52 protein-coding genes and 1 pseudogene (1 of these 53 cut by a window edge) are annotated in these 56,429 nt (G+C 70.7%); 17 read left to right on the top strand and 36 right to left on the bottom strand.

The window, feature by feature from the left end; all coding sequences use genetic code 11:
* Positions 1–294: 294 nt before the first annotated feature.
* The 7 genes from ACWC2B_RS26185 (at position 295) to ACWC2B_RS26155 (ending at position 7,245) form a co-directional block, all read left to right on the top strand.
* Positions 295–882 carry a helix-turn-helix domain-containing protein gene (locus tag ACWC2B_RS26185; RefSeq protein WP_450720620.1) on the top strand — a complete coding sequence of 196 codons (588 nt, stop codon included), beginning with the start codon at positions 295–297 and terminating at the stop codon, positions 880–882.
* A 121-nt stretch (positions 883–1,003) separates the two neighbouring features.
* Positions 1,004–1,882 carry a class I SAM-dependent methyltransferase gene (locus ACWC2B_RS26180; RefSeq protein ID WP_450720618.1) on the top strand — a complete coding sequence of 293 codons (879 nt, stop codon included), beginning with the start codon at positions 1,004–1,006 and terminating at the stop codon, positions 1,880–1,882.
* A gap of 367 nt (positions 1,883–2,249) precedes the next feature.
* Entirely contained in the window at positions 2,250–3,467 is a 1,218-nt protein-coding gene (gene hemA / locus ACWC2B_RS26175) for a 5-aminolevulinate synthase (RefSeq protein ID WP_450720616.1), read from the top strand.
* Entirely contained in the window at positions 3,464–4,009 is a 546-nt protein-coding gene (locus ACWC2B_RS26170; RefSeq protein WP_450720614.1) for an N-acetyltransferase family protein, read from the top strand. The genes hemA and ACWC2B_RS26170 overlap by 4 nt, the downstream gene beginning before the upstream one ends.
* A gap of 5 nt (positions 4,010–4,014) precedes the next feature.
* A complete protein-coding gene (locus ACWC2B_RS26165) occupies positions 4,015–5,097 on the top strand; it encodes a Gfo/Idh/MocA family oxidoreductase (protein WP_450720612.1) in 1,083 nt (360 codons plus the stop codon).
* On the top strand, positions 5,094–6,308 hold the full coding sequence (locus tag ACWC2B_RS26160) for an MFS transporter (RefSeq protein WP_450720610.1): 1,215 nt from the start codon (positions 5,094–5,096) through the stop codon (positions 6,306–6,308). The genes ACWC2B_RS26165 and ACWC2B_RS26160 overlap by 4 nt, the downstream gene beginning before the upstream one ends.
* 37 nt (positions 6,309–6,345) lie before the next feature.
* Positions 6,346–7,245 carry a LysR family transcriptional regulator gene (locus ACWC2B_RS26155; RefSeq protein ID WP_450720608.1) on the top strand — a complete coding sequence of 300 codons (900 nt, stop codon included), beginning with the start codon at positions 6,346–6,348 and terminating at the stop codon, positions 7,243–7,245.
* A 148-nt stretch (positions 7,246–7,393) separates the two neighbouring features.
* On the opposite strand, the gene ACWC2B_RS26150 is transcribed toward ACWC2B_RS26155, so the two are convergent.
* From ACWC2B_RS26150 to ACWC2B_RS26140, 3 genes are all read right to left on the bottom strand, one after another.
* The gene (locus tag ACWC2B_RS26150; protein ID WP_450720606.1) at positions 7,394–8,032 is read right to left on the bottom strand and encodes a disulfide bond formation protein B; all 639 of its coding nucleotides are present in this window, start codon (positions 8,030–8,032) and stop codon (positions 7,394–7,396) included.
* A gap of 31 nt (positions 8,033–8,063) precedes the next feature.
* A complete protein-coding gene (locus tag ACWC2B_RS26145) occupies positions 8,064–8,225 on the bottom strand; it encodes a hypothetical protein (protein ID WP_450720604.1) in 162 nt (53 codons plus the stop codon).
* Between the two features lie 901 nt (positions 8,226–9,126).
* A complete protein-coding gene (locus tag ACWC2B_RS26140; protein ID WP_450720602.1) occupies positions 9,127–11,922 on the bottom strand; it encodes an AAA domain-containing protein in 2,796 nt (931 codons plus the stop codon).
* Positions 11,923–12,406: 484 nt separating this feature from the next.
* Here ACWC2B_RS26140 and ACWC2B_RS26135 point away from each other — a divergent pair.
* Positions 12,407–12,618: pseudogene (locus ACWC2B_RS26135) on the top strand (DedA family protein); the annotation flags it as partial.
* A gap of 456 nt (positions 12,619–13,074) precedes the next feature.
* Here the strand turns inward: ACWC2B_RS26135 and ACWC2B_RS26130 are convergent.
* Together ACWC2B_RS26130 and ACWC2B_RS26125 are read right to left on the bottom strand one after the other, a co-directional pair.
* The gene (locus ACWC2B_RS26130) at positions 13,075–13,518 is read right to left on the bottom strand and encodes a PIN domain-containing protein (protein WP_450720600.1); all 444 of its coding nucleotides are present in this window, start codon (positions 13,516–13,518) and stop codon (positions 13,075–13,077) included.
* The gene (locus ACWC2B_RS26125; RefSeq protein WP_450720598.1) at positions 13,515–13,775 is read right to left on the bottom strand and encodes a ribbon-helix-helix domain-containing protein; all 261 of its coding nucleotides are present in this window, start codon (positions 13,773–13,775) and stop codon (positions 13,515–13,517) included. The genes ACWC2B_RS26130 and ACWC2B_RS26125 overlap by 4 nt, the downstream gene beginning before the upstream one ends.
* A gap of 758 nt (positions 13,776–14,533) precedes the next feature.
* Here ACWC2B_RS26125 and ACWC2B_RS26120 point away from each other — a divergent pair.
* Positions 14,534–16,711 carry a type ISP restriction/modification enzyme gene (locus tag ACWC2B_RS26120; protein WP_450720596.1) on the top strand — a complete coding sequence of 726 codons (2,178 nt, stop codon included), beginning with the start codon at positions 14,534–14,536 and terminating at the stop codon, positions 16,709–16,711.
* Between the two features lie 215 nt (positions 16,712–16,926).
* Here the strand turns inward: ACWC2B_RS26120 and ACWC2B_RS26115 are convergent, their stop codons facing one another.
* Both ACWC2B_RS26115 and ACWC2B_RS26110 read right to left on the bottom strand, forming a co-directional pair.
* Entirely contained in the window at positions 16,927–18,297 is a 1,371-nt protein-coding gene (locus ACWC2B_RS26115; RefSeq protein ID WP_450720595.1) for a class I SAM-dependent RNA methyltransferase, read from the bottom strand.
* 176 nt (positions 18,298–18,473) lie between these two features.
* Positions 18,474–20,519 (bottom strand): APC family permease, encoded by a 2,046-nt coding sequence (locus ACWC2B_RS26110; protein WP_450720593.1) that lies wholly within the window; start codon positions 20,517–20,519, stop codon positions 18,474–18,476.
* Positions 20,520–20,747: 228 nt separating this feature from the next.
* On the opposite strand from ACWC2B_RS26110, the gene ACWC2B_RS26105 reads away from it, so the two are divergent.
* Positions 20,748–21,416: a potassium channel family protein gene (locus tag ACWC2B_RS26105; protein ID WP_450720591.1), complete on the top strand. Its 669-nt coding sequence runs from the start codon at positions 20,748–20,750 to the stop codon at positions 21,414–21,416.
* A complete protein-coding gene (locus ACWC2B_RS26100; RefSeq protein WP_114039927.1) occupies positions 21,416–22,084 on the top strand; it encodes a potassium channel family protein in 669 nt (222 codons plus the stop codon). Before ACWC2B_RS26105 ends, ACWC2B_RS26100 begins: the two co-directional genes overlap by 1 nt.
* Positions 22,085–22,161: 77 nt before the next feature.
* Here the strand turns inward: ACWC2B_RS26100 and ACWC2B_RS26095 are convergent, their stop codons facing one another.
* From ACWC2B_RS26095 to ACWC2B_RS26060, 8 genes are all read right to left on the bottom strand, one after another.
* Positions 22,162–22,902 carry a DUF3159 domain-containing protein gene (locus ACWC2B_RS26095; protein WP_450720588.1) on the bottom strand — a complete coding sequence of 247 codons (741 nt, stop codon included), beginning with the start codon at positions 22,900–22,902 and terminating at the stop codon, positions 22,162–22,164.
* A gap of 3 nt (positions 22,903–22,905) precedes the next feature.
* Positions 22,906–23,304, bottom strand: a complete 399-nt coding sequence (locus tag ACWC2B_RS26090; protein ID WP_450720586.1) for an OB-fold nucleic acid binding domain-containing protein — start codon at positions 23,302–23,304, stop codon at positions 22,906–22,908.
* 98 nt (positions 23,305–23,402) lie between these two features.
* Positions 23,403–24,092 (bottom strand): response regulator, encoded by a 690-nt coding sequence (locus tag ACWC2B_RS26085; RefSeq protein WP_450720584.1) that lies wholly within the window; start codon positions 24,090–24,092, stop codon positions 23,403–23,405.
* A gap of 43 nt (positions 24,093–24,135) precedes the next feature.
* A complete protein-coding gene (locus ACWC2B_RS26080; protein ID WP_450720582.1) occupies positions 24,136–26,679 on the bottom strand; it encodes an ATP-binding protein in 2,544 nt (847 codons plus the stop codon).
* Between the two features lie 139 nt (positions 26,680–26,818).
* A complete protein-coding gene (locus ACWC2B_RS26075; RefSeq protein WP_450720580.1) occupies positions 26,819–27,562 on the bottom strand; it encodes an ABC transporter ATP-binding protein in 744 nt (247 codons plus the stop codon).
* Between the two features lie 254 nt (positions 27,563–27,816).
* A complete protein-coding gene (locus ACWC2B_RS26070) occupies positions 27,817–28,590 on the bottom strand; it encodes a DUF3710 domain-containing protein (RefSeq protein ID WP_450720578.1) in 774 nt (257 codons plus the stop codon).
* 1 nt (position 28,591) lies between these two features.
* Complete coding sequence (gene dut / locus ACWC2B_RS26065; RefSeq protein WP_450720576.1) at positions 28,592–29,125, bottom strand: dUTP diphosphatase; 534 nt, start codon at positions 29,123–29,125, stop codon at positions 28,592–28,594.
* Positions 29,122–29,706, bottom strand: a complete 585-nt coding sequence (locus ACWC2B_RS26060) for a PaaI family thioesterase (RefSeq protein ID WP_450720574.1) — start codon at positions 29,704–29,706, stop codon at positions 29,122–29,124. The genes dut and ACWC2B_RS26060 overlap by 4 nt, the downstream gene beginning before the upstream one ends.
* A gap of 57 nt (positions 29,707–29,763) precedes the next feature.
* Between ACWC2B_RS26060 and ACWC2B_RS26055 the strand changes: the two genes are divergently transcribed.
* Entirely contained in the window at positions 29,764–30,222 is a 459-nt protein-coding gene (locus ACWC2B_RS26055) for a DUF3093 domain-containing protein (RefSeq protein WP_450720572.1), read from the top strand.
* A gap of 12 nt (positions 30,223–30,234) precedes the next feature.
* Here ACWC2B_RS26055 and ACWC2B_RS26050 read toward each other — a convergent pair whose 3' ends face one another.
* From ACWC2B_RS26050 to ACWC2B_RS26035, 4 genes are all read right to left on the bottom strand, one after another.
* Positions 30,235–31,245 (bottom strand): hypothetical protein, encoded by a 1,011-nt coding sequence (locus ACWC2B_RS26050; RefSeq protein ID WP_450720570.1) that lies wholly within the window; start codon positions 31,243–31,245, stop codon positions 30,235–30,237.
* Positions 31,246–31,256: 11 nt separating this feature from the next.
* Positions 31,257–31,553 (bottom strand): DUF4193 domain-containing protein, encoded by a 297-nt coding sequence (locus tag ACWC2B_RS26045; protein ID WP_053725482.1) that lies wholly within the window; start codon positions 31,551–31,553, stop codon positions 31,257–31,259.
* A 393-nt stretch (positions 31,554–31,946) separates the two neighbouring features.
* Positions 31,947–33,185, bottom strand: coding sequence for a sensor histidine kinase (locus ACWC2B_RS26040; RefSeq protein WP_450720568.1), 1,239 nt, complete (start codon positions 33,183–33,185; stop codon positions 31,947–31,949).
* Positions 33,186–33,190: 5 nt separating this feature from the next.
* Positions 33,191–33,844, bottom strand: coding sequence for a response regulator transcription factor (locus ACWC2B_RS26035; RefSeq protein ID WP_053725484.1), 654 nt, complete (start codon positions 33,842–33,844; stop codon positions 33,191–33,193).
* Positions 33,845–34,189: 345 nt separating this feature from the next.
* On the opposite strand from ACWC2B_RS26035, the gene ACWC2B_RS26030 reads away from it, so the two are divergent.
* Positions 34,190–34,360: a hypothetical protein gene (locus ACWC2B_RS26030; protein ID WP_189965484.1), complete on the top strand. Its 171-nt coding sequence runs from the start codon at positions 34,190–34,192 to the stop codon at positions 34,358–34,360.
* Between the two features lie 126 nt (positions 34,361–34,486).
* Here the strand turns inward: ACWC2B_RS26030 and ACWC2B_RS26025 are convergent, their stop codons facing one another.
* Both ACWC2B_RS26025 and ACWC2B_RS26020 read right to left on the bottom strand, forming a co-directional pair.
* Entirely contained in the window at positions 34,487–35,287 is an 801-nt protein-coding gene (locus tag ACWC2B_RS26025; protein ID WP_450720565.1) for an inositol monophosphatase family protein, read from the bottom strand.
* 48 nt (positions 35,288–35,335) lie between these two features.
* Positions 35,336–36,493, bottom strand: coding sequence for a ferrochelatase (locus tag ACWC2B_RS26020; RefSeq protein WP_450720563.1), 1,158 nt, complete (start codon positions 36,491–36,493; stop codon positions 35,336–35,338).
* 207 nt (positions 36,494–36,700) lie between these two features.
* Here ACWC2B_RS26020 and ACWC2B_RS26015 point away from each other — a divergent pair, with 207 nt between their 5' ends.
* Together ACWC2B_RS26015 and ACWC2B_RS26010 are read left to right on the top strand one after the other, a co-directional pair.
* A complete protein-coding gene (locus ACWC2B_RS26015; protein ID WP_450720561.1) occupies positions 36,701–37,942 on the top strand; it encodes an MFS transporter in 1,242 nt (413 codons plus the stop codon).
* Positions 37,908–39,221: a D-arabinono-1,4-lactone oxidase gene (locus tag ACWC2B_RS26010; protein ID WP_450720559.1), complete on the top strand. Its 1,314-nt coding sequence runs from the start codon at positions 37,908–37,910 to the stop codon at positions 39,219–39,221. The genes ACWC2B_RS26015 and ACWC2B_RS26010 overlap by 35 nt, the downstream gene beginning before the upstream one ends.
* Before the next feature lie 7 nt (positions 39,222–39,228).
* Here the strand turns inward: ACWC2B_RS26010 and ACWC2B_RS26005 are convergent, their stop codons facing one another.
* Positions 39,229–40,194 (bottom strand): hypothetical protein, encoded by a 966-nt coding sequence (locus tag ACWC2B_RS26005; RefSeq protein WP_450720557.1) that lies wholly within the window; start codon positions 40,192–40,194, stop codon positions 39,229–39,231.
* 499 nt (positions 40,195–40,693) lie between these two features.
* On the opposite strand from ACWC2B_RS26005, the gene sepH reads away from it, so the two are divergent.
* The gene (gene sepH / locus ACWC2B_RS26000; protein WP_450720555.1) at positions 40,694–41,737 is read left to right on the top strand and encodes a septation protein SepH; all 1,044 of its coding nucleotides are present in this window, start codon (positions 40,694–40,696) and stop codon (positions 41,735–41,737) included.
* A 184-nt stretch (positions 41,738–41,921) separates the two neighbouring features.
* Here sepH and ACWC2B_RS25995 read toward each other — a convergent pair whose 3' ends face one another.
* A complete protein-coding gene (locus tag ACWC2B_RS25995) occupies positions 41,922–42,770 on the bottom strand; it encodes a sulfurtransferase (protein WP_450720553.1) in 849 nt (282 codons plus the stop codon).
* A gap of 211 nt (positions 42,771–42,981) precedes the next feature.
* On the opposite strand from ACWC2B_RS25995, the gene ACWC2B_RS25990 reads away from it, so the two are divergent.
* Positions 42,982–43,755 (top strand): VOC family protein, encoded by a 774-nt coding sequence (locus ACWC2B_RS25990; protein ID WP_450720551.1) that lies wholly within the window; start codon positions 42,982–42,984, stop codon positions 43,753–43,755.
* A gap of 225 nt (positions 43,756–43,980) precedes the next feature.
* Here ACWC2B_RS25990 and ACWC2B_RS25985 read toward each other — a convergent pair whose 3' ends face one another.
* From ACWC2B_RS25985 to ACWC2B_RS25925, 13 genes are all read right to left on the bottom strand, one after another.
* Positions 43,981–45,207, bottom strand: coding sequence for an MFS transporter (locus ACWC2B_RS25985; RefSeq protein WP_450720549.1), 1,227 nt, complete (start codon positions 45,205–45,207; stop codon positions 43,981–43,983).
* 32 nt (positions 45,208–45,239) lie between these two features.
* On the bottom strand, positions 45,240–46,934 hold the full coding sequence (locus ACWC2B_RS25980; RefSeq protein WP_450720547.1) for a 3-hydroxyacyl-CoA dehydrogenase NAD-binding domain-containing protein: 1,695 nt from the start codon (positions 46,932–46,934) through the stop codon (positions 45,240–45,242).
* 64 nt (positions 46,935–46,998) lie between these two features.
* Positions 46,999–48,240, bottom strand: coding sequence for a beta-ketoacyl-[acyl-carrier-protein] synthase family protein (locus ACWC2B_RS25975; protein WP_450720545.1), 1,242 nt, complete (start codon positions 48,238–48,240; stop codon positions 46,999–47,001).
* A complete protein-coding gene (locus ACWC2B_RS25970) occupies positions 48,240–48,497 on the bottom strand; it encodes an acyl carrier protein (RefSeq protein WP_450720543.1) in 258 nt (85 codons plus the stop codon). The genes ACWC2B_RS25975 and ACWC2B_RS25970 overlap by 1 nt, the downstream gene beginning before the upstream one ends.
* A complete protein-coding gene (locus tag ACWC2B_RS25965; RefSeq protein WP_450720541.1) occupies positions 48,494–48,637 on the bottom strand; it encodes a hypothetical protein in 144 nt (47 codons plus the stop codon). Before ACWC2B_RS25965 ends, ACWC2B_RS25970 begins: the two co-directional genes overlap by 4 nt.
* The gene (locus ACWC2B_RS25960; RefSeq protein ID WP_450720539.1) at positions 48,634–49,731 is read right to left on the bottom strand and encodes a beta-ketoacyl-ACP synthase III; all 1,098 of its coding nucleotides are present in this window, start codon (positions 49,729–49,731) and stop codon (positions 48,634–48,636) included. Before ACWC2B_RS25960 ends, ACWC2B_RS25965 begins: the two co-directional genes overlap by 4 nt.
* Positions 49,728–50,888: an AfsA-related hotdog domain-containing protein gene (locus tag ACWC2B_RS25955; protein ID WP_450720537.1), complete on the bottom strand. Its 1,161-nt coding sequence runs from the start codon at positions 50,886–50,888 to the stop codon at positions 49,728–49,730. Before ACWC2B_RS25955 ends, ACWC2B_RS25960 begins: the two co-directional genes overlap by 4 nt.
* A gap of 232 nt (positions 50,889–51,120) precedes the next feature.
* Positions 51,121–51,921, bottom strand: a complete 801-nt coding sequence (locus ACWC2B_RS25950) for a thioesterase II family protein (RefSeq protein ID WP_450720535.1) — start codon at positions 51,919–51,921, stop codon at positions 51,121–51,123.
* A 99-nt stretch (positions 51,922–52,020) separates the two neighbouring features.
* Complete coding sequence (locus ACWC2B_RS25945) at positions 52,021–52,875, bottom strand: ACP S-malonyltransferase (protein WP_450720533.1); 855 nt, start codon at positions 52,873–52,875, stop codon at positions 52,021–52,023.
* A gap of 71 nt (positions 52,876–52,946) precedes the next feature.
* Positions 52,947–53,504 (bottom strand): flavin reductase family protein, encoded by a 558-nt coding sequence (locus tag ACWC2B_RS25940; RefSeq protein WP_450720531.1) that lies wholly within the window; start codon positions 53,502–53,504, stop codon positions 52,947–52,949.
* Positions 53,504–54,553, bottom strand: a complete 1,050-nt coding sequence (locus ACWC2B_RS25935) for a MupA/Atu3671 family FMN-dependent luciferase-like monooxygenase (RefSeq protein ID WP_450720529.1) — start codon at positions 54,551–54,553, stop codon at positions 53,504–53,506. The genes ACWC2B_RS25940 and ACWC2B_RS25935 overlap by 1 nt, the downstream gene beginning before the upstream one ends.
* Positions 54,554–54,598: 45 nt before the next feature.
* Entirely contained in the window at positions 54,599–55,849 is a 1,251-nt protein-coding gene (locus ACWC2B_RS25930) for an MFS transporter (protein WP_450720527.1), read from the bottom strand.
* An 86-nt stretch (positions 55,850–55,935) separates the two neighbouring features.
* A protein-coding gene (locus tag ACWC2B_RS25925; protein ID WP_450720525.1) for an amino acid adenylation domain-containing protein crosses the window boundary here: on the bottom strand, positions 55,936–56,429 show its final stretch. The gene runs 1,072 nt beyond the window's last position; 494 of the gene's 1,566 nt are visible here — the last part of the coding sequence; its start codon lies off the right edge, out of view; it ends in the stop codon at positions 55,936–55,938.

Here is a 56,429-nt window from a genome sequence, read left to right as displayed (position 1 = left end):
TGCCTTGGTACCGCGAGGCTAGTGGCCGGTGACCGCTCGTGCCTGGGCAGCGGGGAAGGCGGGTGATCTTCGGGGCATTCAGGTGAGGGCTTGCCTGGGGGCTCGGCGTGGGGAGGGCTCGGCGAGGGGGACACGGGGGCTCTGCCTGTGCGGACAGACGGGCCGCCGGCATGGCGGCACGCACACGCGTGCAGAGAGATGCGTGGTGGCCTGCACACGCGTTCAGAGAGACATTCAGAGTGATACGTCACCGCCGGCAAGCAGCCCATGCCGCCACGGCATACCGTGCTGCCCATGACGCAAATCGACGGCGACCTCGACAGCCTCGTACGCAAGCGGATCCGTGCGCTGCGGCTGGCGCAGGGCTGGTCGCTTGAGGAGCTGGCCGGGCGGGCCAGGCTCAGTCAGTCCACGCTCAGCCGGATCGAGACCGGGCAGCGGCGGCTCGCCCTGGACAGTCTCGTCACGCTCGCCCGCGCGCTGGACACCACGCTCGACCAGCTCGTCGAGACGGCCGCCGACGATGTCGTGTCCAGCCCGGTGATCGACAACGCCCGCGGCCAGCTGCGCTGGCCCATCAAGGCGGAACCCGGCATGACCGTCATCCGCCAGCGCATGACCGAGCCGCCCCCGGACAACCCCTCACGCATGCGCGCCCACCCCGGCCGCGAATGGCTCGTCGTCCTCTCCGGCACCGCGGTCCTCCTACTGGGCAACCGCCGCTTGCGCATCGAGACCAACCAGGCCGCGGAGTTCCCCACGATGCTGCCGCACGCCATCGGCGCCGAGGGCGGCCCGTGCGAGGTCCTGGGCATCTTCGACCGCGACGCCCGCCGCAGCCACCAGCGCCCCGACACCGGAGCCGACAAGAGCCCGTCCTGAGGGCCCATTCGGCGACCGGCCCTCGGTAGGACTTGCGCGTTCGGCAGCCCATCCGGGCATCGTCTTGCGCATCCCGAAAGGTGTCGTGCCGTACGCGCATGACCGTCCTAGCGTGGGCGGCATGAACCACGTATCCCCGCACGCGGCACACCCCGACGCGCGTCACCACGCTCACCCGCCCCACCACGACGGCGACGCCGACGGCCAGGCGGAGATCCTCGACCTGGACGCGGATGTGCTCGCCGAGCACATCGCGTCCATCGCCGCATCGCTGCCCCTCAGGTCCGGTCCGCGTCACATCGTGGACCTGGGCTGCGGCACCGGAGCCGGCACCTTCGCCCTTCTCGCCCGCTTCCCCGAGGCCGAGGTGACCGCCGTCGACTCATCGGCCGCCCACTTGCGGCGCCTGCGGGAGAAGGCCGAGGCGAGCGGGGCGGCCGACCGGGTGCGTACGGTGCGGGCCGATCTCGACACCGAGTGGCCCGACCTCGGCGCGCCCGAACTCGTATGGGCGTCGGCCTCGATGCACCACATGGCCGACCCCGACCGCACCCTGCGCACGGTCCACGGACTGCTCGCGCCCGGCGGCCTCTTCGCCGTCGTGGAGCTGGCCGGCTTCCCGCGCTTCCTGCCCCCGGACGCTCCGCGGGAGCGGCCCGGCCTTGAGGAGCGCATCCACGCCGCGAGCGACCGCCACCACGCCGAGCACGTGCCGCACCGCGGCGCCGACTGGGGCCCCAAGCTGACCGGCGCCGGGTTCACCGTCGAAGAGGAACGCACGATCACCGTGAACCTCGAAGGCTCCCGGCACGAGGAGATCGGCCGCTACGCCCTGCTCGGCCTCCAGCGCATGCGCGCCACCGTCGTACAGACCCTGCCGGCCGCGGACCTCGCCGCACTCGACCAACTCCTCGACACCGACGGCCCGCACAGCGTCCTGCGCCGCGACGATCTCGTGGTACGCACCGAACGCACCGTCTGGGCAGCCCGCCGAAGCTGAGGCACGTCCGAAAAACCGCGGGCCGAGGACGCGGGATCAACTGCCTTTGCCCGGCAGGGAGTTACGTGCCCTTCTCCCATTTCGGTCGCGGAACCGTCAATTAGCTGCCGATCCGGTGGAGTTCGGTGGGTGTGCGGCACCCCGGGCCCACAAGTAACCGCGAGAGGGCCGTAACAGAGAATTCATCCTCGGCGGTGTGACTGGCATCTCAAGGCCCGCCGCCCGCCGCGATGACCTGCGGGCATGCAGAGGATGCATCAGAGATGCAGGCGGCAGGTTTGCGGGAAGAGTGCCCGCTGTATGTAATTCCCTCGTTTACAGATTGCGTGCGACCAACGGCGCATGCTGGTTTACAGGGGGATGAATAATGTACGAGCTTTATCTGTCGGAAAAGATTGACAAGCTCAGACGCGAAGGCCAGTACCGGTCTTTCGTGGAAATCAACCGTCACGCGAACGCCTACCCGAAAGCGACGCACCGCACGCCCGACGGGCGCGAGCAGCAGGTGACCGTGTGGTGCAGCAACGACTACCTGGGCATGTCGCAGCACCCCAAGGTGGTCGGGGCCATGCACCGGGCGATCGACGAGTACGGGGCCGGCTCGGGCGGTTCACGGAACATCGGCGGAACACACGCCCATTACGCCGCACTTGAGGCCTCGCTCGCCGAGTGGCACGGGAAAGAAGCCGCCCTCGTATTCCCCACGGGATACGGCTCCAACGATGCGACTCTGCAGTGCCTGCTGCGCCTGCTGCCCGATCCCATCGTGCTGTCGGACGAGCTGAACCACGCTTCGATCATCAACGGCATCTGCAGCACCAAGGCGGAGCGTCGGGTATTCCGCCACAACGACGTGGACCACCTGGAAGAGATACTCGCCGGCCAGCCTCTGGACCGCCCCAAGATTGTCGTCTTCGAGTCCGTGTACTCCATGGACGGCGACGTCGCCCCCATCGAGCGGATCGTCAAGGTCGCGCACGAGTACAACGCGCTCACCTTCCTCGACGAAGTACATGCGATCGGAATGTACGGACCCCGTGGCGCGGGGATCGCCGCGGAGCTGAACGTCGATCACTTCGTCGACATCATCCAGGGCACGATGGCCAAGGGCATCGGTGTCATCGGTGGATACATCACCGGCTCGACCACCCTGATCGACACGATTCGCAGCTTCGCCTCCGGCTTCATCTTCACCACCTCGCTGCCGCCCGCGATCGTGGCGGCCTGCCACGCCAGCGTGGAGCACCTGAAGACCTCCACCGCCGAACGGGACGCACTGCAACGCAAGACCGCTCAACTGCGCACGGCCCTGGAGGAGGTCGGCATCGAGGTGATGCCGCAGAGCACGACGCACGTCCTGCCGGTTCTGATCGGGAACTCCGAGCTGTGCAAGCAGTCGGCCGCACGGCTCCTCGAAGTGCACGGCGTCTACCTCCAGCCGATCAACTCGCCCACGGTGCCGGTCGGTACCGAGCGGTTCCGCGTCAACGTCACGCCGAACCACTCCGACGACGACATCGCCCACCTGGTCGGCGCCCTGGACGAGGTCTTCACCCACTTCGGGCTTCACGGGAGGACGGCATGACGACAGCGGCCACCCCTGTGGTCCGCCAGGCCGAGCCGGCGGACATCGACGAACTCATCCGCCTGCGCGCCTACTTGCTGGACGGCGAGGACAGCGAGGGCGGCGAAGACGACAACGGCACGGCGGCACTCCCCTACACCGCGTCGACCCCCGAGGCCCGCGCGGCCTGGCGGACCGGCTACCGGGCCTGGCTGGCCGAGGCGCTGCCCCACGACGACGACGTGTGCGTCGCGGTGGCTCCCGGCCCCGGCCGGCTGAGTGCCTGCGCGATCGCCGTCATCGACCAGCGACCCCCTTCGCCCGCCTACCCCAGCGGCCGGGTGGTGTGGATGCAGTCCCTCATCACCGATCCGCGTGACCGGGGCCAGGGCCTCGGCACCACGGTGATCGACCACCTCTTCGACTGGGCGCTGACCCGTGGTGCGGACGTCGCCGTGATGCAGAGCGCCAGCGGGGCCGTGGACTTCCACCGCCGGGCCGGCTGGCTGCCCACCGGCGAGGGCCTCTACCACCAACCGGTCACCACGAAGCGGAAGGGATGATCCCCATGAACACCGTGAAAGTACTGATCGCCGGCATGGGCTACGCCGGTACGCGCTTCCTGACCGCGCTGCGCAGCCTCTCCGGCCCGAAGGAACTCGGTCTCGACATCGAGATCGCGTACCACGCCCGGCACCGCACCATCGAAGATGTCCCGTACTTCGCCACGGTCGAGGGAGCCCTCGCCGCGTTCTCGCCCGATCTCGTCATCGTCGCGGTCACGGACTCGGCGCACGCCGACATCCTGACGCGCCTGAGGGGCTACCGGGGTTTCGTCCTGGCAGAGAAGCCCCTCACCTCCGTGCATGACGACCTGGACGCCGTGACCTCGGCCCTCAGTGACGTCTCCGGGTTCGCCATGGACCTGGTAGGGCGGTACTCGGAAGCGAGCATGGCCCTCCAGGAGTACGTGCACCGCCACCGGCTGAACCTGGTGCGGGCCCACGCCACTTGGGGCAAGAACCGCATCAACGACCACCGGCCCACGGTCGGGGTCACAAGCGAAGTGATCCATTCCCTGGACCTGGTCCAGCGGCTCGCCCTCGACGGCTCGCGGCTGCGGCTCCGCAATGCCGTCGGCATCTGCTCCGACTACTCCGTCTCCGGACCCGACGTCCTGGACAGCGTGGCCCTGACGGCTCAGCTGGGCGACGCCGTGGTGAGCGTGTACAGCAGCTTCGTCAACGTCACCCGGCAGCGCACGATCGACTGCACCTTCCGGGACCCCGAGGGCGGCCTGGTCTACGCCGCCGCGGAGTACTCCAACCCCACATGGGACGCGGACCAGTTGCGCATCTGGCGGGACGCCGGCGGCCGGGAGGAAACCCTCTGCGAGGTGGACACCCGCCACGATCCCGTTCCCGAAGGGTTCGACACCATCGTCGGGCTGCGCCGCATCGTCGCGGACGCCGTACGTTTCGCCCACGACCGGCAGCGGCCCGTCGTGCCGTTCGCCGGCATCGAGGAGTCCGTACGGCTGCAGCGCCTGCTCAACGAGATTGAAAAGACAGCCGAGTTGACGGGACCGGTCGGCTACTTCCCCGACGGCCGGCAGATCAGCACCGAAACGGACTTGGAGCGCCTCGGATGAGCGCCACACAGACAACAGCCCCTCCCCGGGCACAGGACAGCCGCGGCAGGTTCATTCCGCTGCTCGCGCTGGGCACGTTCGCGCTGGGCGTGGACGCCTACGTGATGGCAGGACTGCTGCCCCATGTTTCGGAGGACCTGAGCATCTCGGCGTCGTCGGCCGGGCAGATGGTCACCGTCTTCACGCTCTGCTACGCGCTGGGCGGGCCGGTGTTCGCCACCCTCCTCGCCAAGCGGTCGGCGAAGGTGGTGCTCGGCGTGGCGCTGGTCGTCTTCACGATCGGCAACGCGCTGACCGCCCTCGCGCCCACGCTGCCGGTCCTCCTGATCGCCCGCGCGGTGGCGGGTATAGGTGCGGGTGTGTACTCGCCGATAGCCGCCGCCACGGCAGCGGGCCTCACCACTCCGGAACGGCGCGGCCGCGCTCTGGCCACCGTCATGGGCGGCTTGAGCATCGGCACCGTCATCGGCGTCCCGGTCGGCATGCTCCTCGCCTCGCACATCGGGTGGCGCGGCACGCTGTGGCTGATCACCGCGCTGGGCGTGGTCGCACTGATCGGCATCGTGCGGCTGCCGAAGATCGAGGTGAGCCCTCCGCCGCCGCTGGGCCGACGGGTGCGCGCCCTCGCCAGCGGCCGGGTCGCCGGCATCGTCTCCGTCTCGCTGCTCGGCGGCATCGCGAGCCTCGGCCTGTACACCTACCTCGCCGAGTTCCTGCTCGACGCCGCGCACACCCACCAGACGGTCTGGGCCATGTGGGCCTGGGGCGCGGGCGGCATCATCGGCAGCCTCCTCATCGGCCGCATCGTGGACCGGACCAAGCGCCCGTTCGCCGCGGTCACCTGGATCCTGGCCCTCATCGTGGCCAGCCAGTTCGTGCTGCCCGCCGCCGCTCATGCCGCCGCGGCCCTGGCGGTCGTCCCGCTCGTGATCTGGGGCGCGGCCGGCTGGGCCGTCCAGGTGCCCCAGCAGCACCAGCTCATCGCGGCCCAGCCCGAACAGGCCACGGTCGCCGTCTCGCTGAACAGTTCCGCCGTCTATCTCGGCAGCGGCATCGGGTCCGCGCTCGGCGGCCTCGTACTGGGCCTCGGCGCCGCCCCGGGCGCACTGCCGTACTACACGGGCGCCCTCACCGTGGTCGCCCTGATCCTCCACCTGACCGTGGTACGGGGTGCGACCCGGCGCGCCGAGAACGCCGTCGCAACACCCTGACCTGGGGAAATGGCCAGGGTTGGCTAGCATTGCGCCCATGGATATCGGGCTGCGCCACTTGCAATGCTTTCTGACCCTGGCCGAGGAGCAGCACTTCACCTGGGCCGCCGACCGTCTCGGTATCTCCCAGCCCACCCTCAGCCGGCACATCCAGCGCCTGGAGGGGGTACTGGGCCGGACCCTGGTGGACCGCAGCACCCGCCACCCCCGCCTCACCGCGGACGGGCACCGGCTGCAAGCCGATCTCCAAGTCCTGCTGCCCCAGCTGGAAACGGCGCTCCGGCCCCCCGAGCCACAGTCCTCGCTGCGGCTCGGCTACGCCTGGGGCTATCCCCTCCAGCGCGGCCGCCAAGCGCAGGCCACGCTGGAGGAGCGGCATCTCGTCCTCGTGCAGACCGTACGCCGGGACGACCGCACCGCCGGGCTGCGCGACGGCTCCGTGGACGCGGCCCTGCTCTGGGGAACCGTCCGCGATCCGCGCCTCGTCACCACCGAAATCCTGCGGGAGCCGCACATCGCGGCGGTCGCCCGCAGCTCCACGCTGGCCGTGCGCGACCGTGTCACCTGGCGCGACCTCGGGCGCCGCTGCCTCATCGTCAACACCGTCAGCGGCACGCTCACCGCGCACGACTGGCCGGCCGACGCCACCCCCGAGATCGGCGCGGAAACCTCCAACATCGAGGAGTACCTGCACGCCGTCGCCGCCCGGCGCGGTGTCGGCGTGCTCCCGGTGTCGGTGGCCGCCCAGCACCCGGACCCGGACATCCTGTACCTGCCGCTCACGGGCGCCCCACCGGCCGTCCTCACCTACGCCTACCCCCGCACCAACCCACACCCCTACGCGGCGACCTTCGGCCACGCCCTGCGCCAGTGCCAGGCCGACGAGCGCTCCGTCCGCGTACCGGACCCCCAGCCGAAGGCTTCGGCGGACCGGTAGGGCGTCCATGGCGTCTCGCCCCTCGGCCAGGGCCTGAGGAGCGAGATCTGAGCAACGGCGCATCCTCTCCGGCGAGGAAAGGAGGAGGGACTGGCGTGCTGCATGAGCAGCGGGCCAGACCCCCCTCCTCGTGCCGCGGCCCGGGGCGTCAGAGGCCGAGACCGGTGAAGAACTGGTAGCTCGTGGGGTCCCCGGACATCTGCCAGTTGAAGCCCTGCTCGAAGAAGCAGGCGATCAGGTTGGTGGCGGCGAACAGGGTGATCACGACCAGGGTCACGGTGGCGGCCCTGCGCAGGACCGGCGAGACCTGGGCGGCGTTCAGCGGCTCGGCCCGGGGGGTCAGGAACAGGGCGGCTCCGGCCGCGACGGCGGCCGCCAGGAAGGCGATCAGGGCCCAGGTGTACAGGTGCAGGCCGAACAGGGCGCCGGCGTAACCGGGGTCCGGGGGCACGATGTGCATAAGGACCTGGGCGGCGGAGACGGTGGAGCCGATCAGGGCGGCGACGATGGCCCAGCCCCAGCCGGACGCCCACTCCCCGGTGGTCACCTCGCCCTTGCGGGACCGGGCGATGATCCATGCCGGTCCCACCGCGCTGAGCAGGAAGAACATCCGCTGCAGCAGGCACATGGGGCAGGGGTACTCCCACAGCCCGAACTGGAAGAAGTACGCGCCGCCCAGGGTGGCGCACATGCCGATGACGTAGGCGTGCGCGAACCACAGACCGAGGCGGTTGGAGAGCCGGGCGGGGGTGCCGGCAGTGGTGGGGGTCAGGGTGGTGGTGCTCATGGTGAGGTCTCCTCCTCCGGAGCGCGGGCGCTCAGAGGGCCAGGTGGAAGGTGTGGGTGAGGACATGGGGCAGGAACGCGATCGTGGTGGCGACCAGGGTTCCGGCCCACAGCAGGTTCCGGAACCGGGTCGGCCAGTCGCGGAGCACCGCCATCACACACAAGAAGAGGAGGAGGAAGAGCAGGGTGTACATCGTGTGCCAGCTTCACTGAGTGGGTCGGTTCGTTTCCGGTCCCCACTCTCCGTCCGTGCGCGGGGCGCCGGTAGCGGCATCAGACCAATGCATCCATAGAGCCGTTCTATGACTCGGGAACTCCTGAGCCGGGAGGTGCCGGCCTTGGAGCTACCGACCTCGCGACTCCTGGCCTTGGGGCTCCTGGCCTTGGGCTGTCGGGATTGGGTTGTCGGTCTTGGGGCGGCCGCCTTCGTGAAGCGACGTGCCGGGTGGCCGGCGATGGCGTACAGGGCGCGGGCCGACCCGGCCGGAAGGCGGCCCGAGGGCCAGACGGCGCGAGGGGTCCGGGTCAGGGTGGGGTGCGTTGTGCGCACGGTCTGATGAGGCGACACCTCGCCACGCACTCCATGTGCTGCTCCATCGGGAACAGGTCCGAAAATCGGAACATCTTAAAACCCCAGGTCAGGCGGCACTTACGGGCCCATCCACCTGCCCGAAACCCCCTTTGAGCGTCAAACGAGCGTCAAGCGATTCCGCCTGGCCAGCACCTCAGCACCGGCTGACTACAGACCTCACCTTTGATCGCGACAGGCACGAAGGGCTCACCGTTGCACCGGACAGTCGCTTGAGCACTGCACATAGTTGGGCGGGCACCTGATAGCTGCTCTCGCAGGTGGGCACGGCAGCCTCTCCCTCTGTACGCCCCCACTGTCAGGCCGAACAGGACCCATTCACCTGCGGTCGCCGCCATACGCGTTCGCACCGGCAAGCCCTCCGCCGGAAGTACAGCCTCTCGCACTGGCGCGCCGACGCAATCGATCCAGCTACCAAGTCGTTCTTGGGGCAACCCGGCCGACCTGAGGGTGCTGCCGGAAGCGTCTGGCGAAGGACGTCCCTCGCAGCTCTCGGTGAGCTTCCCCTACGGCAGCCAGCGCGCCGCCTGTTCCCGGGTGATCCGGTCCGCGTCGACCCACCAGTGCCGGGCCTCACTGTCCCACTGGGCCCTGAGCAGGCGCTTGGCCTCATTCCTCTGCTCGTACGGGACGTCGAGGTACAGACGGCCGTCCCGCACAAGGCCCGGGTACACCTTGCCGTCCTGCGCCTCGGCTCGCTGGGCAGACATCTCGGACGCTGGAGCGGTCTCTCTGGCGGGACGCCACAGCCCTCGTGCCGGGCGTTCCATGCGGGTGCGCTCCATCAGCCGCCGTACACGGTCGCAGGAGGCGGGGTCGGTGTAACGCATCATCAGGTCCGTCGGCCCGATGTTCGCGAGCAGGTTCTTCGAGCCGTGCCACAGCACCGAACCGTCCAGAATGAGAACCTTCTCGTGCATACGATCGCGGAACTCGACCCGGCAGCCGACGGCCTCCAGTTGCCCCACCAGCTCCCGGTGCCGCGCCACGCGGGAGGGTTCCTGCTGCTCCTCCGACGGGCGGGTGAAGACCGTGATCTGGAGCCCCTCAGCCGCCTTCGGACCGAGCATCCGGGCCCACCGGCGGACGGGAGGTGCGTCCATGAACGCCGAGTACAGCTCGATGCTGCGCCGTGCTCGCTCCACATCCCAGGCCACCGCCTCCAAGACCTCGCTGTGCTCGAAGAATGCCGGTCGCGCCAGTTCCTCCTCCGACAGGGTGGCCAGCTGGTCCGCGTCGCGGATCGGGATCAGCTGGTCGGCGGAGATGGTCTGCGCGTGCGCCTCCAGATGGTCGACCATCGCCAGTGCCTCGCTGTGCGGGGCCAGGTGCTTACGCAGGAAGGCGACGTCTGCCACGACGACCAGGTGGTCCTGGGCCCGGCTGAGAGCGACGTTCAGGAGGCGGCAGGTCTGCGAGGACAGTCCCGTTCCGCTGTAGAAGAAGCCGGGATCCTTGCCGGCGCCCGCCACCGTGTCGAGGAGCACGACGGGACGCTGGCTGCCCTGGAACCGGTGGACGGTGTCGACCAGGCCGTCGTAGTCCTCCCCGAACCGGTGGGCCAGGCTGCTCTTGAGGGCCTTGACCTGCTCCCGGTACGGGGAGATGACGGCGAGCCGGTCGGTCGCCCGTTCCCCCTCGGGGCTCTCCTGCCACTTGCGTCCGGGCAGGACTCCCTCGTACTGGAGCCCTCGGACCAGTTCGTGGATGACCGCGGCGTGGACGGCGTTCGTCATGTGGGGCTTGCGGCCGCCACCGGGGATTCGGCGGCCGGACGTGTCGATCAGGATCACCGGGGAGTCGATGAGCGGGGCGAACGGCAGGCGGCTGGTGTTGCCGCGCCCCGTCCTGAGCGGCGCGTCCGGATACGCCACTTCGTTGACGACCGCGCAGATCGGCTCCCGCATTCGGTACTGGGTGTCGAGCGCCACCAGGCGAGGGTCCTGGCGCACCCGACCGGAAGGATCGACCAGTCCGGCGGAGTGGAATGCGTCCCGCGCCGTCCACTCGCGGGAATGGGCGCGCTCCTCCTCGCTCGCCTCCCGGTCACCGTCGCCCTTGGTCACGGCGGGCAACTGTCGGAAGTCGCCCGCCACGACCACCCGCTTGCCGGCAAGACCCGCAGCAAACCAGGCCGACGGCAGGTTGACCATCCCGGCCTCATCGATCACCACGACGTCGACTTCGTCAAGCAGTTTCCTCGACTGGACGGCCTTGGCCACGGTCGCTCCGAGCACCCGGCAGTGGGAGCGAACCTCGTCCTGGATCTGCTTGCGTTTCCGCCCGAGTTCGTTAAGTTGCTCCTGAAGTGAGGCAGCGGACTCGGCGACAATCTGTCTGGGCGGGATCCCTACGACTGCGGCAGAGGCCGCGGGGAGGGCTCGACGGGCCTCGGCCGCCTGCTTCTCGCCCGCCGTGCGGCGCCGGGCGGCGCGCGCGACGTCCGCCCTGGCCCGCGTCGCCTCGTCCTCCTCTTGTGCCAGGGCGGACCAGAGGTCACTCAGTTTCGCCGTCCTGCGCTCCGCGAGGAATCCGGTCGGTGACCCCACTTTCTCCATCTTCCGCCGCAACTGCGCGGCCAGGGTGTCCGCGGCCGCGACCATCCTCGCCGCTGCGGCGTGGTCGCGGTCGGCCTCCGCCATCTCCTCTGTGCCGGTGGCCAGATCCGACTCCAGGTCCCGGATTCGGTCGTGCAAGGCCAGCGCCGCCCTCGCGCCCTTGAGCTGGTCGGTCGCCGTGCTGATCTGTCGGTCGATGCTCTCCACGAGCAGGGCGGCAATCCGGGCCGGGTCGACCTGGTCTCCGTAGCGGCTGCGCAGCGACGGCAGGACGATGGTCCCCGCCCGCTGGACGATCCCCTCGGCGAAGCCCTCCTCGTGCTCCAGCAGGGAGCACATCCGCTCAAGGGCCTGGTCCACCGCGACGTTCGTGGGGGCGAGAAAGAGGACCTTGAGTCCTTGGCGGAAACTGCCCTCGACGATGTGACCGACGACGTCCGTCTTCCCGGTGCCGGGCGGTCCCCACAGGAACAGCACCTCGCTGGCGAGGGCCTGCGCGACGGCGTCGCGCTGACGTGGGTTCAGCTGGAGCCCCGCCCAGTTCGCCACCCACTGTCCCGGGTTCTCGGCACGGCCGGTGCGCGGGGTACCCCGGCCGACCAGCCAGCCCGCGTGGTCCGCGTCGACGGGGCTGTCCTGACCGCCGGCCGTCTCCAGGCGCTCGGCCAGCGCGGCCCAGTTCGCGGAGTCGTCCTTGCGGATCTGGATGTTCGCGGGCGCCGCCCCGAGATCGGCCTTCGTCACGAGCCGTACGGTCCCGTCCGGAGCGCGAGACGCCTCGGCCGGGTCCCACGGCTTCCGGGAACGTGACGGCCGGGCGAGGACAGAAGCACCGTCCAGGCTGTCGTGCCAGCTGCGGCACTCGAAGAGATACTCGCGTGTTCCCCCGGATTGTGAGAGAAGCCGCCCCTTGGAAAGAGGGACCTTCACGGCGCCCTCGGCGTCATTCCGGAGTTCGGCGAGGATCTCGGCGCGCACCGCCGTCAGAAGCTCCTCGACGGGATAAGGCCGCCCCGCCCCGGTCATTTGCACCGCTCCCCCAACATTGCCCCACAGGTCCGAAGACCGTACGTGAGTCTGCCGCTGTCGAACGGTGCACTCGACGGCTATGGCCAGTCACCGACCTGTCGCTGGCCGGAATCATTCGCGATCAGCCGTTACCGGTGGCGACTTCGGCAATCCTCGGCCAGGGCACGAGGTTGACCCCGGCTCCACCCTGGAGGTGGCGGCTCAGGTACTGCTCGCGCGGTACGGGCACGCGAAGGCGATCGTGCTCGCACGGTATGTGCCGACGGTGCGCACGGTGCTCAATCCGCTCGCGGGCTGCACTGGGGCCCCGGTGCGGGTGTTCACCGTGTGGCAGATCGCCAGCGGTGTCGTGTGGAGCGTCGGCGCCTGCCCCTGGGCGGCTACGCGCTGGGCTCCTCGATCCAGAACGTGGGCTCATTGGCCGCCGGGACGGGCGCACCCAAGGGCCTGCCCGACTTTGCCTACCGCGGCCGCGCCTCGCCGGTAGGACACCACAGGCGGCCGTTGAAAGACCCACCGGTCACGAGCACAGGGCGGTACACCCAAGGCGTCGCGCCAGCACCGCCCCATAGGGCAGATCGAGTAGCGCAACGCGCTCCACACGATGTACCCGCCCAAGCCCCGAAGGCAGGTCAAACAAGCTCACCGGAACTACAAAATGGCTGGTCAGGCGCCCTTTTCAGCAGGCTCCAGAATCGCCACGCACTCCACATGATGAGTCATCGGAAATATGTCGGCCTGAACGGGTCCCGGAAAACCCCAGGTCAAAGCCGGTCTCTCGGCCCGTCGTTCGTCACGCAGGCGCCCAGAGCGTCAAACCAGCGTCACGACCGGCAAAGGCGAAGCCCCCGACAGGCGCTACCGGCTTCAGAGAGGAAGATCATCGGGAAGCACCCGGAACGCCTTGTAGCGACCCAGCGGGCGCACCGCGCGGAAGTCACGGCGGTCGAGAGTGAGCACGGCGTCAGTGTCGTAGTCGGCGGCGAGGGCCACGTTCACGGCGTCCGCCAGATCCAGGTCGAGGTCGCGGTAGCGGGCACGCACGGACTGGGCAACCCCCAAATGGTCCTCCGTGATCTCGGGGACAGCGACTCGACCGCGCCGCATCCAGTTCCGGATGTCGTCGACCGCGCTGAGCGCAGCTTCGCGACCGAGCTCCCGGGTGGCCACGTGATCGATCTCCGCGAGCAGCAGAGGCGACATCACCAGGAGACCAGCGGCCATGATCGCCTCATTGGAGGCCTCGTGCTCGGAGTGGGTGGAGTCAAGCGCCGCGAGGAGCCCGGACGTGTCCGCGATGACGATGATCACGCGGCGGTTCCGGTCCCGGTCTCACGGCACACGGCGTCGGCTACGGCGTCACGCACCTCGTACTTACTGGGGGTACGACCGGCTCCTTCGAAAGTGCGGGAGAAGAGGGGCTCATCCCAGACACGGTTGGCCATGGCCGCGAGGTGGATGCCCTGGCGGATGATCTCGGCCTCACTGATGCCGCGCCGCTTGGCCGCCTCCTTGATGATGGCGAGGTCCTCGGGGTCGGCGTAGACATTGGTTCGCTTCATCGACATGTACCAATGTTAGCGTATGTACCACAATGATGTATGCCAGTGTCCGCGGACTCCCACGCGATGCATCTCGACCGGGCAGCGGACCCGCCCCACCCAACGCTGTGCCGCAATCTGCCGCTCCTTGTTCCGACCAGGGCCGGCCTTCCCACCTACGCAGGCCGGATCCCGCGACGTGGTCCAGGGGATCAAGTACGCGGCGTTCCGGTTCGAGGCCGACGGCGGTCGCTGTAGAGGCGGTAGCCCGGGAGACCCCTATTGAGGCGAGGTGGGACGCGTTCCAACACCCTCTCCGTACGCGGGTTTTCGATACATGCCGCCAATCAACCCATATTCATCGGTGTTTGCTGCTTGATACGTCATGGGCATCCTGTATGGGTCTGATCGTCGGCGTAGGTGCAACCTTGGGGGGCCGACGGCAAGTGGGGACGCCTGGGCGCGGAAGGGCACGACCGGATCGGTCGCAGACCTCGTCGCCCGGTTCGGCGAGGAGGTCAGGGCCAAGCTGCAAGGGCCCGCAGGGGCCGTCAGCAGCAAGGAAGACAGCCTCACCGCACCGGTGGAGCAACTGCTGCGCGGTATGGCCTCGCGGCAACGCCTTAGCTCATCGCCCACGGTCAGAGCCGTGTCAAGGATCTCGGGATCCGGCCCGACTTCGCCATCGCCTGCGGCGGCAGGACCATAGGGCACGTGGAGCTGAAGCAGCCGGGCTCCGGGGTCGATCCGGAGAAGTGGTCATCGAAGTCCCACGACCGGAAGCAGTGGGAGAAGATCAAGAGGCGCTCAAGTCCGGGCTTCTCCAAGAACTCGCGGGCCGACTGGTGGGGTTGGAGAAACAGACCGGGCCGTACGCGGTCGCCGAACTCAGGGTGCACCACGCCTTCCAGTCCCACGACGCCGATGTCACGCGTCGCCCGCCAAGGCTTCTGGTAGCCGACACGCTTGACGATCCCGCCGTCGAGCACCACTTGGGCTTTATGTACGAGGCGATCGCCCGCCACCGCCGCATGGCAAACAGGATCAAGGCGGACGAGAAGGTCGTGGTGGTCATCGGAAATCCGCCCTACCTTCGGGGTGCGAGACAGTCGGGCGTCGGACGCTGGGTCGCCGAGGGCAACCCGAACGACCGGGGCCCGATCCTCGCCCGCTTCCATCCCGAGGACAACGGGCGCGTCGGGTACGCCCTTGACAATCTCTATGTCTACTTCTGGGCATGGTCGACCTGGAAAGTCTTCGACCAGGTGACGGCCTCAGGAGCGCCGAAGGCCCCGAGCGGGATCGTTGCCCTCATCACCAACTCCGGTTACCTGGACAGCGATGGCGCGGCCGGCATGCGTCACTACCTGCGCGAAGCCGCCGACGAGGGTTGGATCATCGGTCTCTCCCCCGAAGGCCCGTACTCCGACACGCGCACCCGTGTCTTCCAGGGAGTCAAGCGCGAGGTCTGCATCGCTGTCTTCGTCCGCCGGGGTGCGCCAGACACGAGGACCCCAGCGCGGGTGTGGCGACTCGACGTCCCTGCGGGCACACGCGAGGAGAAGTTCAACTGGCTGGAAGGGCTTGGCCTCGACGGCCATCGCGGCGGGACCTCCTGGCAGCTCTGCCCCACAGAGTGGACCGCGCCTTTTCACGTCACGTCCGACTCCGAGTGGTCGGCAATGCCACCGGTGGACGCCCTACTGCCCTGGACGAGCTCCGGCAACAAGAACAACCGCAACTGGCCCGTCTCACCCAGCCGAGACGTCCTGGAGAGCCGTTGGCGCAGGCTCGTCCAAGCCCCAACGGAGAACAAGGCCGCACTGCTGAAAACCACCAGAGACCGCCGTCCGGACAAGCCGGAACCACCACTGCCCGGCCAGCAGGCAAGGGACAGCCTTGCCGTGGAGAGGGAGACGGTGCCGGTCATCGTTCCCTACGGCCGGATGACCTTCGACAGGCAGTACATCATCGCGGACAGGCGAGTGATCGACTTTCCGCGACCGGCCTTGTGGTTCGCCCACAACGACCGACGGCAGATCTACCTCTCCGAGCTTCATACGGAGTCGGGCCGCGCCGGACCAGCGGTGAGCTTCACCGCCCTTCTGCCCGACATGCACCACTTCAAAGGCACCGAAGGCGGCCGCGTCGCCCCTCTCTACCGCCACCCCCACAAGGCTGAACCAAACGTCACCCCTGGCCTGCTGCGGCTGCTCACCAAAACGCACGGCGTGACGGTCACCGCCGAGGACCTCTTCGCGTACATCGCGGGAACAGCCGGCCACAGCGGCTACACCCGACGATTCTCCACAAACCTCGCCGAGCGGGGCACCCGTATCCCCCTGACGCGCGCCCCGGCCCTGTGGGCGGAGGTGGTGGAAGTGGGCAGGCGCACGGTGTGGATCCACACTTACGGCCGGCGCTTCACCTCTCACCACCATGATCGTCTGCCTCGATCGACTCCGAGGCTTCCCCCGGAGGAGCAACCAGAACCCGTCGTCGCGATCGGAGAGGTCGACGGGCTACCGGAGTACATCTCCTACGACGCGCCCACGCGAACCCTCACGATAGGCACCGGCTGCATACGTCCAGTGGCGCCGGCGGTCTGGGACTACCGGATCGGCGGGGTGCAGGTGATCCGCAAGTGGTTCAGCTTCCGCAAACGCAAACCGGACGTGGAGCGGCAGACCCCGTTGAACGACATTCTGCCTCCAACCTGGCCTACCCGGTGGACCATCGACCTGCTGGACCTCATCAACGCGCTCGGGCTCCTCGTAGCCCTCGAACCCCGACAGGCCCGACTCCTGGACGCCGTGAGCAGTGGCCCGCTCATCACCACCGACGACCTCCGGAGCGAGGGCATCCTGCCCGTACCTGCCTACTCGACCAAGGAACCGAAGCCGCCGCGGAGGTCTCGGCGCACCCCTGGACCCGGTCAGGAGAGCCTCGACTTCCCGGACTGACCCCCGCCGGGGCGCTATCGGGCTCTGGCGGTTGCTCAGGACGAGCGTCGTTTGAGCGTCAAGATTCCAAGCTGCGGAGTGGCTCTGCAGGTGGCCTGGCTGCCGCCTCTGCATGTAATCGCAGGTCAGACCACCCTCAATGGAAGAACGCCCACTCGACCCGATGAATCACCGGAAACAGGTCGAGTGGCCGACGGACGCCGCGAACCCGCAGGTCAGTCCTCGTCCTTGACCGGCTCCAGAATCGCCACGCACTCCACATGATGCGTCATCGGAAACAGATCAAACGCCCGCAGAGTCCGCGGCCGGTACCCCGCCTCCGCGAAGTACGCCAGGTCGCGGGCCAGGGCCGCCGGGTCGCAGGCCACGTAGGCGATGCGGCGGGCGCCCAGGGCTGCCAGGTGCTTGACCGTCTGCTTGCCGGCGCCCGCGCGGGGCGGGTCCAGGACGATCAGGTCGGCTTCGGTGATCTTGGTACGGGGCAGGACCTGCTCGACCTTGCCCTGCTCGATGCGGACCCGGGTCAGGTCGGCCAGGTTGTGGCGGGCGTCCTCGACGGCTCGCTTGGAGGACTCGATGCCGAGGACGGCCCCGGTCTCGCCGACGCGCTCCGCGATCGCTCCGGCGAACAGGCCGACGCCGCAGTACAGGTCGAGCGCCATCTCGCCCTTGCGCGGCATCAGGCCCTGCATCACGGCCTTCACCAGGGTGTCCGGTGCCTGCGGGTGGACCTGCCAGAAGCCGCCCATGCCGACGCGGTAGGTGCGGCCGTCCGCGCGCTCGCGGACGAACGCCCGGCCGTGGACGCGGTGCACTCCGCCGTCCTTCTCCTCGACCCGGAGGACCGAGACCGGCTTGTCCAGTTCGACCAGGGGCAGGCGGGCGCCGGGGCGAGGGGTCAGCACCACCTGGCGGTCGTGCGAGCCCGAGGCGGCGATCGCCTCGACCGACGCCAGCGTCGGCCATTCGCGCTTCTCGATGCCCAGCTCCGAGACGCCCGGCGAGGCGATCATGCAGTGGTCGACCGGCTCGACGTCGTGCGAGCGGTGCTTGCGCAGGCCCGCGCGGCCCTCGTCGTCGATCGCGTACTGGACGCGGGTGCGCCACGCCGGGACCTGGCCCGCGGGCAGCTTGTCGCCCTCGGCGGGCATGACCGTGCCGTCCCAGCCGGCCTCCTCGGGGGTCAGACCCGCGAGCCGCTGGAGCTGCTCGGCGATGACCTCGCCCTTGAGGCGGCGCTGGGCGCCGGGCTTGGCGTGCTGCCAGTCGCAGCCGCCGCACTTGCCGGGGCCGGCGAAGGGGCAGGGCGCCTCGACGCGGTCCTTGGACGCTTCGACGATCCGTACCGCGTCCGCGCGCAGGAAGCGCGAGTCCTCCTCGCCCTCGGTGACACGGGCGACGATCTTCTCGCCGGGCAGGGCATGGCGTACGAACAGGACGCGGCCCTCGGCGGTGCGGGCGATGCAGTGGCCGCCGTGCGCGACGGGGCCGACCTCGACCTCGTACTCCTCCCCGACCAGCGACGACAGCGACGGCTCGGGCACCGACGGCTCGGATGCCGACGGCTCGGATGCGTTCTGCTGCATGGGTGGGTGACTCCAGGGTCGCGAGGGGGGTAACGAGGGGGACAAACGGCGGACGGCCGGGCGAACAGCCCACCAGTCTACGTGGGTGTCGCCCGGCCGCCCGCCACAGGCACGGCTCCGGCTCTGGCTCCGGCGCGAGTGCCGCGCCGAACACCCGCCACCGGCACCAGCCCCGCTCAGCTCTTGTTGCTCGGCTCCTTGGGCCGGGACACCGGGCCCCGTCGCACCGAACCCGGCGCGTTCCAGTCCGCCCGCCTGCGGGCCCGCTTCTTGGCGGCCTCGGAGGACTCCAGCTGGTAGGGGACGGAGGTCACCATGACGCCGGGGGTGAAAAGGAGGCGGCCCTTGAGCCGGAGCGCGCTCTGGTTGTGCAGCAGGTGCTCGTACCAGTGGCCGACCACGTACTCCGGGATGTAGACGCTGACCGCGTCGCGCGGGCTCTCCCGGCGCAGGCCCTTGACGTACTCGATCACCGGCCGGGTCACCTCGCGGTACGGCGAGTCGATGATCTTCAGCGGTACGTCGATGCCGCGCCGCTCCCACTCGTCCTTGAGCGCCTTCGTCTCGGCCGCGTCCACGCTGACGCTGAGCGCCTCCAGCTGGTTGGAGTGCAGGAGTTTGGCGTAGGCGAGGGCGCGCAGAGTCGGCTTGTGGATCTTGGAGACGAGGACGACGGAGTGCACGCGCGAGGGGCGCACGTACTCGTCGGGACGTTCCTCGGCGGCCGCGATCTCCTCGGAGACCCGGTCGTAGTGCTTGCGGATCGCGGTCATCGTTCCGTAGAAGATCACCATGCCGAGCAGCGCGACCCAGGCGCCGTGGGTGAACTTCGTCGCGAGGACCACCACGAGCACCAGGCCCGTGAAGAACGCGCCGAACGCGTTGATCGCGCGGGAGCGGATCATGCGGCGGCGCTTGGCCGGGTCGTTCTCGGTAGCCAGGTGGCGGTTCCAGTGGCGGACCATGCCGGTCTGGCTGAGCGTGAACGACACGAAGACGCCGACGATGTACAGCTGGATCAGCCGGGTCGAGTCCGCCCCGTAGATCACGACGAGCAGGACCGCGGCGCCGGCGAGCAGCACGATGCCGTTGGAGAACGCGAGGCGGTCACCGCGGGTGTGCAGCTGGCGGGGCAGGTAGCGGTCCTGGGCGAGGATCGAGCCGAGCAGCGGGAAGCCGTTGTACGCGGTGTTCGCTGCGAGGAACAGGACAAGGGCGGTGGCCGCGGCGAGCACGATGAACAGGAAGCTGCCGTTGCCGAAGACGGCCTCGGCCACCTGGGAGATCACCGGGTTCTGGACGTATCCGGAGCCGAGCGGGGCTCCGTTGTGCAGCAGATCCTCGCCGGGCTTCTCGGCCATCCGTACGTGGGTGGTCATGGCCAGCGCGATGATGCCGCAGAACATGGTGACGGCCAGGCCGCCCATCAGGGCCAGGGTGCTCGCGGCGTTCTTCGACTTGGGCTTGCGGAAGGCGGGGACACCGTTGCTGATGGCCTCGACACCGGTGAGCGCCGCACAGCCGGAGGAGAAGGCGCGGAGCAGCAGGAAGACGAGGGCGAAGCCGGCCAGGCCCTGGTGCTCGGCCCGGACCGTGAAGTCGGCGGTCGGTGCCTTCATGGTGTCGTCGAGGACGAGCCCGCGGTAGGCACCCCAGGCGATCATGATGAAGACGCCGGCGACGAAGACGTATGTCGGGATCGCGAAGAGCTTGCCCGACTCCTTCACGCCGCGCAGGTTCATCAGGGTGAGCAGCACGATCACGGCGACGGCGCACAGCACCTTGTGCTCGACGACGAAGGGGATCGCGGAGCCGAGGTTCTCGATGCCGGAGGCGATCGAGACGGCCACGGTCAGGACGTAGTCGACGAGCAGGGCGGAGGCGACGGTGAGTCCTGCCTTGGGACCGAGGTTGGTGGTGGCGACCTCGTAGTCACCGCCGCCGCTCGGGTAGGCGTGCACGTTCTGCCGGTAGGAGGCGACCACGGTGAACATCAGCACCACGACCGCGACCGCGATCCAGGGACTGAAGTGGTACGCCGACACACCCGCCACGGAGAGCACCAGGAGTACTTCTCCGGGTGCGTACGCAACGGAAGAGAGCGGGTCGGAGGCAAAGACGGGGAGTGCGATGCGCTTGGGGAGGAGCGTTTCTCCCAGCTTGTCGCTGCGCAGCGCCCGGCCGATCAGGATCCGTTTGGGCACGTCGGTCAGTTTGGACACGCAGAGGATCGTAAGCGCTCTGTCTGAATAAGGCCCACCCGGCTCCCGGCAACGGCATTGCGTGATGGGGGCACTGAGTGAGTGCATCCCGGGGCGGGCCGCATAAGCTCATCAGGCGGCAACGTGGATTTCTGTTGCCACGCTGTTGCCCGGCTAGCCGAGAAGGAAGAAGTGAGCAGGGTGTTTGCGCAGGTCATCGGGGCGACCAGGAGTGCGGGGTAAGGGGACGTGCACATCGTCATCATGGGCTGCGGGCGAGTGGGAGCCGCTCTCGCGCAGACCCTGGAACAGCAGGGGCACACGGTCGCGGTGGTCGACCAGGACCCCACGGCCTTCCGCCGGCTGGGTTCGGGCTTCGGCGGGCGCCGGGTCACCGGCGTCGGCTTCGACCAGGACACCCTGCGCGAGGCGGGCATCGAGGAGGCCGGGGCGTTCGCCGCGGTCTCCAGCGGCGACAACTCCAACATCATCGCGGCCCGAGTGGCGCGCGAGATGTTCGGCATCGAGAACGTGGCGGCGCGGATCTACGACCCGCGCCGTGCCGAGGTCTACCAGCGGCTCGGCATCCCGACGGTCGCCACGGTCAGCTGGACCGCCGACCAGATGCTGCGGCGGCTGCTGCCGTCCGGCGCGGAGCCTCTGTGGCGCGACCCGAGCGGTGGCGTGCAGCTGGCCGAGGTGCACACCTCGACGGCCTGGATCGGCCACAAGATCAGCAAGCTGCAGGAGGAGACCGGCGTACGTGTCGCCTTCCTCACCCGGCTGGGCGAAGCGGTGCTTCCGACGTCCCAGACGGTGCTGCAGGAGGGCGACCTGGTGCACGTCATGATGCGTACCGACGAGGTCGAAAAGGTCGAGGCGGCGTGCGCCCAGGGCCCCGAGGAGGGCGGTCACTGATGCGGGTTGCGATTGCCGGGGCCGGCGCGGTGGGCCGTTCCATCGCGGGCGAGCTCCTGGAGAACGGGCACGAGGTGCTCCTCGTCGACAAGGCGCCCACCGCCATCTCGGTGGAGCGGGTGCCGCTGGCGGAGTGGCTGCTCGCGGACGCCTGCGAGATCACCTCGCTCGACGAGGCGGCGCTGCAGCGCTGCAACGTGGTCATCGCGGCCACCGGTGACGACAAGGTGAACCTGGTCGTCTCGCTGCTCGCGAAGACCGAGTACGGGGTGCCGCGGGTGGTGGCCCGGGTCAACAACCCGAAGAACGAGTGGCTGTTCAACGAGTCGTGGGGCGTGGACGTCGCCGTCTCGACGCCGCGTCTGATGTCGGCGCTGGTCGAGGAGGCGGTGAGCGTCGGCGATCTCGTACGCCTGCTGCGCTTCAGCCACGGCGACGCCAACCTGGTTGAGCTGACGCTGCCGCCGGAGTCGGCGCTGGCGGGCACGCAGGTCGGGGACGTGGCCTGGCCCGAGGACACCTCGCTGGTCACGATCATCCGCGGTACACGGGTGCTCACGCCGAGCCAGGAGGAGACCCTGGAGGCGGGCGACGAGCTGCTGTTCGTGGCCGCGCAGGCCCGCGAGGAGCAGCTGGAGGACCTGCTGTCGGTCCGCCGGGAGGACTGACCCACCGCGCATCCGCAGAGACGAAGGGCCCGGAACCGCTACGGTTCCGGGCCCTTCGTCCTGCTATGGCAGGCGGGTTACGCTCCGGCTTCGCCGTGGGCGGCGGCCTTGCGGGCCTTCTCGGCCGCTTCCTCCGCCTCCATCTCGGCGAAGACGTCGATCGGCGCCGGGGCCTTCGCGAGGAAGACCCAGGTGAGCCAGACCGCGAGGAGGAACGGCGGGATCTTCAGGGCGATCAGGACCCAGCCGAGCTGCGAGGTGTTGGCCCACCAGTACAGCGGGAAGAGGATCGCGCACTTGGCGAGCAGGATGAGCCCCCAGGCCCAGCTCGCCTTCGCGTACGCCTTCTTGCGGCCCGGGTTGCGGGTGCGCCAGGACAGGTTCTCCTTGAAGACCGGGCCGAGGATCAGCCCGATCAGCGGCACTCCGCACACGGTGGTCACGATGTACGCGAGCGCCAGGCCGAGCGTGTAGAGCATGCCCGGCAGGTAGAAGTCCTTGGCGTTGCCCGTCATCATCGCGAAGACCACGCCGAAGGCCACGCCGAAGACGCCGCTGAAGGCGTGCTTCATGGTGTCCTTGCGGACCAGGCGGACGACGACGAGCAGCAGCGACACCGCGAGGGCGGCGATCGCCGAGGTGTGCAGGTCCTTGTTGACCGTGAAGATCGTGACGAAGAGCAGTCCCGGCAGGACCGTCTCCACCATGCCGCGCACCCCGCCGAACGCCTCGAAGAGCGCGGCCTCGGTCACGGCTTTCGCGTCGTCGGCGGGCTTGGTGGGCGTGGGGGTGGTGGTCGGCTTGTCGACTGACGTCACCGGCTACTCCTGTCCGAGCGGTCGGAGTTCGTATTTGGGGTTGAACAGGACCCGCCGGCCGTGGCTCATGGAGATCCGGCCCGAAGCGATGAGCTTGCGGCCCGGCTCGATGCCCACGATCGAGCGCCGTCCCAGCCACACCACGTCCAGTGGGGCGGTGCCGTCGAAGAGCTCGGCCTCCAGCGCCGGCACGCCCGCCCGGGGACGCAGGGTGACGGTCCGCAAGGTACCAGTCACTTTGACTATCTGGCGGTCACCGCACTCGGAGATGCGGGTGCACCCCGTGGCCTGCGTGTCCTCCTGCAGTTCCGCGGAGTGCAGATCCTCCTGCGAGGTGGACAGCCGGTCGAGCATCCGGCGGAAGCGCCCCGCGGGCTTCTCGGTACGAAGGTCAGCACTCATACAGAAAGGGTACCGGGGGACACCCTCACGGGATCAAAGCGCGTGGTCGGCAAGGCTTCGGCCGTGGTCGGCGCCGGTCCGGCGGTGGTCGGCGGGCATCAGCGTTCGAAGCGGTAGCCCATGCCCGGCTCGGTGATGAAGTGGCGCGGGTGCGAGGGGTCGAGCTCCAGCTTGCGGCGCAGCTGGGCCATGTAGACCCGCAGGTAGTTGGTCTCGGTGCCGTACGAGGGCCCCCAGACCTCCTGGAGCAGCTGCTTCTGGCTGACCAGGCGGCCGGTGTTGCGCACGAGGACTTCGAGCAGATGCCACTCGGTCGGGGTCAGGCGTACGTCGCGGCCGTCGCGGTTGACCTTCTTGGCGGCCAGGTCGACGGTGAAGCCCTCGGTCTCCACGACCACCACGTCGTCGGCGCCGTCCGCACCGACCGGCTCGGCGCGGCGGACCGCGGCGCGCAGCCGGGCGAGCAGCTCGTCCATGCCGAAGGGCTTGGTGACGTAGTCGTCGGCGCCCGCGTCGAGGGCCTCGACCTTCTCGTCGGAGGTGTGGCGGGCGGAGAGCACCAGGATCGGGACCCGGGTCCAGCCGCGCAGGCCCCGGATGACCTCGACGCCGTCCATGTCGGGCAGGCCGAGGTCGAGGACGACCACGTCGGGGTGGCGGGCGGCGGCGAGCTGGAGGGCGGTCGCGCCGTCGGGGGCCGCGTCCACCTCGTACTTCCGTGCCTTGAGGTTGATCACGAGCGCGCGCACGATCTGCGGCTCGTCCTCGACCACGAGCACCCGGGTCATCTGGGATACCTGCCTTCTGCGTGTACGGCCTGAGCGGTTCGGTTCATGAGGTGACCTGGGCGGAGAGGTCGGCGGGGGCGCGGCCCGGGCCGGGGGCGGCGCGGACGGTGAGCACCATGGTGAGGCCGCCGCCGGGGGTGTCCTCGGCGGCCAGTGTGCCGCCCATCGCCTCGGCGAAGCCCCGGGCGACGGCGAGTCCGAGGCCCACTCCGGCGCCGCGGGGGGCGTCGCCGTAGCGCTGGAAGGGCGCGAAGATGCGGTCCTTGGCGGCGTCGGGGACGCCGGGGCCGCGGTCGGTGACCCGTATCTCGACGCGCTGGGCCATGCCGCTGGCGGCGACCGTGACGGGGGTGCCGGGCGGGCTGTACTTGACGGCGTTCTCGACGACGTTCGCGACGGCTCGCTCCAGGAGGCCGGGGTCGACCTCGACCATGGGCAGGGTTTCGGGGATGTCGAGGACGACACTGTCCTCGGGGACGCCGCCGAGCGCCATGGGCACGACCTCGTCGAGGTCGATCTCGCGGATGAGCGGGGTGACGGTGCCGGTCTGGAGCCGGGACATGTCGAGGAGGTTGCCGACGAGGTGGTCGAGGCGGTCGGCACCGCCCTCGATGCCTTCGAGGAGCTCGGCGCGGTCCTCCTCGGACCATTCGACGTCGTCGGAGCGCAGGGACGTCACCGCTGCCTTGATGGAGGCGAGCGGGGTGCGCAGGTCGTGGCTGACGGCGGCGAGCAGCGCGGTGCGGATGCGGTTGCCCTCCGCCAGCTTGCGTGCCTCCTCGGCCTCCCCCACCAGGCGCTGGCGGTCCAGGACGACGGCTGCCTGGGCGGCGAAGGCGCCGAGTACGCGGCGGTCTTCGGCGGGCAGCACCCGCCCGGACAGCGCGAGCGCCATGTGGTCGCCGACCGGCATGTCCACGTCGGCGTCCTCGGGGCGGGCGACCGGGTGCGGCCCGACGCTGCCCGCGCGCGTCCAGGGCTCGACCTCGCTCACCCGCTCCAGGAGGGCGACCGACTCCATGGCGAAGGTCTCGCGGACCCGCTCCAGGAGCGCGTCCAGGCTGGTCTCGCCGCGCAGCACGCTGCCCGCCAGGAAGGAGAGGATCTCGGATTCGGCGCGCAGCCGGGCAGCCTGGTGGGTGCGGCGGGCCGCGACGTCGACGACGGAGGCCACCGACACGGCCACCAGAACGAAGATGACGATGGCGACGATGTTCTTGGGATCGGCGATCGTGATCTTGTGGACGGGCGGGGTGAAGTAGTAGTTCAGGAGGAACGAGCCGAACCCGGCCGAGGCGAGCGCCGGTACCAGGCCGCCGAGCAGGGCCGCGGCCACCGTCAGCGTCAGGAACAGCAGCATGTCGTTGGCGAGCCCGAGGTCCGCGTCGACGTTGGTGAGCAGCACGGTCAGCAGGGCGGGGCCGATCACGCCGGCCGCCCAGCCCCACACGAGGCGGGCCCGTCCGAGCCGGGCCCCGCGCGCCACGGGGAGGCCGCGGCCCTTGGCGACCTCGTCGTGGGTGACGATGTGGACGTCGAGGTCGGGCCCCGAGTCGCGGGCCACGGTCTGCCCGACGCCGGGGCCGAGGATGTACTGCCAGGCCTTGCGGCGGCTGGAGCCGAGGACGATCTGGGTGGCGTTGACGCCGCGTGCGAAGGCGAGCAGCGAGGCCGGGATGTCGTCGCCTATGACGTGGTGGAAGCTGCCGCCGAGGTCCTCGACGAGGGTGCGCTGGACGGCGAGTTCCTTGGGCGAGGCGGAGGTGAGGCCGTCGCTCCTGGCCACGTACACCGCGAGGATCTCGCTGCCGGAGCCCTTGGCGGCCATCCGGGCGGCCCGGCGGATGAGGGTGCGGCCCTCGGGTCCGCCGGTCAGGCCCACGACGATGCGCTCGCGGGCCTGCCAGGTGGACTTGATGTCGTGCTCGCCGCGGTACTGCTGGAGGTATTCGTCGACCCGGTCGGCGACCCAGAGCAGCGCGAGTTCGCGCAGTGCGGTGAGGTTGCCGGGCCGGAAGTAGTTGGACAGGGCCGCGTCGACCTTGTCGGACTTGTAGATGTTGCCGTGCGCCATGCGGCGGCGCAGCGCCTGGGGCGACATGTCGACGAGCTCGATCTGGTCGGCCCGGCGCACCACCTCGTCGGGCACGGTCTCGCGCTGGCGTACGCCGGTGATCGACTCGACGACGTCGCCGAGGGACTCCAGGTGCTGGATGTTGACCGTGGACACGACGTCGATCCCGGCCGCGAGCAGTTCCTCGACGTCCTGCCAGCGCTTGGTGTTGCGGGCGCCGGGCACATTGGTGTGCGCCAGTTCGTCCACCAGGGCGACGGCGGGGCCGCGCTCCAGGACGGCGTCGACGTCCATCTCGGTGAAGACGCCGCCGCGGTACTCGATCTCGCGCCGCTGGATCTGCTCCAGGCCGTGCAGCATCACCTCGGTGCGCGGCCGGCCGTGGTGCTCGACGAACGCGACGACGCAGTCCGTGCCGCGCTCCACCCGGCGGTGGGCCTCGGAGAGCATCGCGTAGGTCTTGCCGACGCCCGGTGCCGCGCCGAGGTAGATCCGAAGCTTGCCGCGTGCCATGGCCCCATTGTCTTTCAGAATTCAGCTGCGTACGCTGCGTCGACCTTACGGCCAACAATTCCGGCAAATGGGGTGGGGGTAGGGCGGGGGCCGCGTATTGACGCGATTCTGATGCCCCGCCCCCGGGGTCACGGGCCGCTCAGCGAGGGCCGTGGTCGACGAGTTGCCCGTCGGTGAGTTCCAGGACGCGGTCGGCGAGGCCGAGGAGCTGGCTGTCGTGGGTGGCGACCAGGGCGGTGACGCCCTCGCTGCGCACGACGGCGCGCATCAGCTCCATCACCGCGAGGCCGGTTTCGGCGTCGAGCTGTCCGGTGGGCTCGTCGGCGATGAGCAGGGCCGGCCGGTTGGCGAGCGCTCGGGCGATGGCGACACGCTGCTGCTGGCCGCCGGAGAGCTCGCCGGGACGCTGCTTCGCGTGGTCGCCGAGGCCCACGAGGGAGAGCAGCAGCGCGACGCGTTCCTCGCGCTCGCGCGGATCGGCCTTCTTGAGCCGCATCGGGACGCCCACGTTCTCGGCGGCGCTGAGGATGGGGATGAGGCCGAAGGACTGGAAGATGAAGCCGATCCGGTCGCGGCGCAGCTCCAACAGGCCCTGCTCGCCAAGGCCTACGACGTCGGTGCCGTCCACGGTGATGGTGCCCTCGTCGGGCTGGTCGAGCCCGCCGAGGAGGTTGAGCAGGGTGGTCTTGCCGGAGCCCGAGCGCCCTTTGAGGGCGACGAGCTCGCCTCGCGGCACCTCGAAGGAGATCCCGCGCAGCGCGTGCACGGCGGCGGCGCCGGACCCGTACGAGCGGTGGAGGTTGTCGACCCGGACCATCGGCCCCGTCGGCCTCTCCCCCGCGACGGCCGTCCCGCCGCCCTGCCCGCTGGTGCTCTGCGTCATGCCCGTCTCCCCCGTACGTACGTGTGCGCGGCCGGGCGCCAGTATGTGCAGCTTGCACCCGGCCGGGCAATGGATCGTGGGGAGATCTGCCCGCGATGCCCGGCGAGCGGGGGTCACGCGGGCAGAGCGGCAACGGCCGCGCCCGTCAAGTGCCGGGCAGGGACGGTCCGTTGATGTCCGGAACCGTCACCTCCGAGACGCCGATGGGCCGCGCCCCCTGTCCGGGAGTGCGGCCCATCGGGAAGTGGCTGAGGTCAGCGGATCTCGCTGATCTCGGGGCCGCGCTGGAGCTGGCCCATGCCGCCGGAGAAGCGCGAGCCCTCCTGGTCCTCCTGCTGCACGCCGTCGGGCACCATCTGCGCGTCGTTGGGCAGCTTCAGGACGATCGGGTCGCGGGGCGCCATCGGGCCCTCGCCGCGCACCACCACGGTGTCGCGGAAGATCGTCTCAAGCAGCCCGGCGGCCTGCGGCTGCACCGCGCCCTGGCCGGAGATGACACCGCGCAGGAACCAGCGCGGGCCGTCCACGCCCACGAAGCGCACCAGCTGGACACCGTTGGTGCCGTCGGGCAGCTGCACCGGGACCTGCGCGCGCAGCTCCCAGCCCAGCGGGCCCTCGACCTCGTCGATGACGCCACCCTGCTGGGTGATGCCGGAGGCGATCTCCTCGCGGACCTCGCCCCAGATGCCTTCCTTCTTCGGTGCCGCGAAGGCCTGCAGCTGGACCGCGCTGTCGTTCAGCACGACCGTGGCCGCCACGATCGCGTCGCCCGCGACCTCGACCCGCAGCTCCATGCCCTCGACCCCGGGGACGAAGAGTCCGCCGAGATCCACCCGGCCCTCGCCGGGCTCGCTGACCTCGGAGAGGTCCCAGGGTCCGTCCGGGCGGGGCGCCGGCGGCAGGTTCACCCTGCGCACCTGGCCCGCGTCACCGGCTCCGTCGGCGTCGGCCTCGGTGCCCTCGACAACCTGCTCGGCCTCGCCCGCCGAGTCCTCGGCAGTACCGCTCTTCTTGCGACGTCCGAACACGTTACTGTCCTTCCCGGTCGGATACGACCGAAGCGTATCGATTCCCACCCGTTGTGCCGCCACCGGCGGCCGAACCGTCCACGGCGGCATGACCGCCTGTGGACCCGAAGCCCCCCTCGGCCCGCGCCGAGCCGGGAAGCTCCGCCACCTCGTGGAAGCGCACCTTCTCGACCTGCTGGACGACCAGTTGGGCAATGCGGTCGAAACGCTCGAACCGAACGCTCTCGCGAGGGTCGAGGTTGACCACGATCACCTTGATCTCCCCACGGTACCCGGCATCCACCGTCCCCGGGGCATTCACCAGGGCGACACCGCAGCGGGCGGCAAGACCCGAGCGGGGGTGCACGAAGGCCGCGTACCCGTCGGGCAGCGCGATGGAGACCCCGGTCGCCAGGACCGCCCGCTCGCCGGGGGCGAGCTCGGCCGCGTCGGTGGTCACCAGATCGACTCCGGCGTCGCCCGGGTGCCCGTACGCCGGGATCGGCACCTCCGGGTCGACACGGCGGATGAGGACATCTACGGGTTCACGCGTCACGGGTTCACCTCGAAGGCGCGGGCGCGCCTGACCTGGTCGGGGTCGGACATCGCGGCCTGGATCTCGGCCGGGCGTCCGTTGTCGATGAAGTGGTCCACCTTCACCTCGATGAAGAGGGCCTGGGCACGGACCGCCACCGGTCCCTCGGGGCCGCCGATGCGGCCGGTTGCCCGGGAGTAGATCTTGCGGCCGGCCACCGCGGTGACCTCGGCCTGGAGGTGCAGGACCGTGCCGACCGGCACCGGGCGGGCGAAGTCCGTCTCCAGGCGGCCGGTCACCGCGATCACCCGCAGCAGCCAGTTCAGCGAGCCGAGCGTCTCGTCGAGCGCGGTGGCGAGCACCCCGCCGTGGGCGAGGCCGGGGGCTCCCTGGTGGGCTTCCCGCACGGTGAACTCGGCGGTGACGGTCACGCCTTCGCCGGCCCGCGCGGCCAGGTGCAGTCCGTGGGGCTGTCCGTCGCCGCAGCCGAAGCAGTGCCCGTAGTGCGCACCGAGCAGCTCGCCGGGTGCGGGCGCCTCGGGGTGCCGCACCGGCGCTATGGCGTCGGCCGGGGGCGTCAGGGACGCAGATGTAGCAGTCACAGCCGCAGACCTTACCCGCGGTCAAGGCGCAGGTCGCGCCGTGCCAAGCTAGCTTTCATGCAGCCCAATGCCCCGCAGTACGCAGAACGCCTCACCGCGCCCCGGTCGTGGTGGTTCATCTCCGTCCTCGTCGGCGTCGCGTGCGCGCTGATGCTGCTGCCGGTGGGCACCCTGCCGATGCTGGCCGGCTTCGTCGGCGGCACCGCCGCGTCCTGGGTGGTGGTGAGTTCGTACGGGTCGGTGCGGATCCGGGTTCTCCCGGACACCCTGGTCGCGGGCGAGGCCCGGATCCCGGTCAGGGCGCTGGGCGAGCCCGAGGTCCTGGACGCCGAGGAGGCGCGGGCCTGGCGGCTGCACAAGGCGGATCCGCGTGCGTTCATGCTGCTGCGGGCCTACATCCCGACGGCGGTAAAGGTGGAGATCACCGACCCGGCGGACCCGACTCCGTACGCCTATCTGTCGACCCGGGACCCCGAGGCGCTGAAGGCGGCCCTGAACGCGGTCCGCGCCGGCTGAGGATCCCGGCCTTCAGCGGCCGAGTTCCTTGGGGGTCTTGCCCTGCGGGAGCGGGTTGTCCGGCTGTTCCAGGGCGGGCAGCTCGGGCAGCGCGTCCCAGGGCACCTGGCGCTCGCGCAGGTCCTTGCGGATGTGGCCGGCGAGCTTCTTGGTGTCCCGGCGGTTCATCACGGCGCCGACGGCCGCGCCGACCATGAACGGCGTCAGGTTCGGCAGATTGCGGACCATGCGCTTCATGATCTGCTGACGCAGCTCGCGCTTCATCTGGCCGCCGAGCGCGAAATTGAGCGACGTCGGCTTGGTGACGTCGATGCCGCGCTCCTCGGTCCACGACGTCAGATAGGCCATGGAGCGCTCTTTGAGCGTGCCGGGCGGCCGCATTCCGTAGACCTCGTGCAGCTCGGCGATGAGCTTCAGCTCGATGGCGGCGACGCCGGTGATCTCCGCGGCCAGCTCGGCGGGCATCGCGGGCGGTACGGGCAGCATCGCGGCCGCGCCGATTCCCGCGCCGACCGTGGAGGTGCCGTTGGCGGCGCCCGCGATCAGTTTGTCGGCGATCTCCTCCGGGCCGAGGCCCGGGAAATGGGCGCGCAGGGTCGCCAGATCCCGCACGGGAATGCGGGGGGCGACTTCGATAATGCGGTCGGCAAGGTGGCCGAGCGAGGCCTTCATGCCCTCGCCGCCCTTGCGTACGCCCTTCTTGAGCACCGGAACGCTCTTCTTCAGGGCGGGAATGCCCTTGTCGAGAGCGCCCTTGCGCAGGGCGTCCAGGCGTCGGGCCCCGGCCGCGGGCCCCGCCTTGTGTGCCGTGTCCGGTGCCGTGACGGCTGCTTCGAGCGAGGCCTGGTGGCCCCGCTCGGCGTCACGTGCACCGTTGGCAGCGCTCACCGCAGGGAGGCGGTCCGGCTCGGCGGGGTCTTCCACGCCTTCTGCCGGGCCCCTGCCGCCCTGTGGTGCCTCGGTGGAACCCGGGGCACCCTTCCTCCGGAACGGTCGCTTCCGGGACGGTTTCGCGCCTGCCACAGCCGGCCTGCTCAGTCGCAGTCGCGGCAGATCGGCTGGCCGTTCTTCTCCCGGGCCAGCTGGCTGCGGTGGTGCACGAGGAAGCAGCTCATGCAGGTGAACTCGTCGGCCTGCTTCGGCAGGACGCGCACGGCGAGCTCTTCGTTGGACAGGTCCGCGCCGGGCAGTTCCATGCCTTCGGCGGCCTCGTACTCGTCGACGTCGACGGTCGAGGTGGACTTGTCGTTGCGCCGGGCCTTCAGCTCTTCAAGGCTGTCGGAATCGACGTCGTCATCGGTCTTGCGTGGGGTGTCGTAGTCCGTTGCCATGTCGCTCTCCCCCTCTGGGTGGTTGCGGTGTCTCAGCGCACGTAACGCGTGAGAGGCCGGACTTGTGCCCGACCTGAGGCGGAGATTTTGCCTCACATCAAGGTCTGTTACTCAATCGACACCCAACCGCACTCCTCAAGAGTGATCGTCTTGGATGGCGATCGGGACCGTACACGGTCCTAATGTCGCACTTCACCAGCGCCACCCCGTGTACTTCCCGTGATCTCACCCCCTGGAAACCCGGACTTTTACCGGGTTTCCAGGGGATTTAGTGATCACGGAGAGTAGGTGGCTGGATGTTTGCCTTTGTGACTGATCACACACGAAAATCACAGGAACAGGTCCCGAAAATTCCGCGCAAAGCGAACTGTCACGACAGCTTCGAGCAGCGTCTCAGACCGGCAGGGTGACACGCATCACGAGGCCGCCGCCTTCGCGGGGCTCCGCGATGATACGGCCTCCGTGAGCCCGCGCGACCGACCGGGCGATGGACAGGCCGAGGCCGACGCCCTTGTCGCTGCCGGTGCGCTCGGTGCGCAGCCGCCGGAACGGCTCGAAGATGTTGTCGATCTCGTACGCCGGGACCACCGGGCCGGTGTTGGTCACGAGCAGCGTCGCGTGGCCGTCCCGGAGCTCGGTGACCACCTCGACCCAGCCTCCTTCCGGGATGTTGTACCGGACGGCGTTCTGGACCAGGTTCAGGGCGATGCGCTCCAGGAGTACGCCGTTGCCCTGGACGACCGCGGGGCCCCGCTCGCCGCGGACCTCCACGCCCTTGGCGTCGGCCTCGCTCCTGGCCTGGTCGATGGCGCGGGACGCCACCTCGGCGAGGTCGACCGGCTTGCGGTCGATGATCTCGTTGTCGCTGCGGGCGAGCAGCAGCAGGCCCTCCACGAGCTGCTCACTGCGCTCGTTGGTGGCGAGCAGCGTCTTGCCGAGCTGCTGGAGCTCCACCGGGGCGCCGGGGTCGGAGAGGTGGACCTCAAGGAGCGTGCGGTTGATCGCGAGCGGGGTGCGCAGCTCGTGCGAGGCGTTCGCGACGAACCGCTGCTGCGCGGTGAAGGCCCGCTCCAGGCGGTCCAGCATCTCGTCGAAGGTGTCGGAGAGCTCCTTGAGCTCGTCGTCGGGGCCGTCCAGCTCGATGCGCCTGCTCAGGTCCGTGCCGGCCACCCGGCGGGCGGTCCGGGTGATCCGGCCGAGCGGTGACAGGACGCGGCCGGCCATCGCGTACCCGAAGGCGAAGGCGATGACGCTGAGGCCGACGAGGGCGAGCAGGGAGCGGCTCAGGAGGTTGTCGAGGGCGTGCTGGCGCTGCTGGGCCATGCAGGCGCTGATGGCGTCGTTGAAGTTCTGCGGGGTGCCCCGGTCCGGGAGCTGGCAGCTGCCGCTGGAGACCGTGATGTTCTGGCCGTCCACGATCTTGAACGGGGTGCTGCCCGCGTGCAGGGCCTGGGCGGCGAGCAGGTAGATGATCGAGAGGAGCAGTATCCCCGCGATCATGAACATGCCGCCGTAGAGCAGCGTCAGGCGTATGCGGATGGTGGGCCTGAGCCACGGGAAGGGCGGCTCGGCGGACTTCGGGGCCCAGGTGGGCTTCGGGGGCGCCGTCGGCGGCGCGGGAGTGGCGGCCATCGCCGTCAGATCCGGTAACCCGAGCCCGGCACGGTGACGATCACCGGGGGCTCGCCGAGCTTGCGGCGCAGCGTCATGACGGTGACGCGCACGACGTTGGTGAACGGGTCGGTGTTCTCGTCCCATGCCTTCTCCAGGAGCTGCTCGGCCGAGACGACCGCGCCCTCGCTGCGCATGAGGACCTCCAGGACCGCGAACTCCTTGGGCGCGAGCTGGATCTCCCTGCCCTCCCGGAAGACCTCGCGGCGGTTGGGGTCCAGCTTGATGCCGGCCCGCTCCAGGATGGGCGGCAGCGGCACGGTGGTGCGCCGGCCGAGCGCGCGGACGCGGGCGGTCAGCTCGGTGAAGGCGAACGGCTTGGGCAGGTAGTCGTCCGCGCCGATCTCCAGGCCCTCCACGCGGTCGCTGACGTCGCCGGCCGCGGTCAGCATCAGGACACGGGTGGGCATGCCCAGCTCGACGATCTTGCGGCAGACGTCGTCGCCGTGGACGAGCGGGAGGTCCCGGTCGAGCACGACCACGTCGTAGTCGTTCACGCCGATGCGCTCCAGGGCCGCGGCGCCGTCGTACACGACGTCGACGGCCATGGCCTCCCGGCGCAGTCCGGTGGCCACCGCATCGGCGAGCAGTTGCTCGTCCTCGACGACGAGTACGCGCACGGCGCATTTCCTTCCCTAGGGACCCGCGTCGTTCGCGGGCAGATCTGTGCACTGAACCAGTGACTGTGAGCTTCCATCCTGCCCCTTACGCCCATAAACCGGCGGTAAGACGGTGCCCGACCGGGGCCGGGCGCCCACCTGCGCTTTTCGGCCGGGGGAGGTGGGCGGCGCGGGAATGGACAGGATTGGCGCGGCAGTTGAGGTTTCTTTGAGAGTGGGCTTGGGGAGGACGAATGCACACCCCGCGATCACGCCCTGTATGTGGCATGCCACATCCTCGTGTCGTGGTCGCGACCCACCGTCGGCACACCCCTGTGCCACCTACCCACGACGAGGGGGCGCACCATGGACGCTTTCACCGCAGGACTTCTGCAGCGCATCAGGACCACGGAAACCGACCTCACACGGGCGCGCGAAACCGGCGACGACTTCCTCGCCGACGTCGAGCAGGCAGAGCTGGACGACCTGCGTCGTCTGGCCGCCGAGCACGGCGTCGAGGTAGCCGCGGCGCTCTGACCCCACCCACCAGGAAACCCCGGCGCCACGGGACGGCGCCGGGGTTTCGTCATGTCTGAAAAGCCTGTGTCCGGTCCGGACCGAGTTCGGACCGGACACAGGCTCCGACGGCTGCGCCCGGCGCGCTCAGTCGTGCCAGGCCCCGTACTCCTCAAGGAGCGACTGGAGGGGGCCGAAGAGCTCCGGGGATGCGGCGATCGTCAGCTCGCGGGACGGGGGCGTGCCGGGGCGGCCGCCGGTGAGCGCGCCCGCCTCGCGGGCGATCAGGTCACCGGCCGCCAGGTCCCAGGGGTTCAGGCCGCGCTCGTAGTACGCGTCGAGCCGACCGGCCGCCACGTCGCACAGGTCGATCGCCGCCGAGCCGCTGCGGCGGATGTCGCGGAACCGCGGGATGAGTCGCTGGGCCACCTCGGCCTGGTGGGCGCGTACGGACTGGACGTAGGCGAAGCCCGTGGCGACCAGGGACTGGGACAGCGGGGCCGGCGGGCGGCAGCGCAGCGGGCGCTCGCCCTCGAACGCGCCGCCGCCGAGGACGGCGTGGTAGGTCTCGCCGCGCATCGGGGCGGCGACCACGCCCGCGACCCGCTCGCCGTCCTGTTCGGCGGCGATGGAGACGGCCCAAGTGGGCAGCCCGTAAAGGTAGTTGACGGTTCCGTCGAGCGGGTCGATGACCCAGCGGATGCCGCTCGTGCCCTCGCTGGAGGCGCCCTCCTCGCCGAGGAATCCGTCGTGCGGGCGGTGCTCGGAGAGATAGCCGGTGATCAGCTTCTCGGCGGCGATGTCCATCTCGGTCACCACGTCGATGGGGCTGGATTTGGTGGCGGCGACGGCGAGGTCGGCCGGGCGGCCGTCGCGCAGCAGCTCGCCGGCCCGCCGGGCGGCCTCCAGGGCGAGGCCGAGCAGTTCGCGGTGCAGGGGGTCGGTCATGGGTGCTCCCTTACGGCCCGGATCCGGACGGGGTTCGGACACGGGCTCTTACGCGTACGGGCTGTCTGCGCCGGCGGCCGCGGGCTTGGCTCCGCCTCGGGCGGCCGGGCAGCAGCCGACCGCGCAGAGGTCGTGCGAGGGGCCGAGCGCGCCGAGAGCGCACCGCTCGGCGGGCAGCCCGCGCTCGGCGGCGGCCCGCTCGACGACGAGCTCGCGCACGGCCGCGGCGAAGCGCGGATCGGCGCCCACGGTCGCGGAGCGGGCCACGGGCAGGCCTAGCTCGGCGGCCTTGGCCGTTGCCTCCGTGTCGAGGTCGTACAGGACCTCCATGTGGTCGGAGACGAAGCCGATGGGGACCATGACGACGGCCGGGGCGCCCTCGCCGTGCAGCGTCTCCAGGTGGTCGCAGATGTCGGGTTCGAGCCAGGGGATGTGCGGGGCGCCGGAGCGGGACTGGTAGACGAGCTGCCAGGGCCGCTCGACGCCGGTCTCGACCTGGACCGCGTCGGCGATGGCCCTCGCCACGTCGAGGTGTTCGCGGACGTACGCGCCGCCGTCGCCGTGCTCCTCGACGGGCCCCGAGGTGTCGGCCGCGGTCGTGGGGATGGAGTGCGTGGTGAAGGCGAGGTGGGCGCCCGCGCGGACGTCCTCGGGCAGCTCGGCGAGCGACTTCAGGACGCCGTCGATCATGGGGCGGACGAAGCCGGGGTGGTTGAAGTAGTGCCGCAGCTTGTCGACCCTCGGCAGGTCGAGCCCCTCGGCCGCCAGCGTCGCGAGCGCCTCCGCCAGGTTCTCGCGGTACTGCCGGCAGCCCGAGTACGAGGCGTACGCGCTGGTGGTGAGGACCGCGATGCGGCGGCGGCCGTCGGCCACCATCTCGCGCAGCGTGTCGGTGAGGTAGGGCGCCCAGTTCCGATTGCCCCAGTAGACCGGCAGGTCCAGGCTGTTCTCGGCGAAATCCTTGCGCAGCGCGTCGAGCAGCGCGCGGTTCTGCTCGTTGATGGGGCTCACCCCGCCGAACAGGAAGTAGTGCTGCCCCACCTCCTTGAGCCGCTCCTTGGGGATGCCGCGGCCGCGCGTCACGTTCTCCAGGAACGGGACCACGTCGTCGGGACCCTCGGGGCCGCCGAAGGAGAGCAGCAGCAGGGCGTCGTACGGGGCGGCGGCCGCGGCCGCTCCGTGAGCTGGATCGCGCAGTTCGGACATGACTCGATCCTGCCATCCGCCTCTGACAGCGGCTGAACCGAGCCGGAGGATCCGGGGGATCATCGAGGAATGCGGGCCGGAGAACGCCGCCGGCTTTCGAGGAGAACGAGCCGGACACGAGCCGGAAAAGGCGGTGCGCCGGTCGACTTCAGCATCGTAAGCTTTAGAAATTAATTACACGCGTCACGCCGGATCCCGGAGCCCCCGTTGCCCAGTCCCTATCGCGCGATATTCGCCGCCCCCGGCACCAAGGGGTTCTCCGCCGCCGGGCTGCTCGGGCGGATGCCGCTGTCGATGATGGGCATCGGCGTCGTGACCATGGTGTCCCAGCTCACCGGCCGCTACGGCCTGGCCGGCGCGCTCTCGGCGACGCTGGCCATGTCGGCCGCCGTGGTCGGCCCCCAGATATCCCGGCTCGTGGACCGGCACGGCCAGCGGCGGGTGCTGCGTCCGGCCACCCTGATCGCCGTCGCCGCCGTCGCCGGGCTGCTCCTCTGCGCCCAGCAGGGCGCCCCGGACTGGACCCTGTTCGTCTTCGCGGCGGGCGCCGGCTGCGTGCCGAGCGTCGGCTCGATGGTCCGGGCCCGCTGGGCCGAGATCTACCGCGGCGACGCCCAGCACCTGCACGCGGCGTACTCGTGGGAGTCGATCGTCGACGAGCTGTGCTTCATCCTGGGGCCGATCCTGTCCATCGGGCTCTCCACCGCCTGGTTCGCCGAGGCGGGGCCGCTGATCGCCGCGTGCTTCCTGGTGGCCGGCGTCTTCACGCTGACCGCCCAGCGCGGCACCGAACCCGTACCGCATCCGCACGAGCACCACAGCGGCCGCTCCGCGCTGAGCTCGCGCGGACTCCAGGTCCTGGTCGCCACGTTCGTCGCCACCGGCGCCGTCTTCGGCTCGGTCGACGTGGTCACCGTGGCCTTCGCCGACGAGCGCGGACACAAGGCGATGGCGAGCCTGGTGCTGGCCGTTTACGCCCTCGGCTCGTGCATCGCGGGAGCCGTCTTCGGGCTGCTGCGCCTCAAGGGCGCGGCGTCGAGCAGGTGGCTGGTGGGTGTCTGCGCGATGGCGGTGAGTATGATCCCGCTCCAACTGGCCGGGAACCTGCCGTTCCTTGCCGTGGCGCTCTTTGTCGCGGGCCTGTCCATCGCGCCGACGATGGTGACGACGATGGCCCTCGTCGAGCAGCACGTACCGCGCAGCAAGCTCACCGAGGGCATGACCTGGACCAGTACCGGGCTCGCGGTCGGTGTGGCCCTCGGCTCCTCCGCCGCAGGTTGGGTGGTGGACGCGGCGGGAGCCGAGGCGGGGTACCTGGTGTCCGGCGTGTCGGGAACGCTCGCGGCAGCGGTGGCGTTCCTGGGGTACCGCCGGCTTCGCAGGCCGGTGACGCATCGGGAGGGGCTCGAAGCAGATGAGCGGAGCGAACGGCAGCAGCACCTGGCGTAACTGGGCGGGGAACATCACCGCGCGGCCGACGAGGGAAGTCTCCCCGGCCTCCGCGGCCGAACTCGCCGACGCCGTGCGCCGGGCCGCCGAGGACGGCCTGACCGTGAAGGCGGTCGGCACCGGCCACTCCTTCACCGCGGCCGCCGCCACCGACGGCGTGCTGATACGTCCCGACCTGCTGACCGGCATCCGCGAGCTCGACCGCGCCGCGATGACCGTCACCGTGGAGGCCGGCACCCCCCTGAAACGGCTGAACGCGGCGCTCGCCAGGGAGGGCCTGTCGCTCACCAACATGGGCGACATCATGGAGCAGACGGTGGCGGGTGCGACGAGCACCGGAACGCACGGCACCGGCCGCGACTCGGCTTCAATCGCCGCCCAGATCAAGGGACTTGAGCTGGTCACGGCCGACGGCTCGCTGCTCACCTGCTCCGAGAAGGAGAATCCCGAGGTCTTCGCGGCGGCCCGGATCGGGCTCGGCGCGCTCGGCGTCGTCACCGCGATCACCTTCGCCGTGGAGCCGGTCTTCCTGCTCACGGCCCGCGAGGAGCCGATGGCCTTCGACAAGGTCACCGCCGACTTCGACGAACTCTTCACGGAGAACGAGCACTTCGAGTTCTACTGGTTCCCGCACACCGGCAACTGCAACACCAAGCGCAACAACCGCAGCGCGGGCCCCGCCGCCCCGCCCGGAAGGCTGAGCGGCTGGATCGAGGACGAGTTCATGTCCAACGGCCTCTTCCAGGTGGTGTGTTCGCTCGGCCGGGCCGTGCCCGCGACGATCCCGTCGATCGCCAAGGTCTCCAGCCGGGCGCTGTCCGCCCGCACATACACCGACATTCCGTACAAGGTCTTCACAAGCCCGCGCCGGGTGCGGTTCGTGGAGATGGAGTACGCCCTGCCTCGCGAGGCCGTCATCGGGGCGCTGCGCGAGGTGAAGGCGCTGGTGGAGCGTTCCCCGCTGCGGGTCAGCTTCCCGGTGGAGGTCCGCACCGCGCCCGCCGACGACATCGCGCTGTCCACCGCCTCGGGGCGCGAGACCGCGTACATAGCCGTGCACATGTACAAGGGCACGCCGTATCAGGCGTACTTCACCGCGGTCGAGCGGATCATGACCGCGCACGCGGGCCGGCCGCACTGGGGCAAGGTGCACACACGCGACGCGGCCTACTTCGCGGAGGTCTACCCGCGCTTCGCCGAGTTCACCGCGCTGCGCGACCGGCTCGACCCGGAGCGCCGCTTCGGCAACGCCTACCTGCGGCGCATCCTCGGCGACTGATCCGCGCCTACGGGGCGGAGCTCTCGCCGGACTTCGGGGCCGGGGTGGCCGGCTCGCCGGTACCGCTCCCGGATCCGGAGCCCTTCGAAGTGGACGGCGTGGGCGTAGGCGTCGTACCGCCCGAGCCGGAACCGGAACCCGAACCCGAGCCCGAGCCCGAGCCCGAATCCGTGGACTTGGAGGGGGAGGGCGTCGGCGAGGGGCTGGTCCTCGACGAGTCCCCTCCGGTCGTGCCGCCGCCGCTGGTGCCCGGCGACGACGAACCGCCGGTGCCCGGCGAGGGCTTGCGCCGGTCGCCGGTGTCCGAAGGCGCGGACGGCTTCTGCTGCTTCTCGGAACCGCCGGTGAGCACGGATGTGAGCGTGGTCCCGGTGCCGTTGCCGCCGACCTCACCTCCGGAGACCAGCTCGTACGCGGTGATGCCGCCCATCGACACCCCGAAGACGACGGCCGCCGCGAGCACCGGCCGCTTCCATCCGCGCAGCCGGGTGCCGTGGACGGTCGCCTCGTTGAACTCCTTGGCGGGGCGGGCGGTCGACGGCAACAGCCGGGTCTCGTCGACCGACTTGATCAGCTGGGTGCGGTCGGCGTCGGCCTGGGGCAGCATCGTGGTCGCCCCGTCGAGCGACTTCAGCAGCTGGGTGCGGTCCGCGTCGGCCTGCGGCAACGCCGTGGTCTCGTCCTGCGCCCCCTTGTAAGGGGAGACCGCCGGCACCTGGCGCGAGCCGGCCTTGGCCTGGACGGTGACCTCGCGCAGCTGTTCGCCGGTCCGTTTGAAGAAGTGCTGGAAGACAGTGCCGCCGCAGGTGGCGACCACGCTCACGACGCCGGCTCCGAGGAACGTCCCGTACACGCCCAGTTGGGAGGCGAGCACCGCGGCGGTGACCGCGGCGAGCGCGCTGCCCGCGACTTGAGGCACGCTCAGGTCGATGCGCTTCTTCTCTTCGGTCCCGGTGTCCGGCCTGTCACCCATTCCCAGCCTCTGCTCGCCCTTCTAGTCCGTCTTGCACAGAGAAAGGACATTTGAGCGAAAGGAATAGTTCCGTTTCCGGCGATTATGTGAAGCAAGACACGTACGGACCACTGACCAAGGCTTCACGGCGGGTCCAACTCCCGTATCCCGCGAGAACTTCGGCGGCGTGCCGGTCCACCCCGGTGGCCCGAATGGAGTACTGTGGCGAGCCCTGGGCCCCGGGTCCCACACGGGTATCCGGGACTTGCGGGAGGGGGCCAAACGCGGCACTCGAACCGGCGGCGCCGCGGCACCGCACGGGCGCCTGCTGCACAGAGTGACCATGTCGGTCACTCTGCGTTGCGAAAAGGTAACCGTGCCATAACGGCGTTCCAGGGCCCATGCCCGACACGCCGGGCAACTCGGCAATGTTGTGGCAGGCTGCACCCGGGCAGGCCACACTCGACTAGCGGAAGCAGCGACGCACGTGACGTCGGCAGGCACCACCCGGGAGGTCCCCATGCCCGAACTGCGTGTCGTGGCCGTCTCCAACGACGGCACACGACTGGTGCTCAAGGCTGCGGACAGCACGGAGTACACGCTTCCGATCGACGAGCGGCTCCGGGCCGCTGTGCGCAACGACCGAGCCCGCCTCGGACAGATCGAGATCGAGGTGGAGAGCCATCTCCGCCCGCGCGACATCCAGGCGCGTATACGAGCCGGTGCCTCCGCCGAGGAGGTCGCCCAGCTCGCCGGCATTCCGGTCGACCGCGTACGCCGTTTCGAAGGCCCCGTCCTCGCCGAGCGCGCCTTCATGGCGGAGCGGGCGCGGAAGACTCCCGTGCGGCGTCCGGGCGAGAACACCGGCCCCCAGCTCGGCGAGGCCGTCCAGGAACGGCTGTTGCTGCGCGGCGCCGACAAGGACAGCGTCCAGTGGGACTCCTGGCGCCGCGACGACGGCACCTGGGAAGTCCTGCTCGTGTACCTGGTCGCGGACGAGCCGCACTCCGCGAGCTGGACCTACGACCCGCCGCGCCGACTCGTGCAGGCCGTCGACGACGAGGCCCGCTCGCTCATCGGCGAGTCCGACGACACCATCACCACGGTTCCCGAGCCGAGCTTCCCGTTCGTGCCCCGGATCGCCCGGCTCCCCCGGGACCGGCCTCTGGACCGCGCCCTGGACCGGCAGTTGGAGCGTCCGGCGCCGCCGCCCGAGCCGGTGGCGGACGAGAGCGACTCGCTGACCAGCCTGCTCGAAGCCGTACCGAGCTTCCGTGGCGACATGGTCGTCCCGGAGCGTCCGACGGCTCCGCCCGAGCCGCCCGAGACCGAACCGGCCGCCGAGCCGGAGGTCGAGGAGCCGCCCGCGCCGGCCGCTTCGGCGGGTGCGGGTTCCGCCTACGCGGATGTTCTGATGCCGCGCACGGTGGCCGGTCATCGGGACCGGCTCACCGGGACCACCGATCGGCAGGCCGAGGCGGACGGGGTGCGGCCCGGGCGGCGCGCCGCTGTCCCCAGCTGGGACGAGATTGTGTTCGGGACGCGCAGGAAGAAGCAGGACTAGCCGAACCAAGCGTTCTGCCGGGCTTGGCTCGCACGGCTCGTTGTTCGGCTGCGGGCCGTCCGTGGCTGGTCGGGCAGTTCCAGCACCCTGGGCGCCCGCAGTATGCGACAGGGGTCCGCATGCATCACGCGTGCGGACCCCCGACAGGCCCGCGCCCCTGAAGGCGCGGGGTGCCGCCTACCCGCTACTGCGGGTCCGGCCCCGTTGCCACCGGGCGGGACTCGTCCGATGACCACTCCGACCATGAACCCGCGTACAGCGCCGCCGGGATGCCCGCCACCACCAGGGCCAGTACCTCATGGGCGCCCGAGACTCCGGAGCCGCAGTACACGCCCACCTCGGTGCCCGAGGCGCCAAGGGCCTTGAAGCGGGCGGCGAGTTCGTCGGCGGGCAGGAAGCGGCCGTCCGGGCCCACGTTCTCGGTGGTCGGCGCCGAATGGGCGCCCGGGATGTGTCCGCCGACCCGGTCGATCGGCTCAACGTCTCCTCGATAGCGCTCCCCCGCACGGGCGTCGAGCAGCAGTCCGGAGCGGGCCAGCGCCGCCGCCCCGTCCGCGTCGAGGAGCTTGACGGCGCCCGGCTCGGGCTGGAAGTCACCTTCGGCGGGGGTGGGGATCTCGGTGGAGAGCCCGCCCGTCCAGGCGGCCAGGCCTCCGTCGAGGACGCGGACGTCCTGGTGGCCCGTCCAGCGCAGCAGCCACCAGGCGCGGGCGGCCGCCCAGCCCTGCCCGCCGTCGTACACGACGACCGGGGTCCCGGCCGACACGCCCGCCCGGCGCATGACCCGACCGAATTCGGCCACGTCCGGCAGCGGGTGACGGCCGCCGGATCCGGGCGGTCCGGCCAGTTCCGCGTCGAGGTCGACGAACACGGCGCCGGGCAGGTGCCCGGCCTCGTACTCGGCCCGGCCGTCGAACGCGGGCTCGCCGGCGGCCTTCGCCAGGCTGAGCTGCCAGCGGATGTCGAGCAGCACCGGCGGCCTCGGCCCGGCCGACTCGGCCGCGAGTTCGGGTGCGGAGATGATGGCATTCATGGACTCATCCTTGCGCAGAGTCCACCGGGAACGTAACGCCCAGGAAAAGGATGAGCGGCCCCAAAACGGGCATCCTCCTGCGGGAACGCGCCAAATGCGGCGCGGCCGGGGCGCTCTGCGGCGCTGGTGGTGGAAGCATCGGCCCGGGTGCGCAGGTTCCCGAACCGCACCTGTGAGCAGCAGTATGGCGACGGCCGAGGAGAGAGTGACGATGACCCAGTCGGAGACCCGGCGCACACCTGGCACGCCCTGCTGGGTGAGTCTCATGGTGCACGGTCTGGCCGCGACCCAGGAGTTCTACGGGGCACTGTTCGGCTGGGAGTTCCGGCCCGGCCCGCAGCAGCTCGGCCCGTACGTCCGCGCGCTGCTCGACGGCAAGGAGGTCGCCGGAATCGGCCAGCTGCCCTCCGACCGGCATCTGCCGATCGCGTGGACGACCTATCTGGCGACCGACGACGCGGACGCGACGGCCGAGACGATCCGGCACTGCGGCGGCACCGTCGGCGTCGGCCCGCTGGACGCGGGCGACGCGGGCCGGATGGCGATCGCCTCCGACCCCGTGGGCGCGGTGTTCGGGATCTGGCAGGCCGGTGCGCACGTCGGCTCCGCCGTCGCGGGCGCGCCCGGCACCCCCGCCTGGAACGAGCTGGTCACGCGCGAGACCTCGTCCGTCGGCAAGTTCTACCAGGCGGTGTTCGGCTACGACGTGGAGGCCGTCGTGTCGGCCGACTTCGACTATGTGACGCTGCAACTGGAGGGCCGCCCGGTCGCCTCGCTGCACGGCGTCGGGAACGCCCTGCCGCGCGACAAGGGCGCGCACTGGATGACGTACTTCGAGGTCGCGGACGTCGACGAGGCATCCCTACGGGTCGCCGACCTGGGCGGGCAGATCCTCCAGCAGCCGCGCGAGGGCGCGAGCGGGCGGCTCGCGACGGTCGCCGACCCCGAGGGCGCGGTCTTCACCCTCGTACGTTCGTATGGATGAACCCAACTCCCCTGCCCCGCACGTGAGTTGGGGATGGCCGAGCCGGTGTCCGGCCAGGACGGGGAACGCCTCGCGCATGCCGGCGAAGGTCAACTGGCCGAGGAACGCGATGAGTTGAGCCAGGAGCAGCGAGTTGGTTGGGACGGGGCCCGCGTCCTTTGGTGGACTTTCGTGCCGCTCGGCCGACAACCGCCGCACGCGCGCCCCGCGCTCCCGCTGAGTGGCTCAGCCGGCGTTCGGAGTGCGGCGCCCGGGCCGGGTGGCCGCGGTGGCGGTGATGCTCACGGCGGCCAGCACGGTCACGACGGCGGCGAAGACGGCTGCCGCGGTGGTCAGCGATGTGACGGTCACCAGCAGCCCGACGCCGATCGCCGGAACCGCCATCCCCAGGTAGGCGCCCACGTAGTAGGCGGACACGACCTCGCTGGTCCGGGCGGCCGGCGCGTGCCGGGTCACCAGCGCGAGCCCCGCCTTGAAGGCCGTGCCACCGCCGGCGCCGCTCAGCGCGGAGCCCAGCAGGAACAGGATCGGCGAAGAGGCCGGCAGGGCCGCCACGATGAGGACGAGCCCGAGGGGCACGGCCACCATGCCGGCGACGGCGCTGGTGTGCGGGGCGACGCGGGCCGTGGCGATCTGGGCGAGGCCGGCCGCACCGAACGCGCAGAGGACCACCACTCCGACGGTCACGGAGCTCGTGATGCGCAGGCCCTCGGCCAGGAACCGGCTCGTCAGCGCGGAGAGCAGACCGAGCACGGCGAGCGAGCAGAAGGCGGCGGCCGCCGCGGCGGTGAACAGCGGGCGCATGTCGGCCGGGATGCCCAGGCGTTGCGGCCGGATGCTCAGCCGTCCCCGGGTCACGGTCTCCGGGAGCCGTACGAGCAGGAGACCGGGCAGCGCCATCGCGGCGAGCACCAGGTACGGCGTGACCAGCGGGTGGGGAACGTACTGGACGAGGATCCCGGAGAGCAGGGGGCCGCAGCCCAGGCCGGCCATGCCCGTCACCGAGGCGATCAGGGCGGCCTTCGCCCGGTTCAGGTGCAGCTCACCCAGATAGGCGGTCGCCGCGCCCATGGTCAGCCCGACCGAGAGGCCCGACAGGACCCGCCCCGCCACGATTCCCGGCAGGGTGGGAAGGACCGTGAACGTCAGGCAGCTCAGCACGGTCAGAGCCAGCGCGGGAGCGAGGGTGGCGCGGCGGCCTATCTGGTCCGACAGTCCTCCGAACAGGAGCAGCACGACGAGGATTCCTCCCGCGTACGCGGCGAAGACCAGGGCGATGACGAGGGGCGTCAGACCCAGTTTCTGCGCGTAGAGGGAGTAGATCGGGGTCGGAAGGGTGCCGCTCAGCATCACCACGAACAGGAGGTAGGTGACGGTCCAGGCCGCGGCGGGCCTGGGCCGTGCGGCGGCCTGGAGGGCTTCGGCCGCGGTGCGGACATGGTCGGTGCTCATGGGTTCTGTCTCTCTGCGGGTGGTCCCGCGGATCATGCGACGGCGTCGAGTTCTCGTGCGGCGAGGTAGGCCCGTACTCCCTTCCACCCACACTTGCGACCGAGGTGTCCGGTCGTGACCAGTTCCTCCAGCAAGGGCGGCGGCGCGAAGTCCGCCCGCCCGTAGTCCTCGTGGAGGCGCCGTTGCACGGCGAGCGCGACATCCGCGCCGACGGTGTCGAGGAGCCGGGTGGGGCCGATCGGCTGGCCGCCGACGGACTTCGCCACCCCGTCGAGGAGCTGGGGGCCGACGACGTCGCGGTGCAGCAGGGTGAGCGCGTCGTTCAGATAGGGGAAGAGCAGGTAGTTGACGAGGAAGCCGGTGCGGTCGGCGCATTCCACGCCGGTCTTGCCGAGCCGCCGGACGACGTCATGGGCCATGGCCAGCGCCCGTTCGCCGGTGCGCTCGCTCCGTACCACCTCCACCAGCGGCATCATCGGGGCCGGGTTGAAGAAGTGCAGGCCCACGACCTCGCCGGGGCGGCCGGATGCCTCGGCGCACTCGCGTACCGGCAGGCTGGAGGTGGTCGTCGCCAGGACTGCCAGCGGCTTGCACACCGCGCCCAGCTCGGCGAAGAGCCCGCGTTTGACGTCGCGGTCCTCGATCACGGCCTCGACCACGAGATCGGCACGGGCGAGCACGGAGCGGTCCGCGGTGCTCGTCAGCCGGCCGCGCGTCTGCTCGGGCGCCGCGCCCCCGCCCGGCAGGGCGAGTTCGACCGCCTCGGCCGCCGCTGCCGCCTTGGCCTCGGTGCGGGCCACCAGCACGGTCCGGTAGCCGGCCCGCACGAACACCTCGGCGATGCCGGTGGCCATGGTGCCGGATCCGACGACGGCGACCGTGCTCGTGCCGACCGGCAGCGACGACGGCCCGGGACCGGCCGGCTGCTTCGGAGGCGCTGTCCGGTAGTCGTGGAATCCGCGGCCCGACTTCCTGCCGAGGTCGCCGCGCCCCACAAGCCGGCCGAGCACGGGGGCGGGCTCGAAGCGCGGGCCGAGACGACGGTGCAGCCCATCGAGGACGTCCTTCGCGGTGTCCAGGCCGATCCCGTCCAGGATCCGCAGGGGTCCTCGCGCCCAGCCGCAGCCGAGCCGTACCGCCGTCTCCAGTTCCTCCATGCCCGCACGGCCCTCATGGAGCATCCAGGCGGCCTGGTTGAGGATGCCGAACACCAGGGCCGGCGCGATGGATCCGGGCCGGTCGGGAACCTGATGGACCTTCAGCCCGGCCTGCTGGAGCAGGTCGCCGAACGCCGTCGCGCTCCGGCTCGTGGCTCCCGGTGCCGCTGCCACCTCGACGGCGGTGAGGTGCTCGGCGTCCAGGAAGCGCAGCGCGAGGAGATCCGGCCGTCCCGCTTCCGCGAGTTCGGCGGCCGTGGCGGTGAGCGCCGTGGTGACGACCAGCGCATCGGGCCGGCCGTGCCGGGCGATGTCGGCGAGTACGGCCCGCTTGGCGGACCCGGTATCGGGGACCGCCTCGATGACCACGTCCGCGGCGCCCGCTTCCCGGAGGTCGTGCGTGACGTGGACGTCCGTCCCCGCGAACTGTCCACGGCGGCGCGCCGCGGCCGCCGCGTCCGCCTCGACGCCGACGGTGGGAACGCCCGCCCCGGACAGTCCCCGGGCCAACTCCGCTCCGGCGCCGCCGAGTCCAACGACCGCGGCCGTACCGATGTCCCCCGTTGTCATATGGGTCTTCCCTTCTGTTCTGTCAGGCGGCGGTGCTGTTCTGTCAGGCGGCGGTGCTGTTCTGTCAGGCGGCCGTGAGGACCAGCGCCGCGTTGTGGCCGCCGAAGCCGAGCGAGGTGCTGACCGCGACCTGGAGCGGCTTCGTCCGCGCCCCGCCGGTGACGACGTCCACCGCGACCTCCGGGTCCAGCGTCCGCACGTTCGCGGTCGGCGGGACCACGCCGTGGCGCAGGGCCAGTGCCGTGTAGGCCGCCTCCACCGCGCCGGCCGCGGCGAGGGTGTGCCCGGTGACGCCCTTCGTCGAGGTCACGGCCGGCCGGGAGCCGAAGACCCGGTGCAGGGCGCGGGCCTCGGTCAGGTCGTTCATCGGCGTCGACGTGCCATGGGCGTTGACGTGGTCGACCTCGTCGGGTGCGACACCCGCGTCGGCGAGAGCCGTGCGCAGCGCGCGGGTCACACCGGTGCCGTCCGGGTCCGGGGCGGTGGCGTGGTGGGCGTCGGAGGAGGCGCCGAATCCCACGAGATGCGCATAGCCGCGCGCCCCTCGGGCCTCGGCGTCGCGGGCGCGTTCCAGCACGAGCACTCCGGCGCCTTCGGCGGCGACGAATCCGTCCCGGTCGGCGGCGAACGGACGTGACGCCGTGGCGGGGTCGTCCCGGCGGGCCGACAGGGCCCCCATCCTGGAGAGACCGGTGAGCGTCGCCGGGCTGATGGCCGACTCCGTACCGCCGGCGACGACGATGTCGCACACCCCGCCGGCCAGCCAGTCCCGCGCGACGCCGAGGGCGGAGGCACCCGATGCGCAGGCCGTCGCCGTGACGAGGCTCGGTCCGTGGACGCGCAGGTCCATGGCGACGTATCCGGCGACCATGTTGACCATGGCCATGGGGATCATGAGCGCGGACACCTCGTCGGGCGCTCCGCCGTAGTACGTGCGGTGTTGCGCCTCGACCGTGGCGGTGCCGCCCAGGGAGTTGCCGATGACCACGCCTACGCGGGTGCTGTCCCAGGTCTCCTGGTCGAGGCCCGCGTCGGCGACGGCCTGCCGGGCGGCCACGATGGCCAGCTGGACGAACCGGTCGAGCCGCCAGGCGGTACGCCGCCCCAGCAGGGCGTTGGCGTCGAAGCCCGGCACCCGGCACGAGAAGTCGACGGCCAGGCCCGCGAGTTCGGGGTCGGTGGCCGCGGCGGAGACGCCGGAGCGGATGCGCTCCCAGTTGGCCTCGGCCCCGATGCCCGCCGGGGTGACCAGGCCGATGCCGCTGATCGCGATGGTCCGGTCGGCCCGTGCACTGGACCCGGGCATCACACCATCGCCCGCTTCGCTTCCACGGCGGCCACGGCGTCGTCGATGCGGAAGGAGGCCTTCAGGTCGCCTTCGGCCATCTCGACACCCAGTTCCTTGCGCAGGATCAGGCCCAGTTCGACGAGGACGAGCGAGTCGATGTCGAGCTCGTCGAAGGTCGCACCGGAGAGGACCTCGTCCTCGGGGAGCCCGAACTTCTCGCGCAGGATCGAAACCATGCGGGACTTGAGGGCGGCAGCGGAGGTGGGGCTGGTCATGTCGTCGTCCTTGTCTGCCGGGTCAGGGCCGGCTGCTGTCGTTCTTTGTCGTGGCTGAGGTCGTGCGGGGAGTGGTGCGGGAAGCCCGGCGTGAAGCTGGGCGCGGTGGTGCGCGCCGTGGTGCGTGAGGTCGTGGTCACGGCCGGGTGCCCGGTGCGGCCGCGGCCGCGGGCTCGTCGCTGTCCAGGCCCGGCACCGGTTCGACCTTGAGGTCGGGCCAGCGCAGGGCCGCGGAGCCCCAGGTGAGGCCGCCGCCGAAGCCCGTGAGCAGCACGCGCCGGCCGGGCCGCAGGTCGCCGGAGGCCGCCGCGTCCGCGAGGGCGAGGGGGATGGATCCCGCCACGGTGTTGCCCACCCGGTCCAGGTTGACCACCAATCGGTCCTCGGCGAGGCCGAGTTGCTCGCCGACCGCGCGCAGAATGCGGACGTTCGCCTGATGGGCCACCATCCGGTCGAGTTCGTCACCGCGCCAGCCGATCCGGTCGAGCAGCGCCTGGGCGGACCTGCTCATGCTGAGGACGGCCCGGGTGAACACCTCGCGACCCCGCATGGAGAACCACTCGTCGCCCGCGGGGGCGGGGAGCCCGGTGGAACGCTGCCGGGAACCTCCGGCCCGTACGGTGATCAGCTCCTCGCCGGCGCCGTCGCTGCCGAGGTCGAAGCCGAGCAGCGCGCCCGGCTCGTCCGGGCGGCCGGCGCGGAGCACCACGGCTCCGGCGCCGTCACCGAAGATGGCGCGCGTGGTGCGGTCGACCGGGTCGAGGATGGTGGAGAAGGTGTCCGCGCCGACGACGAGGGCACGCTGCGCGAGGCCCGCGGTGATCATGGAGGACGCGGTGGCCAGGGCGTAGACGAACCCCGTGCAGACCGCGCCCACGTCGAAGGCGGCGACTCCCGCGAGACCGAGCCGCCGCGCCACCACGGGCGCGGTGGCCGGGCAGGGGTGGTCCGGGGTGCTGGTCGCGAGGACGACCAGATCCACGTCCGGCGCGGGGCCGCCGTCCGTGCCGCCGTGTTCCTGGGTGCGGTGGGCCGATTCCAGTGCCCTGCGGCCGGCTTCGACCGCCAGGTCCGAGGTGGCCTGCCCCGGGTCGATCACGAACCGCTGCCGGATGCCGGTGCGGGTGCGGATCCATTCGTCGGTGGTGTCGAGCTGCTCGGCCAGGGTGCTGTTGGCGACCGCCTTCGCGGGTACCCAGCCACCGAGCCCGCACAGGACCGCGGCGCGGCTCACGGCATCTCCTTTCGTCCGGCCGACGCGGCCGTCCTGACGGATGTGGTCCAGGTGCGCCCCACTGCCGCGACTTCGCCGTACTGCTCGAACTCGACCTGGAAGGAGTGGAGTTCGGGCAGCGCTCCGGCCATGCCGTGATCGTCCGCGCGGGTCCGGGAGGCGAGTCGCACCGCGACCGGGGCATCGAGTTCGACGAAACGGTGGAAGGAGAAGTCGGCTCCGACGAGCGTGGTCCACTCCTCGGGTCCGCCGACGGTCTCGGCGCGGGAACCGAGGCAGAGCTGACGGGCCGCCTCGATCAGGACCATGGCGGGCACGTGGTCATAACTCCGGTCGAACAGGCTGGAGTTGTCGGCCGGAAGCCGCAGTGCGGCCCGTGCCTCACCCAGTCCCGCATCGACCACGACGTCCGCGAGGACGACGTTCGACGCCCGCGTGCGGCCGACGAGGTACGGCGCGACGGGCGTCAGGGACGCCGCGGGAAGTGCCGTGGCCGCGTTCCGCCGCCCGCGCAGGGTGTCGTAGAGCTCGTGCGAGACATGGCGCACATCCATGCGCGCCGCGCCCAGACGCCCGGACGGAAGCGTCATGTCGAAGGCGTACGAGACCTTGCGCGCGCCTGCGCGGGAATTCCGGCGGGGTCCGGCATCGACGGCCAGGGCGACTTCGGCCGGGGATTCGCCCGGCACCGCGGCCGAGGATGCGAGACCGGGCAGCCGGAACGAACACGAATGCAGCAGGAACTTGCCGTCCGGGTCGATTCCGATGAATTCACGGCCGCCGTACGGACCGGCCTGGCGGCAGCATTCGAGAAGGAAGAGGGGATCGATGGTTTTCGTCCGGTGATCCGTGAAGTACGGATGCGCCGCCGGTGTTCTTGCCGTTGCCAGATATTCCTGTTCGTCCATCTTCCGCACACCGGTAAGGAAGATTTCCGGGAGTGCCCAGCGATCCAGCGCGGGCAGTTCACCCGTGCCGACGCGGTCCTCCACAGAGGCCATGAAATGCAATTTCCTACACCAACCGCCCACATAGGAAGAGGGTTTGGACAGATCGTCGCGCAGCCACGGAACGCCCTGAAAGGAAAGTCGCCTTCCCCAGTAACCGCTCCGGCCGGTTCCGCAATACGGAACTTCTCTTTCGCGCATTACGATCATGGCATCGCGCCAACGCGACCGTCAACCCTGTTCCTTCCGTGTAACGCAAGGCACAGTTGCCGAACTTTCCCTGATTTTTGCCGAGTTGATGTAACCGCTCCGCACTCACGAGAGACATGCGAGACATATACGAGAGATATCGGCCGGGAAATGTGAAAGCTCCATGAACCACACGCGGCCGTGTGGTTCATGGAGCTCTGTGAGCGATTTTCCAGAGGGACGCCGACTGGTTTCAGAGGGACGCCGACCGCCCCAGCGCCGCACGGACGTCCTGCACCAGCTGCGCGACGACCGCGGCCGCCCGGCCCTCGAAGTAGAAGTGCCCGCCTGGGTAGAGGTGTTGGCCGGCGAAGTGCTCGGCCCCGTCCGCCCAGGCCTCCAACTGGTCCAGGGGGACGACCTGGTCCCGGTCGCCGCCGAAGAGCGAGAGCGGGACCCGTACGTCCGGCCTTCCGGTGCGGGGCTGCCACGTCTCGACGACGCTGAAGTCGGCGCGCACCCGGCGCTCGAACAGCGCCCAGAGGTCGTCGTCCGCCAGGACCGCGGGCGGCATGCCGCCCATCCGCCCCAGTGCCGCGCGCAGTTGGGCGTCCGGCAGCAGGTGCAGCGGACGGCCGTCGGAGGGTACGGCGTCGTAGGGGGCCTCGCACGCCGAGACTCCCAGCCAGACCGGCTCGGGCAGCCCGCGGTCGGCGAGTTGGGCGGCCATCTCATAGGCGACCAGCGCCCCCATGCTGTGCCCGAACAGCGCGAACGGGCGGTCCAGGAGGTCCGTGACCGCGTCGAGGAGGTGGGCGGCGAGCTCCCGGGCATCGCGGTACGGGGGCACATGGCCGAGCTGCCCCCGGCCCGGCGCTTCCAGCGCACAGGCTTCCCAGTCCGCCGGGAAGTGCTCGGTCCAGTCGTTGAACACGAGGTGCGAACCCGCCGCGTGGTGCAGCAGGAAGACCCGCAGTGCGGGGTCGGCGACCGGCCGGGGCCGGACGACGGCGCCGCCGTGCGCCGCCGTGTCGGTGAGGGTGGGCTGTGTCATGACGGTTCCTCGTCCGCAGGGGTGGGTGGGGATGCCGGGGCGCGTGGCGGCCCGGCTCAGAGCCTGTGTCTGATCCGGACGGGGTTCGGACACGGGCGCTCAGGCCGCCGCGAGCTCCCGCCGGGTGGCGCGCAGCATGCGGGTCAGCACCGTGCTGTCCCCGGCCTCGCGGAATTCGGCTCCCTCGCCGAGGAGCCCCTCGACGGTCTGCCGCCACAGCACCGGGTGGTCGATCTGTTCGAGCAGTACGTCGGCGATGCCGGCGTCCGGGTACGGCCGCGCGTGCCGGTTGGAGATCACCGGGAACCGGGGCGCGTCGAGGGCCACCGCCCGGAGCACCGAGGCGAACTCCCGGGCCGCGGCGGCCATGTGGCGGGTGTGGAAGGAGCCGCTGACATCCAGCCGGCGCACCATCCGGGCACCCGCCGCGAGCAGCACCGGGGCGGCCCGCTCCAGATCGGCCACCGGGCCCGCGATCACCGTCTGGTCCCAGGTGTTGAAGTTGGCCGCCGCGACGTCGGTGAAGCCCTCCCTGCGGAGCACCAGGCGGAGCACGGCGTCGTCCAGACCCACCACGGCGGCCATGCCGCCCCCGGCGACGCGCGCCATGGCGCGGGCCCGCGCGGCCACGAGCCGCAGGCCGTCGCCGAACCCGAACACCCCCGCCGCCTCCAGCGCGTTGTACTCCCCCAGGCTGTGCCCGATCGCCACGTCCGGCAGGCCGTGTTCGGCCAGTCCCGCACGATGGCTGAGAGCGTTGACGGTGTACACGGCGGGCTGGGTGTACTCGGTCCGGCCCAGCCGGCCCTCCGGGTCCGTGAGGCACAGCTCCCGTACGGAGTAGCCGAGGATGTCGTCGGCCTCCTGCTCAAGATCGGGAAAGCGGGCGAACAACTCCCGTCCCATTCCTACGAATTGAGCCCCCTGGCCGGGGAACATCAGGACGCGTGTCATGTGAGAGGTGATCCTTGCTGGGTCGGGGCCCGGTGGATGCCGCAGGCCCGGGCGGGGTTCGGCCACAGGCCCTAGGCGGGCTCGTGGAAGTCCGGTGCGGGGCAGGGCGCCAGGCGGCTGTCGCTGAAGAGCAGCGCCGGGTCCTGCGAGAGCTCCTCGAAGGCCTCGACCCGGCCGATCAGCACGGTGTGGTCGCCTGCCGGATGGGTCGCGGCCAGCGAGCAGTCGAAGGAGGAGACTCCCTCCAGGAGCACGGGCGCGCCCGAGTGCGCGGCCGGGCGCCACGGCCGGCCGGCGAAGCCTTCGGCCCCGGCCGGCCGTGCGGGATCCGCGAACCACCGGGCGTCCCGCTCCTGGTGGGCGGCCAGGACCGTGGCCGCGAAGCATCCGCTGCGCAGGATCTGCTCACGCAGCCGGGAGCGGCGGCCCAGCGCCACCAGGATCATCAGGGGGTCCATCGAGGCGGTGGCGAAGGCGTTGACGGTCGTCCCGTGCGGTTCCCCGTCGAGCACGGTGGTGATCACCGTGACCCCGGTGGGGAACCGGCCGGCCGCCCGCCGGAAACTCCGGCGTGCCGCCTCGTCCGACGGGGCGGCCGTCCTCGGCGCGGTTTCCAGGCCAGTACTCATCAGGCGCTCAGCTTCCGCAGCTCGTTGAGGTGTTCCAGACCGTCGAGCACCGTCTTGGCGGGCAGGCCGAAGTCGATGAGGCAGGCGGTCTCGTCCACGCCGAGGCCCGCGAGGCGCTCGACGACGCGCGCGGCCTTGGGCACCGTGCCGAGCAGCCCGCCGTCGTCGTAGTAGCGGTCGAAGGCCCGGTCCACCAGAAAGTCCACGTCCTTCTCGCGGAGCTTGGCCGGGTCGATCCGCCGGGCACCGCCGGTCCCGGAGCCGAGGAGCAGCCCCAGGGAGCCGCGCAGATATCCGCACAGCGGGGCCCGGACCAGGTCCCTGACGGCGTCGTCGTCCTCGCCGAGGAACGTGTGCACCATGAGGACGACGTGTCCTGGCCAGCCGTCGGCGTCCGGCCGTTCGGCGACCGCCTCGCGGTAGGCGGCGATCTTCGTGGCGAGCTCGTCGAGGTCCTGGCCGAGGAGGTGGGTGAGGATTCCCGCGCCGACGGCCCCGGCGTTGCGGAAGGTCTCCACTCCCCCGGCGCTGGTGATCCACAGCGGAAGCCGGCGCTGGACGGGCCGCGGGTAGATCCGCACCCGCTGCTCCTCGCCGGCACCGTCCCGTACGGTCAGCTTCTCGCCGCGCCACAGCCCGCGCACCTGCTCCACGGTGTCGAACATGACCTGGCGGCGGTCCGCGTACGACTCCGGGCGGAGCGCGAAGTCGACGGCGTGCCAGCCGGAGGCGAAGGCGAGGCCGACCCGGCCGCCGGAGATGTTGTCCACGACGGACCACTCCTCGGCGATCCGCAGGGGGTGGTGCAGCGGAGCGACGACGCTGCCCGCGCGGATGCTCACGCGGCTGGTCGCCGCGGCGATCGCGGCACCGGTGACCGCCGGGTTCGGGTAGAGCCCCCCGAAGGGGTGGAAGTGGCGTTCCGGGGTCCAGACCGCGGTGAAGTCGTTCTCATCCGCGAAACGCGCGCCCTCCAGGACGAGGTCGTACGCGCCGCCGGAGGCCGCGTCACCGCCGTCGTCCCCGAAGTAGAACAGGCTGAAGTCCATCTGAGTCTCTCTGCCGGGTGGTTGGGAGGGGAAGGGGCGGGGGCGTCAGGCGGCGACCGGCTCGTCCGCGGCCCGCGGCGGCGTGGCGGACGCACGGGTGCGCTCCGCCCAGCGCGCGACGGACGGCGTGGCGAGACCGCCGGCCAGCAGGATGCCCGCGAAGAGCAGCCAGCCCGGCCGGCCCCAGCCGACGAGCACCGCGGTGGTCAGCATCGGTGTGATCGCCGAGCCGACCCGCTGGGTGAGTCCGAACAGGCCCTGGTACTGGCCGTGGGCGTGCGCGGGGGCGAGTTCGTACGAGAGCGCCCAGGAGCCCGCGGAGTGCAGCATCTCGCCGATCACCTGGACCAGCGCTCCGAAGAGCAGGCAGACGACCGCCACCCACGCGGGCTGGCCCGCCGACAGCGCGAAGATCCCGCAGCTGACCGCGAGCGCCACGCCCGACCTGCGCATCGCGCGGGCGCCGCCCGCCACGTCCTCCGCGCCCCGGCTCAGGCGCACCTGGAACAGCACGCACATCGCGGTGTTGAGGAACATGATGGCCGCGTAGACCGAGACCGGGGCGTCGGTCCGGTCGGCGATCCAGATGGGCAGCGCGGCGGTGAGGAGCGCGTCCGTGCCCAGGACCAGGACGGCGTTGAGCACGGAGACCGTCAGATAGGGCACGTCCCGCAGTACGTGCCGGTCCTGGTGGCCCTCGGGTGCCCGGCCGGGGTCCGCGGCGGGCAGGGCCAGGCAGGTCAGACCCGCGCCGAGGAACAGCACGCCGGCGCCGAGCAGCATGCCGGCGTAGAGGGCGTGCGAGTCGGCGGCCAGGGCCACGCCGCCGAGCAGGGTGCCGCCGGACAGGCCGACGTTGTTGACCGACTGCAGGTAGGCCCGGGCCTTGACGCGCTCGCTGGACGGCAGCGCCTCCGCGATCAGGGCGCCGCGTGCGACCGCGCTCGCCGAGTCGGCCATCGCGGCCAGGCTCACGATCACCAGGAAGCCGGCGAATCCGCCGACGAGGGCGTATCCGCAGACCAGCACGCCCTGCGCGACGCCGGAGACGACGGAGGTCCGGCGTGAGCCGAGCCGGTCCGAGACCTGACCGGCCGGAATGCTGACCAGCATCGCGAGGACCGCCGAGACGGTCAGGCCGATGCCCACCTTGTCCGCGGGGACCGAGACGGACCGGATGAAGTACAGGACGCTGACGGAGAGCAGGAAGCCGTTGGCCACGGTCCGGCCCAGATTGCTGACCGCCAGAATCCTGACGATTCCCGGCGGTGGCTTGAGATCGTGAAGTATCGACATCGGTGGTGCACTTCTCCTTGGTGTCCGGCTCGACGTGGTGTGTCCGCTCGACTCGGTGTCCGGTCGACGACCGGGGGCCGCACGGGTCAGGAAACGGAAGCCGCCTCGGCGAACCGGCGCCGCAGCGCGGGGCGGTCGATCTTTCCGTTGGGGTTGAGCGGGAGCTCCGTCAGATGCGTGAAGCGGCGCGGCACCATGTGGACCGGGATGCGCTTGCGCAGCCAGAGCATCGCCTCGGTGGGCGTGAGCTCCTCGCCCGTGTAGCAGGCGACGAGTTCGGTCTCCTCGGCGCCGGGTACCGCGAGCACGACCGCCTCGGTCATCGCCGGATGCCGGCGCATCGCCGCCTCGATCTCGCCGAGTTCGACGCGGTAGCCGCGCACCTTGACCTGGTTGTCGAGCCGGCCCAGGTGGACCAGGTCGCCGTTCTCGTGCCGGACCCGGTCGCCGGTGCGGTAGTAGTGCTCGGGGCGCACACCGCCCACGCCGTCGTACGCCGTGGCCCGCTCGCCGTCGAAGGACAGGAAGCGGCCCCGGTCGTCGGCCGGGTCCAGGTATCCGTCGAAGCGCTGCGCACCGC

The organism is Streptomyces sp. NPDC001415 (assembly GCF_053597395.1).
The sequence above is the reverse complement of the archived record's forward strand: the minus strand, read 5'-3'. Positions and strand labels throughout refer to the sequence as shown.

Bases quoted from the DNA above. Each gene is read 5' to 3' on its own strand.
- ACWC2B_RS26185 (WP_450720620.1), top strand. From the start codon at position 295: ATGACGCAAATCGACGGCGACCTCGACAGCCTCGTACGCAAGCGGATC.
- ACWC2B_RS26180 (WP_450720618.1), top strand. From the start codon at position 1,004: ATGAACCACGTATCCCCGCACGCGGCACACCCCGACGCGCGTCACCAC.
- hemA (WP_450720616.1), top strand. From the start codon at position 2,250: ATGTACGAGCTTTATCTGTCGGAAAAGATTGACAAGCTCAGACGCGAA.
- ACWC2B_RS26170 (WP_450720614.1), top strand. From the start codon at position 3,464: ATGACGACAGCGGCCACCCCTGTGGTCCGCCAGGCCGAGCCGGCGGAC.
- ACWC2B_RS26165 (WP_450720612.1), top strand. From the start codon at position 4,015: ATGAACACCGTGAAAGTACTGATCGCCGGCATGGGCTACGCCGGTACG.
- ACWC2B_RS26160 (WP_450720610.1), top strand. From the start codon at position 5,094: ATGAGCGCCACACAGACAACAGCCCCTCCCCGGGCACAGGACAGCCGC.
- ACWC2B_RS26155 (WP_450720608.1), top strand. From the start codon at position 6,346: ATGGATATCGGGCTGCGCCACTTGCAATGCTTTCTGACCCTGGCCGAG.
- ACWC2B_RS26150 (WP_450720606.1), bottom strand. From the start codon at position 8,032: ATGAGCACCACCACCCTGACCCCCACCACTGCCGGCACCCCCGCCCGG.
- ACWC2B_RS26145 (WP_450720604.1), bottom strand. From the start codon at position 8,225: ATGTACACCCTGCTCTTCCTCCTCCTCTTCTTGTGTGTGATGGCGGTG.
- ACWC2B_RS26125 (WP_450720598.1), bottom strand. From the start codon at position 13,775: ATGTCGATGAAGCGAACCAATGTCTACGCCGACCCCGAGGACCTCGCC.
- ACWC2B_RS26115 (WP_450720595.1), bottom strand. From the start codon at position 18,297: ATGCAGCAGAACGCATCCGAGCCGTCGGCATCCGAGCCGTCGGTGCCC.
- ACWC2B_RS26100 (WP_114039927.1), top strand. From the start codon at position 21,416: ATGCGGGTTGCGATTGCCGGGGCCGGCGCGGTGGGCCGTTCCATCGCG.
- ACWC2B_RS26090 (WP_450720586.1), bottom strand. From the start codon at position 23,304: ATGAGTGCTGACCTTCGTACCGAGAAGCCCGCGGGGCGCTTCCGCCGG.
- ACWC2B_RS26085 (WP_450720584.1), bottom strand. From the start codon at position 24,092: ATGACCCGGGTGCTCGTGGTCGAGGACGAGCCGCAGATCGTGCGCGCG.
- ACWC2B_RS26080 (WP_450720582.1), bottom strand. From the start codon at position 26,679: ATGGCACGCGGCAAGCTTCGGATCTACCTCGGCGCGGCACCGGGCGTC.
- ACWC2B_RS26075 (WP_450720580.1), bottom strand. From the start codon at position 27,562: ATGACGCAGAGCACCAGCGGGCAGGGCGGCGGGACGGCCGTCGCGGGG.
- ACWC2B_RS26055 (WP_450720572.1), top strand. From the start codon at position 29,764: ATGCAGCCCAATGCCCCGCAGTACGCAGAACGCCTCACCGCGCCCCGG.
- ACWC2B_RS26045 (WP_053725482.1), bottom strand. From the start codon at position 31,553: ATGGCAACGGACTACGACACCCCACGCAAGACCGATGACGACGTCGAT.
- ACWC2B_RS26040 (WP_450720568.1), bottom strand. From the start codon at position 33,185: ATGGCCGCCACTCCCGCGCCGCCGACGGCGCCCCCGAAGCCCACCTGG.
- ACWC2B_RS26030 (WP_189965484.1), top strand. From the start codon at position 34,190: ATGGACGCTTTCACCGCAGGACTTCTGCAGCGCATCAGGACCACGGAA.
- ACWC2B_RS26025 (WP_450720565.1), bottom strand. From the start codon at position 35,287: ATGACCGACCCCCTGCACCGCGAACTGCTCGGCCTCGCCCTGGAGGCC.
- ACWC2B_RS26020 (WP_450720563.1), bottom strand. From the start codon at position 36,493: ATGTCCGAACTGCGCGATCCAGCTCACGGAGCGGCCGCGGCCGCCGCC.
- ACWC2B_RS26010 (WP_450720559.1), top strand. From the start codon at position 37,908: ATGAGCGGAGCGAACGGCAGCAGCACCTGGCGTAACTGGGCGGGGAAC.
- ACWC2B_RS26005 (WP_450720557.1), bottom strand. From the start codon at position 40,194: ATGGGTGACAGGCCGGACACCGGGACCGAAGAGAAGAAGCGCATCGAC.
- sepH (WP_450720555.1), top strand. From the start codon at position 40,694: ATGCCCGAACTGCGTGTCGTGGCCGTCTCCAACGACGGCACACGACTG.
- ACWC2B_RS25995 (WP_450720553.1), bottom strand. From the start codon at position 42,770: ATGAATGCCATCATCTCCGCACCCGAACTCGCGGCCGAGTCGGCCGGG.
- ACWC2B_RS25990 (WP_450720551.1), top strand. From the start codon at position 42,982: ATGACCCAGTCGGAGACCCGGCGCACACCTGGCACGCCCTGCTGGGTG.
- ACWC2B_RS25985 (WP_450720549.1), bottom strand. From the start codon at position 45,207: ATGAGCACCGACCATGTCCGCACCGCGGCCGAAGCCCTCCAGGCCGCC.
- ACWC2B_RS25980 (WP_450720547.1), bottom strand. From the start codon at position 46,934: ATGACAACGGGGGACATCGGTACGGCCGCGGTCGTTGGACTCGGCGGC.
- ACWC2B_RS25975 (WP_450720545.1), bottom strand. From the start codon at position 48,240: ATGCCCGGGTCCAGTGCACGGGCCGACCGGACCATCGCGATCAGCGGC.
- ACWC2B_RS25970 (WP_450720543.1), bottom strand. From the start codon at position 48,497: ATGACCAGCCCCACCTCCGCTGCCGCCCTCAAGTCCCGCATGGTTTCG.
- ACWC2B_RS25955 (WP_450720537.1), bottom strand. From the start codon at position 50,888: ATGATCGTAATGCGCGAAAGAGAAGTTCCGTATTGCGGAACCGGCCGG.
- ACWC2B_RS25950 (WP_450720535.1), bottom strand. From the start codon at position 51,921: ATGACACAGCCCACCCTCACCGACACGGCGGCGCACGGCGGCGCCGTC.
- ACWC2B_RS25945 (WP_450720533.1), bottom strand. From the start codon at position 52,875: ATGACACGCGTCCTGATGTTCCCCGGCCAGGGGGCTCAATTCGTAGGA.
- ACWC2B_RS25940 (WP_450720531.1), bottom strand. From the start codon at position 53,504: ATGAGTACTGGCCTGGAAACCGCGCCGAGGACGGCCGCCCCGTCGGAC.
- ACWC2B_RS25935 (WP_450720529.1), bottom strand. From the start codon at position 54,553: ATGGACTTCAGCCTGTTCTACTTCGGGGACGACGGCGGTGACGCGGCC.
- ACWC2B_RS25930 (WP_450720527.1), bottom strand. From the start codon at position 55,849: ATGTCGATACTTCACGATCTCAAGCCACCGCCGGGAATCGTCAGGATT.